Annotated in this window: 53 protein-coding genes and 1 pseudogene (1 of these 54 cut by a window edge); 27 read left to right on the top strand and 27 right to left on the bottom strand. The window is 71.6% G+C overall.

The window, feature by feature from the left end:
* The 3 genes from B9O00_RS28550 to B9O00_RS28540 form a co-directional block, all read left to right on the top strand.
* Positions 1-33: the 3' portion of an Lrp/AsnC family transcriptional regulator gene (locus tag B9O00_RS28550; RefSeq protein WP_085126202.1), read on the top strand. 477 nt of this gene lie to the left of the window's left edge; 33 of the gene's 510 nt are visible here — the last part of the coding sequence; its start codon lies off the left edge, out of view; its stop codon occupies positions 31-33.
* A 169-nt stretch (positions 34-202) separates the two neighbouring features.
* Entirely contained in the window at positions 203-1,876 is a 1,674-nt protein-coding gene (gene ettA, locus B9O00_RS28545) for an energy-dependent translational throttle protein EttA (RefSeq protein WP_085126200.1), read from the top strand.
* Between the two features lie 52 nt (positions 1,877-1,928).
* Entirely contained in the window at positions 1,929-2,726 is a 798-nt protein-coding gene (locus B9O00_RS28540) for an acyl-[acyl-carrier-protein] thioesterase (RefSeq protein WP_085126198.1), read from the top strand.
* Here B9O00_RS28540 and B9O00_RS28535 read toward each other — a convergent pair.
* Entirely contained in the window at positions 2,690-3,031 is a 342-nt protein-coding gene (locus B9O00_RS28535) for a hypothetical protein (RefSeq protein WP_085126196.1), read from the bottom strand. The two genes, B9O00_RS28540 and B9O00_RS28535, sit on opposite strands and share 37 nt — an antisense overlap.
* A gap of 133 nt (positions 3,032-3,164) precedes the next feature.
* On the opposite strand from B9O00_RS28535, the gene B9O00_RS28530 reads away from it, so the two are divergent.
* Positions 3,165-3,581 (top strand): GFA family protein, encoded by a 417-nt coding sequence (locus B9O00_RS28530; protein ID WP_085126194.1) that lies wholly within the window; start codon positions 3,165-3,167, stop codon positions 3,579-3,581.
* Positions 3,582-3,663: 82 nt separating this feature from the next.
* Here the strand turns inward: B9O00_RS28530 and B9O00_RS28525 are convergent, their stop codons facing one another.
* Together B9O00_RS28525 and B9O00_RS28520 are read right to left on the bottom strand one after the other, a co-directional pair.
* Positions 3,664-4,521, bottom strand: coding sequence for a phosphodiesterase (locus B9O00_RS28525; RefSeq protein WP_085126192.1), 858 nt, complete (start codon positions 4,519-4,521; stop codon positions 3,664-3,666).
* Positions 4,518-5,288 (bottom strand): HAD-IIA family hydrolase, encoded by a 771-nt coding sequence (locus tag B9O00_RS28520; protein WP_085126190.1) that lies wholly within the window; start codon positions 5,286-5,288, stop codon positions 4,518-4,520. The genes B9O00_RS28525 and B9O00_RS28520 overlap by 4 nt, the downstream gene beginning before the upstream one ends.
* 122 nt (positions 5,289-5,410) lie before the next feature.
* Here B9O00_RS28520 and B9O00_RS32775 point away from each other — a divergent pair, with 122 nt between their 5' ends.
* Positions 5,411-6,118, top strand: coding sequence for a hypothetical protein (locus B9O00_RS32775; RefSeq protein ID WP_143596378.1), 708 nt, complete (start codon positions 5,411-5,413; stop codon positions 6,116-6,118).
* On the opposite strand, the gene B9O00_RS28515 is transcribed toward B9O00_RS32775, so the two are convergent.
* Positions 6,115-7,257, bottom strand: coding sequence for a class I SAM-dependent methyltransferase (locus tag B9O00_RS28515; protein ID WP_085126188.1), 1,143 nt, complete (start codon positions 7,255-7,257; stop codon positions 6,115-6,117). The genes B9O00_RS32775 and B9O00_RS28515 overlap by 4 nt on opposite strands.
* Before the next feature lie 92 nt (positions 7,258-7,349).
* On the opposite strand from B9O00_RS28515, the gene B9O00_RS28510 reads away from it, so the two are divergent.
* Both B9O00_RS28510 and B9O00_RS28505 read left to right on the top strand, forming a co-directional pair.
* Positions 7,350-7,874, top strand: a complete 525-nt coding sequence (locus B9O00_RS28510; protein WP_322111225.1) for a DUF427 domain-containing protein — start codon at positions 7,350-7,352, stop codon at positions 7,872-7,874.
* A gap of 133 nt (positions 7,875-8,007) precedes the next feature.
* A complete protein-coding gene (locus B9O00_RS28505; RefSeq protein ID WP_085126186.1) occupies positions 8,008-9,210 on the top strand; it encodes a phosphoglycerate kinase in 1,203 nt (400 codons plus the stop codon).
* Positions 9,211-9,238: 28 nt separating this feature from the next.
* On the opposite strand, the gene B9O00_RS28500 is transcribed toward B9O00_RS28505, so the two are convergent.
* Positions 9,239-9,886: a hypothetical protein gene (locus B9O00_RS28500; RefSeq protein WP_085126184.1), complete on the bottom strand. Its 648-nt coding sequence runs from the start codon at positions 9,884-9,886 to the stop codon at positions 9,239-9,241.
* A 98-nt stretch (positions 9,887-9,984) separates the two neighbouring features.
* Positions 9,985-10,614: a hypothetical protein gene (locus tag B9O00_RS28495; protein ID WP_085126182.1), complete on the bottom strand. Its 630-nt coding sequence runs from the start codon at positions 10,612-10,614 to the stop codon at positions 9,985-9,987.
* A 287-nt stretch (positions 10,615-10,901) separates the two neighbouring features.
* On the opposite strand from B9O00_RS28495, the gene B9O00_RS28490 reads away from it, so the two are divergent.
* Complete coding sequence (locus B9O00_RS28490) at positions 10,902-12,689, top strand: chloride channel protein (RefSeq protein ID WP_085126180.1); 1,788 nt, start codon at positions 10,902-10,904, stop codon at positions 12,687-12,689.
* A 78-nt stretch (positions 12,690-12,767) separates the two neighbouring features.
* On the opposite strand, the gene B9O00_RS28485 is transcribed toward B9O00_RS28490, so the two are convergent.
* The 3 genes from B9O00_RS28485 to B9O00_RS28475 form a co-directional block, all read right to left on the bottom strand.
* The gene (locus B9O00_RS28485) at positions 12,768-13,658 is read right to left on the bottom strand and encodes an FkbM family methyltransferase (RefSeq protein ID WP_085126178.1); all 891 of its coding nucleotides are present in this window, start codon (positions 13,656-13,658) and stop codon (positions 12,768-12,770) included.
* Positions 13,659-13,842: 184 nt separating this feature from the next.
* Complete coding sequence (locus B9O00_RS28480) at positions 13,843-14,517, bottom strand: OmpW/AlkL family protein (protein ID WP_085126175.1); 675 nt, start codon at positions 14,515-14,517, stop codon at positions 13,843-13,845.
* 162 nt (positions 14,518-14,679) lie between these two features.
* A complete protein-coding gene (locus tag B9O00_RS28475) occupies positions 14,680-15,678 on the bottom strand; it encodes a LysR family transcriptional regulator (RefSeq protein WP_159460355.1) in 999 nt (332 codons plus the stop codon).
* A 195-nt stretch (positions 15,679-15,873) separates the two neighbouring features.
* Here B9O00_RS28475 and chvE point away from each other — a divergent pair, with 195 nt between their 5' ends.
* From chvE to B9O00_RS28445, 6 genes are all read left to right on the top strand, one after another.
* Positions 15,874-16,956: a multiple monosaccharide ABC transporter substrate-binding protein gene (gene chvE / locus B9O00_RS28470; RefSeq protein ID WP_085126171.1), complete on the top strand. Its 1,083-nt coding sequence runs from the start codon at positions 15,874-15,876 to the stop codon at positions 16,954-16,956.
* 89 nt (positions 16,957-17,045) lie between these two features.
* Positions 17,046-18,575, top strand: a complete 1,530-nt coding sequence (mmsA, locus tag B9O00_RS28465; protein WP_085126169.1) for a multiple monosaccharide ABC transporter ATP-binding protein — start codon at positions 17,046-17,048, stop codon at positions 18,573-18,575.
* Positions 18,572-19,813, top strand: coding sequence for a multiple monosaccharide ABC transporter permease (gene mmsB / locus B9O00_RS28460; RefSeq protein WP_085126166.1), 1,242 nt, complete (start codon positions 18,572-18,574; stop codon positions 19,811-19,813). Before mmsA ends, mmsB begins: the two co-directional genes overlap by 4 nt.
* 34 nt (positions 19,814-19,847) lie before the next feature.
* Positions 19,848-20,852, top strand: a complete 1,005-nt coding sequence (gene araD1 / locus B9O00_RS28455; RefSeq protein WP_085126164.1) for an AraD1 family protein — start codon at positions 19,848-19,850, stop codon at positions 20,850-20,852.
* An 18-nt stretch (positions 20,853-20,870) separates the two neighbouring features.
* Positions 20,871-22,613: an L-arabinonate dehydratase gene (araD, locus tag B9O00_RS28450; protein WP_085126162.1), complete on the top strand. Its 1,743-nt coding sequence runs from the start codon at positions 20,871-20,873 to the stop codon at positions 22,611-22,613.
* A gap of 11 nt (positions 22,614-22,624) precedes the next feature.
* Entirely contained in the window at positions 22,625-23,560 is a 936-nt protein-coding gene (locus tag B9O00_RS28445) for a Gfo/Idh/MocA family protein (RefSeq protein ID WP_085126160.1), read from the top strand.
* 15 nt (positions 23,561-23,575) lie between these two features.
* Here the strand turns inward: B9O00_RS28445 and B9O00_RS28440 are convergent, their stop codons facing one another.
* The 3 genes from B9O00_RS28440 to B9O00_RS28430 form a co-directional block, all read right to left on the bottom strand.
* Positions 23,576-25,501, bottom strand: coding sequence for an ABC transporter ATP-binding protein/permease (locus B9O00_RS28440; protein WP_143596377.1), 1,926 nt, complete (start codon positions 25,499-25,501; stop codon positions 23,576-23,578).
* Positions 25,502-25,920: 419 nt separating this feature from the next.
* A complete protein-coding gene (locus B9O00_RS28435; protein ID WP_085126156.1) occupies positions 25,921-27,510 on the bottom strand; it encodes a PAS domain-containing sensor histidine kinase in 1,590 nt (529 codons plus the stop codon).
* A gap of 36 nt (positions 27,511-27,546) precedes the next feature.
* Positions 27,547-28,704, bottom strand: a complete 1,158-nt coding sequence (locus B9O00_RS28430; protein WP_085126154.1) for a DUF2336 domain-containing protein — start codon at positions 28,702-28,704, stop codon at positions 27,547-27,549.
* Between the two features lie 309 nt (positions 28,705-29,013).
* On the opposite strand from B9O00_RS28430, the gene B9O00_RS28425 reads away from it, so the two are divergent.
* Positions 29,014-29,235 (top strand): DUF1674 domain-containing protein, encoded by a 222-nt coding sequence (locus B9O00_RS28425; RefSeq protein WP_085126152.1) that lies wholly within the window; start codon positions 29,014-29,016, stop codon positions 29,233-29,235.
* Between the two features lie 27 nt (positions 29,236-29,262).
* Here B9O00_RS28425 and B9O00_RS28420 read toward each other — a convergent pair whose 3' ends face one another.
* Both B9O00_RS28420 and B9O00_RS28415 read right to left on the bottom strand, forming a co-directional pair.
* A complete protein-coding gene (locus tag B9O00_RS28420; RefSeq protein WP_085126150.1) occupies positions 29,263-29,973 on the bottom strand; it encodes a GNAT family N-acetyltransferase in 711 nt (236 codons plus the stop codon).
* Positions 29,966-30,625 carry a pyridoxamine 5'-phosphate oxidase family protein gene (locus B9O00_RS28415; protein ID WP_085126148.1) on the bottom strand — a complete coding sequence of 220 codons (660 nt, stop codon included), beginning with the start codon at positions 30,623-30,625 and terminating at the stop codon, positions 29,966-29,968. The genes B9O00_RS28420 and B9O00_RS28415 overlap by 8 nt, the downstream gene beginning before the upstream one ends.
* A gap of 101 nt (positions 30,626-30,726) precedes the next feature.
* On the opposite strand from B9O00_RS28415, the gene pdxR reads away from it, so the two are divergent.
* Positions 30,727-32,238 (top strand): MocR-like pyridoxine biosynthesis transcription factor PdxR, encoded by a 1,512-nt coding sequence (pdxR, locus tag B9O00_RS28410; RefSeq protein ID WP_085126146.1) that lies wholly within the window; start codon positions 30,727-30,729, stop codon positions 32,236-32,238.
* Between the two features lie 7 nt (positions 32,239-32,245).
* Here pdxR and B9O00_RS28405 read toward each other — a convergent pair whose 3' ends face one another.
* The 5 genes from B9O00_RS28405 to B9O00_RS28385 form a co-directional block, all read right to left on the bottom strand.
* On the bottom strand, positions 32,246-33,076 hold the full coding sequence (locus B9O00_RS28405; protein WP_085126144.1) for a hypothetical protein: 831 nt from the start codon (positions 33,074-33,076) through the stop codon (positions 32,246-32,248).
* Between the two features lie 10 nt (positions 33,077-33,086).
* On the bottom strand, positions 33,087-33,647 hold the full coding sequence (locus B9O00_RS28400) for an RNA polymerase sigma factor (RefSeq protein WP_085126142.1): 561 nt from the start codon (positions 33,645-33,647) through the stop codon (positions 33,087-33,089).
* Between the two features lie 56 nt (positions 33,648-33,703).
* Positions 33,704-35,647: an acetate--CoA ligase gene (acs, locus tag B9O00_RS28395; protein ID WP_085126140.1), complete on the bottom strand. Its 1,944-nt coding sequence runs from the start codon at positions 35,645-35,647 to the stop codon at positions 33,704-33,706.
* Between the two features lie 147 nt (positions 35,648-35,794).
* A complete protein-coding gene (locus B9O00_RS28390) occupies positions 35,795-36,154 on the bottom strand; it encodes a Rieske (2Fe-2S) protein (protein WP_085126138.1) in 360 nt (119 codons plus the stop codon).
* Positions 36,147-36,557 carry an EVE domain-containing protein gene (locus B9O00_RS28385; RefSeq protein WP_085126136.1) on the bottom strand — a complete coding sequence of 137 codons (411 nt, stop codon included), beginning with the start codon at positions 36,555-36,557 and terminating at the stop codon, positions 36,147-36,149. The genes B9O00_RS28390 and B9O00_RS28385 overlap by 8 nt, the downstream gene beginning before the upstream one ends.
* Positions 36,558-36,650: 93 nt before the next feature.
* Between B9O00_RS28385 and B9O00_RS28380 the strand changes: the two genes are divergently transcribed.
* Together B9O00_RS28380 and B9O00_RS28375 are read left to right on the top strand one after the other, a co-directional pair.
* Positions 36,651-37,394, top strand: coding sequence for a creatininase family protein (locus tag B9O00_RS28380; protein WP_085126134.1), 744 nt, complete (start codon positions 36,651-36,653; stop codon positions 37,392-37,394).
* A 9-nt stretch (positions 37,395-37,403) separates the two neighbouring features.
* Positions 37,404-38,501 carry an AbrB family transcriptional regulator gene (locus B9O00_RS28375; protein WP_235017221.1) on the top strand — a complete coding sequence of 366 codons (1,098 nt, stop codon included), beginning with the start codon at positions 37,404-37,406 and terminating at the stop codon, positions 38,499-38,501.
* A gap of 14 nt (positions 38,502-38,515) precedes the next feature.
* On the opposite strand, the gene B9O00_RS28370 is transcribed toward B9O00_RS28375, so the two are convergent.
* Together B9O00_RS28370 and cobB are read right to left on the bottom strand one after the other, a co-directional pair.
* Positions 38,516-39,100 (bottom strand): uracil-DNA glycosylase family protein, encoded by a 585-nt coding sequence (locus B9O00_RS28370; RefSeq protein ID WP_085126132.1) that lies wholly within the window; start codon positions 39,098-39,100, stop codon positions 38,516-38,518.
* A pseudogene (cobB, locus tag B9O00_RS28365) lies at positions 39,097-39,855 on the bottom strand (Sir2 family NAD+-dependent deacetylase); the annotation flags it as partial. The gene B9O00_RS28370 and the pseudogene cobB, both read right to left, overlap by 4 nt.
* A gap of 48 nt (positions 39,856-39,903) precedes the next feature.
* On the opposite strand from cobB, the gene B9O00_RS28360 reads away from it, so the two are divergent.
* Positions 39,904-40,413, top strand: a complete 510-nt coding sequence (locus tag B9O00_RS28360) for a low molecular weight protein-tyrosine-phosphatase (protein ID WP_200808691.1) — start codon at positions 39,904-39,906, stop codon at positions 40,411-40,413.
* Here B9O00_RS28360 and thpR read toward each other — a convergent pair.
* From thpR to B9O00_RS28340, 4 genes are all read right to left on the bottom strand, one after another.
* On the bottom strand, positions 40,404-40,958 hold the full coding sequence (gene thpR, locus B9O00_RS28355; protein WP_085126126.1) for an RNA 2',3'-cyclic phosphodiesterase: 555 nt from the start codon (positions 40,956-40,958) through the stop codon (positions 40,404-40,406). The two genes, B9O00_RS28360 and thpR, sit on opposite strands and share 10 nt — an antisense overlap.
* Positions 40,959-41,028: 70 nt before the next feature.
* A complete protein-coding gene (locus B9O00_RS28350; protein ID WP_085126124.1) occupies positions 41,029-42,072 on the bottom strand; it encodes an aldo/keto reductase in 1,044 nt (347 codons plus the stop codon).
* A gap of 145 nt (positions 42,073-42,217) precedes the next feature.
* Positions 42,218-43,375, bottom strand: coding sequence for an FIST signal transduction protein (locus tag B9O00_RS28345; protein ID WP_085126122.1), 1,158 nt, complete (start codon positions 43,373-43,375; stop codon positions 42,218-42,220).
* Positions 43,368-44,039 carry an arylesterase gene (locus B9O00_RS28340; RefSeq protein ID WP_089229837.1) on the bottom strand — a complete coding sequence of 224 codons (672 nt, stop codon included), beginning with the start codon at positions 44,037-44,039 and terminating at the stop codon, positions 43,368-43,370. Before B9O00_RS28340 ends, B9O00_RS28345 begins: the two co-directional genes overlap by 8 nt.
* A 254-nt stretch (positions 44,040-44,293) precedes the next feature.
* Here B9O00_RS28340 and B9O00_RS28335 point away from each other — a divergent pair, with 254 nt between their 5' ends.
* The 8 genes from B9O00_RS28335 (at position 44,294) to fabI (ending at position 52,142) form a co-directional block, all read left to right on the top strand.
* The gene (locus tag B9O00_RS28335; RefSeq protein ID WP_089229838.1) at positions 44,294-44,992 is read left to right on the top strand and encodes an ABC transporter ATP-binding protein; all 699 of its coding nucleotides are present in this window, start codon (positions 44,294-44,296) and stop codon (positions 44,990-44,992) included.
* Complete coding sequence (locus B9O00_RS28330; protein WP_085126118.1) at positions 44,992-47,595, top strand: ABC transporter permease; 2,604 nt, start codon at positions 44,992-44,994, stop codon at positions 47,593-47,595. Before B9O00_RS28335 ends, B9O00_RS28330 begins: the two co-directional genes overlap by 1 nt.
* Positions 47,596-47,712: 117 nt before the next feature.
* Complete coding sequence (locus tag B9O00_RS28325; RefSeq protein WP_085126116.1) at positions 47,713-48,453, top strand: Bax inhibitor-1/YccA family protein; 741 nt, start codon at positions 47,713-47,715, stop codon at positions 48,451-48,453.
* A 139-nt stretch (positions 48,454-48,592) separates the two neighbouring features.
* Positions 48,593-48,886: a DUF1330 domain-containing protein gene (locus B9O00_RS28320; RefSeq protein ID WP_085126114.1), complete on the top strand. Its 294-nt coding sequence runs from the start codon at positions 48,593-48,595 to the stop codon at positions 48,884-48,886.
* A gap of 235 nt (positions 48,887-49,121) precedes the next feature.
* Positions 49,122-49,691 (top strand): YeeE/YedE thiosulfate transporter family protein, encoded by a 570-nt coding sequence (locus B9O00_RS28315; protein ID WP_085126112.1) that lies wholly within the window; start codon positions 49,122-49,124, stop codon positions 49,689-49,691.
* Positions 49,688-50,341, top strand: coding sequence for a DUF6691 family protein (locus B9O00_RS28310; RefSeq protein WP_085126110.1), 654 nt, complete (start codon positions 49,688-49,690; stop codon positions 50,339-50,341). Before B9O00_RS28315 ends, B9O00_RS28310 begins: the two co-directional genes overlap by 4 nt.
* 32 nt (positions 50,342-50,373) lie before the next feature.
* Positions 50,374-51,198: a protein tyrosine phosphatase family protein gene (locus tag B9O00_RS28305; RefSeq protein ID WP_085126108.1), complete on the top strand. Its 825-nt coding sequence runs from the start codon at positions 50,374-50,376 to the stop codon at positions 51,196-51,198.
* Between the two features lie 149 nt (positions 51,199-51,347).
* Positions 51,348-52,142 (top strand): enoyl-ACP reductase FabI, encoded by a 795-nt coding sequence (fabI, locus tag B9O00_RS28300; protein WP_085126106.1) that lies wholly within the window; start codon positions 51,348-51,350, stop codon positions 52,140-52,142.
* A 188-nt stretch (positions 52,143-52,330) separates the two neighbouring features.
* Here the strand turns inward: fabI and B9O00_RS28295 are convergent, their stop codons facing one another.
* Entirely contained in the window at positions 52,331-52,780 is a 450-nt protein-coding gene (locus tag B9O00_RS28295; protein ID WP_085126104.1) for a metal ABC transporter ATP-binding protein, read from the bottom strand.
* Positions 52,777-53,343: a hypothetical protein gene (locus B9O00_RS32770; protein ID WP_143596376.1), complete on the bottom strand. Its 567-nt coding sequence runs from the start codon at positions 53,341-53,343 to the stop codon at positions 52,777-52,779. The genes B9O00_RS28295 and B9O00_RS32770 overlap by 4 nt, the downstream gene beginning before the upstream one ends.
* Positions 53,344-53,578: the final 235 nt, after the last annotated feature.

Raw genomic sequence — 53,578 nt, 5'->3', positions numbered from 1 at the left:
CCGCCGCCGCGCCGCAACCGGCGCCCGGCTTGACGACCGCCGGCCGCGCTCCCTTATAGGGCGGAGGATCGGGCCGCTCCGGCGGCCGGTCCGGGCCATTGACCCGCGGCGCGCCCTCTGTAGGATGCCGCGCGATCTCGATCCCGTCAGAATCCGAACAGAACCTCACGGCCCGCCGGCGGGCCCAGCGCGAGGGGAGCCCATGGCGTCCTACCAGTACATTTACCAGATGCAGCGCCTGTCGAAGACCTTTCCGGGCGGCAAGCAGGTCCTCAAGGACATCAGCCTGAACTTCCTGCCGGGCGCCAAGATCGGCGTGCTCGGCCTCAACGGCTCCGGCAAGTCGACGCTGCTGAAGATCATGGCCGGCGTCGACAAGGAGTTCAACGGCGAGGCCTTTGCCGCCAACGGCGTCAAGGTCGGCTACCTGGCGCAGGAGCCGCAGCTCGATCCCGCGAAGGACGTCGCCGGCAACGTCATGGAGGCGCTGGCCGACCTCAAGGTGCTGGTCGACCGCTACAACGAGGTCTCCAACGAGTTTGCCGACCCCGACGCCGACTACGACAAGCTGCTGGCCGAGCAGGCCGAGCTGCAGGAGAAGATCGACGCCGCCGACGCCTGGGACCTGGAGCGCCGCGTCGAGATCGCCATGGACGCCCTGCGCTGCCCGCCGGGCGAGGCCGAGGTCGCCAAGCTGTCGGGTGGCGAGCGGCGCCGCGTCGCGCTCTGCCGCCTGCTGCTGCAGAAGCCCGACATGCTGCTGCTCGACGAGCCGACCAACCACCTGGACGCCGAATCGGTGGCCTGGCTGGAGCGCTTTCTCCACGAGTACACCGGCACCGTCGTGGCCGTGACCCACGACCGCTACTTCCTCGACAACGTCGCCGGCTGGATCCTCGAGCTCGACCGTGGCCGCGGCATCCCCTACCAGGGCAACTACACCGGCTGGCTGGAGCAGAAGCGCAAGCGCCTGGAGCAGGAGGCCAAGGAGGAGCAGGGCCGGCAGCGCGCGCTCGCCCATGAGCAGGAGTGGATCGGCCAGTCGCCGAAGGCCCGCCAGGCCAAGTCGAAGGCCCGCGTCCAGGCCTACGAGGAGCTGCTGCGCCAGGCCAACGAGAAGGCGCCCGAGCCCGGCTCGATCGTCATCCCGCCGGGCCCGCGCCTCGGCGACCTGGTGGTCGAGGCGGTCGACCTGCGCAAGGGCTTCGGCAACCAGCTGCTGATCGACGAGCTCAGCTTCAAGGTGCCGCCGGGCGGCATCGTCGGCATCATCGGCCCGAACGGCGCCGGCAAGACCACGCTGTTCCGCATGATCGTCGGCCAGGACAAGCCGGATTCCGGCACGCTCAGGGTCGGCGACACGGTGGTGCTCGGCTACGTCGACCAGTCGCGCGACTCGCTCCGGTCCGACGCCACGGTCTGGGAGGAGATCTCCGACGGCCTCGACGTCATCCAGGTCGGCAAGAAGCAGACGCCGAGCCGTGCCTATGTCGGCGCCTTCAACTTCAAGGGCCCGGACCAGCAGAAGCGGGTCGGCCAGCTGTCGGGCGGCGAGCGCAACCGCGTGCATCTGGCCAAGATGCTGCGCTCCGGCGCCAACCTGATCCTGCTCGACGAGCCGACCAACGACCTCGACGTCGACACCCTGCGCTCGCTGGAGGAGGCGCTGCTGGAGTTCGCCGGCTGCGCCATGATCATCAGCCACGACCGCTGGTTCCTCGACCGCGTCGCGACCCACATCCTGGCCTTCGAGGGCGACAGCGAGGTGGTCTGGCTGGAGGGCAACTACCAGGACTACGAGGCCGACCGGCACCGCCGCCTGGGCTCCGCCGCCGACCAGCCGCACCGCATCAAGTACAAGCGCCTGGAGCGCTGATCTTGAGCGGCTTCGCCGCCGGTACCGCAGCGAGCGGAGCGAGGTGACCGCGATGTCCAGCCCGGCCCGGCACCGCTCGCTCTTCCCGGTCCGGGTCTACGAGGCCGGGCCGGGCGGGCGCGCGACCCTGCCGACCCTGGCCAACTGGCTGCAGCAGGCGGCCGCGGAGCACGCGACCGTGCTCGGCCTCGGGATGGCCCGCATGGTCGAGGCGGGGCTGTTCTGGGTGATGGCGCGGCAGTACGTCGAGATCGCCGAGCTGCCGCCAGCCGAGGAGCGGGTCACGGTCGAGACCTGGCCGCAGCAGCTGCAGCGCGGCGCCTTCCGCCGGCGCTACCGGGTGACCGGCGCCGATGGCCGGCCGCTCGCCGAGGCGGTGGCGCTCTGGATGGTCTTCGATCCCGTGACCCGCGCCGCCGTGCCGGCGCCCGACTGGATGGCGGCGCGCGTCACGGTCGACGGCGGCGAGGCGCTGGCGTTTCCCTCGCGGACCGTGCCGGCGCTGAAGCAGGCCACGCGCGAGACCGAGCTGCTGTCGCGGCACTCCGACCTCGACGCCAACGGCCACGTCAACAACGCCCTGATCGCCGCCTGGCTGCTCGAGCCCCTGGCCGGCGAGCCGGGACGTCTCGCCTCGCTCGACGTGATCTTCCGCAGCGAGGTCGCCGCCGGCCGGCACCTTACGGTGGGCGCCGGCGAGGCCGCGCCCGGCCGCTGGCGCCTCGCCCTGACCGAGGGGGACGGCCGGGAGCACGCCCGCGCGGAGGCGGTCTTCGTCGGCCAGACCCGATCGCCAGGGCAGATGGCGCGGCCTCAGGGCAGCGGCAGCGCGCCGGCCTCGCAGCCGTAGAAGGCCTCGGCCTCGCGGGCGAAGGCCTCGGCCGCGTAGGCATAGGAGCGCGCGGCGCGGGCGAAGCGTTCCAGCTGCTCGAGGTAGCGCTCGGCGGCGATACGGTAGGCGCGCAGCTCCTGGCTCTCGCAGGGCGGCCGCGGGCCGAAGCCCTGCAGGCAGTCGGGCACCGGCGGCTCGCTCGCGAAGCCGAGCTGCGGCTCGGCCACGGTCAGGCGGGGCTCGGTGCAGAAGGCCGCCGCCTCGGCCGCAGCCAGCCCGAGCGCGGCCACCAGCAGGACGATCGACAGCGGCGTGCGGGCCATGGCACGGCTCCGGTCGGGGAAACTGGAACAAAGATAGAACATAACGCCCCGCCTGCCAAGCCGGAGGCGGCGGCAGGGTCTCCGTTCGAAAGCTCGACGCGAACTCACTTCAGAAGAGGGGAGGGTCTTTCCGATGGGCGATGCCCGATGCAGCTGCGGCGCTCTGACACTGACGCTCGCGGAACCGTCAAGACTGGTCGTCGCCTGCCATTGTCTTGACTGCCAGCGGAGAACCGGCGCGCCGTTCGGCGTCGGGGCCTTCTATCCGGCGGCCGCCGTCGTCGTTTCCGGAACTGCCAAGGCGTTCACCCGCGAGGCAGCGAGCGGCGGCAAGGTCCACAGCTACTTCTGTCCGACCTGCGGCTCGACGGTCTATTGGAAGGCCGACAACCTGCCATCGCTGATCGGCGTCGCCGTCGGCGCGCTGGCGGACCCCGGATACCGGGCCCCCGTCAGATCGGTCTTCGAGCGCTCGAAGCACGGCTGGGTCCGAATCGACGGCGCCGTCGAACACTTCCAGCAGGGCAGCGCGGCAGGAAAGCCGGGCTGAGGCGCCGCCGAAGCAGCCCCGGTGGCGCAGCTCCGGCGATTCGGTCCCGGCGGCTCAGGCCCGGCGGTTCAGTCTCGGCGGCTCAGGCCGGCACCAGGGTCAGCTCGCGCAGCGCCTCGGCGCTCTGCGCGGCCTCGGCCTCGGCCGAGTCGAGCGGGAACTTCAGGCTGTCGTCGAGGAAGGCATGGTTGTGCACCACGACGGCGTCGTCGCTGGCCAGCACGATGCCGTAGGCCGGCGGCTCGTAGCTGCCCGGCACCGCGGTCGGCTCGACGAACTGCAGCTGCACCTGGTGGCTGGTGCCCGGCAGGGTCGAGCAGGGGATGCCGCGCCAGGAGCCGCAGATCGGCCGGTGCACGTGGCCGTAGAAGAGGTGGCGGATGCGGCTGTGGCCGCCGAGCGCCTGCCAGAAGGCCTCGGCGTTCATCAGGCGGATGCGGTCCATGCCCGGCACGCCGACGTCGAAGGGCGCGTGGTGCAGGAACAGGAAGAGGTCGCGCTCGCGATGGCGCTCGACCGTCCCGGCCAGCCAGTCCAGGCGCTCCTCGCAGAGCAGGCCGCCGTGGGTGCCCTCGGTCAGGCTGTCGAGCATGACCATGACGCCGGCCGGCGTCTCGACGGCGTACTGCACGAAGCCGCCGTCGTCGGTCGGCGTCTCCGGGAAGGTCGCCAGGAAGGCCGCGCGGTCGTCGTGGTTGCCGAGCACCAGGTGGCAGGGCATCGGCAGCCCGGCCAGGACCTCGCGCAGCGCCGCGTAGGCGCCGGGCTCGCCGCGGTGGGTCAGGTCTCCGGTGATCGCGACGAAGGCGGCGTCGCCGTGCAGCCGCGCGATGTCGGCGACCGCGGCGGCCAGGCGCTCGCGCGGGTCGAGCCCGTAAAGGCGGTGCGGCGGCGCGATCAGGTGGGTGTCGGTGACATGGATGAACTTGAAGGCGGTCATGCGGCGGCTCCGGTTCGGGGCAGGAGGTCGGCGAGGGCGGGGACGGTCGCGCCCGGCGCGGGCCCGACCAGCAGGCCGGGCATGCCGAGGGCTTCCGCGCCGGCGAGGTCGGTCGTGGGGTTGTCGCCGATCATCAGGGCCCTGGACGGGTCGGCGACGCCGGCGCGCCGCAGCGCGGCGCGATAGAGCAGGGGCCCCGGCTTGCCGACGACCAGCGGCTCCGGGCCGGCGGGCGCGACGGCCCGGACGGCGGCCAGCAGGGCGCCGGTCTCGGGCACCGGCTCGCCGCCGGCGCCGGGATGGGTCAGGTCCGGGTTGGCCGCGACCAGCTCGGCGCCCGCGGCGAGCGCGATCGCGATGCGCTGCAGCTTGGCGTAGGAGAAGGTCAGGTCGCGGGCCAGCAGCACGACGTCCGGTTCCTGCTGGGTCAGCTGCAGGCCGGCGGCGCGCGCGTGGGTCGCCAGGGTCGCGCTGCCGGCGAGCAGCAGTCCGGCGCCCGGCCAGCGCTCGGCGACCAGCGCGACCGCCAGCTCGCCGGCCAGCAGGATCCGCTCGGGCGGGATTGCAAGGCTGCTGGCGCGCAGCAGCGCCGAAAGCTGCTGGGCGTCCTCGGTCGAGTTGTTGGAGACCACCCAGAGCCGCTCGCCGAGCGCCGCGGCGAACTCGGCCGCGCCCGGCAGCGGCCGGTTGCCCGCGGCGAGGCAGCCGTCGAGGTCGGCGAGCACCAGCTCGGCGGTACGGATGCTGTCCCAGGTGGCAGTGTCCATCAGCGCCTTCTCGCAACGAAGTATGACAGCTACATGCACAGCTTGACGTAATCTTGGTGCAGCGAATCCGGTTGATCTTCTAAGATAGCAGACAATCTTAGGTCGCTATTGGTTGTTGAACAATGGCCCTACTAGCATCGCCATATGCTCGTTTTGACCGACCCTTTGAGAGTGATTTTGCTCGCCGCTCCTATAGAATCTTTCTGGAGGAGACTGCGGCGGAAGTTGCGAAGAGAAGATACAAGAACGTTGATGTTGTTGTTCAAGCAGAAGATGGTTCAAAGATACTCAGGGTATTTCTGTGGGGTTCTTTGGCGGTAAATCTCATTACAGCATATGGCGGGTTCCGAACTGGAATAGATTACTTGGTGGATGACGCGAAGTGGTTTGGGGATCAGATTCTTGATCATCTTGAACTAAGGGAGGGGCAAGAACCCTCTGTTCACCTAAGGCGATTGGGAACCGTAGGAGATATCTCCCGACTAGGCCGAGAGGTTGATGAATTGGCAGCTCTATTGGATGAGAGACAGGGCAAATTTTCCTATATTCAAACAGATGACGTTCACTCTGATGTTATTCGGCGACTCAAGTCCATACGGAAGAGAGAATCGGAGATCATCGAGCGCTTGGATCCCAAAGATCGAGAGTTATTTTACGGTCAGGGTTTCGAGGTAGAGACTCCTGAAGAGGGAAGGATGCGCTTGCCATTGGCGCCGAGACACATCCCATTGCCATTCCAAGATGGTCCAGAGTTCATAGATATTCCTCGGTCTGAGCGCCCACAAAAGCGGCCGAACGTTGATGACGAGAACGACGAGAACGGCGGCTAAACTCTCAGCTCTCTCCACACCTGTTCAACTCGATCTTGTTTCCGTGCCGTCATGATCCGGCTGAAGAAGGCACGCTCGACGCCGCCCGGCTCCAGGCCCGCGCCGCGCAGCAGCGCCGCTAGGTCGGCGGTCACGTAGCTGGCGTGGTAGGGCTCGTGGAAGGCGACCGGGAAGTAGTCGAGCAGCGGGTCGTAGGGCGGGTGGTCGCCCTTCTGCAGCGAATCGACCAGGACGAAGAGGCCGCCCGGCCGGAGCAGCCGCGCCGCCTCGCGCAGCACCTGGCGGCGCACCGGCGGCGGCAGCTCGTGGAACAGGTAGACGGCGGTGACCACGTCGAAGCTCGCATCCGGCAGGCCGGTCGCCTCGGCGGCGGCCTGCACGAACGCGACGCCGCGCCAGGGCGCGAGCTGGCGGCGCGCGGCCTCCAGATAGGCCGGGCTGAGGTCGAGGGCGGTGACCGGCAGGCGCGGGTAGTTGTCCTTGACGAAGCTCAGGAAGCGGCCGGTGCCGCAGCCCAGGTCGAGCAACCGCGTCTCGGCCTTCGGCCGGTCACGCAGGAAGGCCTCGAGCGGCACCAGGGCCTGGCGGCGCATGGCGTCGGCACCGCCGACGAACAGCACCTCGACCTGGTGGTCGTAGAGCGCCGCCGACTCGGCGCTGAGCCAGCCGTCGGTCTGGTAGTGGAAGTTCTGCAGGTAGTAGCGCGGGTAGCGGCCGCCGTCCGGTCCGCTGCCCGCTCCGCCCTCCGGCGGCGTCCGGTAGACCTCGTCGTGCCGGCCGGCATGGCGCCGCCGCTCGACCTGCGGCAGGTCGCTCAGGAAGCGGGGCGCCGCGGCGAGCGCGCGGAACGGCGCCTCGATCAGGTCGTGCGGCGGCCGGTAGCGGCCCTCGGCGACGTTCTGCCAGTCACGGCGCAGCAGGGCGCGCAGGTCCTGCAGCACGGCGCCGAGCCCGGGGCCCTGGCCCTCGATCGGCCGCGGCGGGCGGACCGGCCGGGTCAGCCGCTTCGACAGCGCGTACTGGCCCCAGTAGGCGGCGACCCGTGCCGCCTGGCCGAACGCGAAGGCGGCCCGCAGCAGCGGCTGCCGGTCGCCGGCCGACGCCGGCTCTGAGGGATCGGATTCGCCGGAAGCGCTCATCGATCCACAAGTTTGTGTGGCGCACGGGTTGGCGTCAATCGCCTCGCGTTCTAGGTTTATAGCTCGGAGATGTGTGTCTCAATGGTGGCATCGTGAGCTGGCCCCGGAAACATCGGCGCTCGGACGAGATCCTGGCTGCGGCCTATCTGGACGAGCGCGAGTCGGTCTGGGACTACCCGCGGCCGCCGCGGCTGGAGCGCGTCGACGAGCGCTTGCGCGTCGAGCTGGCCGGCGAGGTGCTCGCCGAGACCGAGCATGGCTGGCGCCTGCTCGAGACCAGCCACCCGCCGACCTACTATTTCCCGCCGAGCGCCGTGCGCCGCGACCTGCTGGTGCCGGCGGCCGGGCGCAGTCTCTGCGAGTTCAAGGGCCAGGCCCACTACTGGACCGTCGAGCTGCGCGGCCGTCGCGTCGAGCGCGTCGCCTGGAGCTACCCCGATCCCTGGGGCGCCTATGCGCCGGTCGCCGACCACTTCGCCTTCTATGCCAGCAAGGTCGATGCCTGCTGGGTCGGCGACGAGCTGGCCCGGGCGCAGGCCGGCGACTTCTACGGCGGCTGGATCACCGACCGCATCGCCGGTCCCTTCAAGGGCCCGCCCGGCACCCGCTCCTGGTAGCATTCCCGGCGCGCCCGGTGCCCGCCGGCCGCTTGGTCTCGGCCATCCGCTCGTGTATCACCACGCGCGGACCACTGGCTGTCGTCCTGCGGCGGCCACCCGGCAACGATGGCAAGAGGGGAGAGCGCGGCGGATGGCTCGCTTCAAGACGCTGGATCAGCTGGAGCCGGCCGGCCAGGCCGTGCTGGTGCGTGTCGACTTCAACGTGCCGATGAAGGATGGCCGGGTCACCGACGCGACCCGCATCGAGCGGGCCCTGCCGACGATCCGCGACCTGCAGGCCAAGGGCGCGAAGGTCGTGCTGCTGTCGCACTTCGGCCGGCCCAAGGGCAAGCGCGTGCCCGAGATGTCCCTGGCGCCGCTGGTCGAGCCGCTGTCGGCGGCGCTCGGCGGCGAGGCCGTCGCCTTCGCCTCGGACTGCATCGGCGCGCCGGCCGAGCAGGCGGTCGCCGGCCTGAAGCCGGGTCAGGTGCTGCTGCTCGAGAACCTGCGCTTCCACGACGGCGAGGAGGCCAACGACGCCGGCTTCGCCGACGCCCTGGCGAAGCTCGGCGCCTTCTACGTCGACGACGCCTTCTCGGCGTCGCATCGCGCCCACGCCTCGGTCGAGGCCGTGGCGCGCCGCCTGCCGGCCTTCGCCGGCCGCCTCATGCAGGAGGAGCTGGAGCACCTGGCCAGGGCGCTGGAGCATCCCGAGCGGCCGGTCGCGGCGATCGTCGGCGGCGCCAAGGTCTCGACCAAGCTCGACCTGCTCGGCAACCTGGTCGGCAAGGTCCAGATGCTGGCGATCGGCGGCGGCATGGCCAACACCTTCCTCAACGCGCTCGGCGTCGAGGTCGGCAGGTCGCTCTGCGAGCGCGAGATGGCCGACACGGCGCGCGAGATCGTCGCCAAGGCCAAGGCCGCCGGCTGCGACATCGTGCTGCCGACCGACGCGGTCGTCGCCGCCGAGTTCAAGGAGGGCGCGGCCAGCGAGACCGTCTCGATCAAGGCCGTGCCGGCCGACCGGATGATCCTCGACGTCGGGCCGGCCACGGCCGAGCACCTCGCGCGCCGGCTGGAGGACTGCAAGACCCTGGTCTGGAACGGCCCGCTCGGCGCCTTCGAGGTGCCGCCCTTCGACGCCGGCACGGTGGCTGTCGCCCAGGCCGCGGCGCGGCTGACCGAGGCCGGCAGGCTGCTCAGCGTCGCCGGCGGCGGCGACACCGTCTCGGCGCTCGCCAAGGCCGGGGTCGAGGAGCGCTTCTCCTACGTCTCGGCGGCCGGCGGCGCCTTCCTGGAGTGGCTCGAGGGCAAGACCCTGCCGGGCGTCAAGGCGCTGGAGGACGCGGCCTGACCCTCGCCGGCGCGGGGGGCGCCGGCGGTCAGCGGCTGCCGAAGCCGGTGTAGCGCCGGGTGAAGCGGGGCGTGTGGCCGAAGGGGACGAGGTGGAAGCCCTCGCTCACGACCTCCCTGCCGTCCTCCAGGGTCAGGATCAGGTGCAGCCGGTCCCGCGGCGTGTCGTGCACCTCGCTGCGCCAGATCCGCAGCCCGACGAACTGCACGTCGTGGGGCGATCCGGGCGCGACGCGCGGCGTGCCGCTGGCCATCGCCGGCGTCGGGACCGGCCAGGCGATGCCGATGCGATGCTGCTTCGAGGCGTGCAGTTCCCAGGGCGGCGGCGGGTCGATCTGGCACAGGTGTCCGCCGAGGCTCTCGGCCTCGGCCAGCTCGGCCTCGCTCTCCGGCCCGAAGGCCTCGCAGCGGCTCGCCGTGACCCGGACCGCCTGGCGGTCGTGATTCCGGACGATGGCGAGCAGCCGCACCTCCGCCGAAGTCTCCTGCCCGACGATCATCCGCAGGTACTGGCCCGGGATGATGTGGACGACCACCGACTCGCTCTCCTGGGCGACGGCGAGGGCCGGGAACAGCAGGGCGCCGGCGAGTGCCAGGCAGGCTGCCAGCCGCCGGGTCGCCAGCCGGGCGTGCGCCAGCCGGGGGGGCGCAAGTCGGGCGGTCGAGCGTCGCGCCATCGTCGTCTCCTAGCGCCGGGACCCCGAAACAAGCCGATTGTCCCAGCAGGATAGCCAAGTGCGGCCGATCCTTCGAGCGCCGGCAGCCGGGGCGCCGGCTATCGGGCAGCGCGCGACGGCTGTGTGCCGCCGAAGAGGTAGTGTTCGTGGAGGTTGCGCGCCTTGTGCACGAAGGGCTCGACCAGGAAGCCTTCGCTGCGCGCCTGGCTGCCGTCCTCCAGGGTCAGCACGATGCGCACCAGGTCGCCCGTGCGGCCGTGCTCCGAGGCGCGTAGCACCTCCAGGCCGGCGATCCGGAGATTTTCCACGCCCGGCTGCGTGCGGCGCGCCTTCTCGCGGCCCGGCGGCCGCGGCGTCGCCACCGGCCAGGAGAAGCCGATGCGGCGCGACCGCCCGGGATGGAGCTCCCAGGGCAGTGTCTGGTCGAGGCTGCAGGTATGGGCCTGCAGGCCGAGGGCCTGGGCCAGGCGGGAGCGGCTTTCGGCGCCGATCGCTTCGCAGCGCGTCGAGACGATCCGGATCGGCTCGGTGCCGTGGTCCCGGATGACCGCGAGCATCTCCAGCACCTGCACCGGCCTGGAGCCGTAGGTCATCTGGACGTACTGGCCGGGGACGACGTGCAGCGCGATCGCCTCGTTCTCCCCGGCCCGGGCGCGGCCGGCGAACAGCGCCGCCGCCGCCAGCGGCAACAGGCAGAGCGTCAGGCGGCGAAGCACGGTGCGCGGCATGGTCCTGGTCTCCGGCCGGTGCCCTCTGAGTCGAGGGCATCCGACCGCGGCATCATCGCACAGTCCGGAGCCTCGCGGACTGCAGCCTGGGGTCGCGGCCGGGCGCGGTTCCCGCCCGCGAGGCGCAGGGCAGCTTCCGCGGAAACGCATGTACGGGGCCTGTGCCGGAAGGCTAGAGATGCCCACCTTCGCACTCTCCGTTCACCGTTCGTCGCCTGGCGGCCGTCTTGGCTATTGCCCCCGATTTCCTGTCCGTTCCGCGCGTAAGGCTCGCGCATCGGGTCGGCGTGCGCCTGCGCAGCGGCTGGCGCCATTTCACGCGCCACCAGGTGCGCGACAGCGAGCTCGCCCTGCTGGTGCTCTCCGCCGCGCTCAGCCTGGTCGTCAGCGCCGGCGTGGCGATGCTGCACGAGGCGAGCGGCTGGCTGCACGCGCTGCTCTACCTGACGCCGCTCGATGGCCATCTCAGCGCCGGTGACGTCGGCGACCGCCGTCGGCTGCTGCTGGTGCCGGTGCTGGGCGGCCTGGTCTACGGGCTGATCGCCGAGGCGGTGCGGCGCCTGCGCAAGCGCGACGTCGTCGACCCGATCGAGGCCAACGCGCTCTATGGCGGCCGCATGTCCCTGGGCGACAGCCTCAGCCTGACCGCGCTGGCCATGATCTCGCTCGGCGTCGGCGCCTCCGTCGGCATGGAGGCCGGCTACAGCCAGGGCGGCGCCGGCTTCGCCTCGAAGATCGGCCGCAAGCTCAAGCTGCGGCGCAACGACCTCAGGACGCTGGTCGGCTGCGGCGCGGCGGCGGCCATCGCGGCCGCCTTCAATGCGCCGCTGGCCGGCGCCTTCTATGCCCTGGAGCTGGTCGTCGGCAGCTATTCGCTGACCGTGCTGGCGCCGATCGGCGTCGCCGCCGCCTCGGCGACCCTGGTGGCGCGGCTGCTGTTCGATCCGGACCCGATCGTCGTCGTGCCGGCGACCCTGACGATCGGCCGTCTCGACTACCTCGCGTTCTTCTTCCTGGGCCTCGCTGCGGCGGCTGTCGGCATCGTCGCGATGCGCGGCGTGACCGTCGTCGAGGCGCGGCTGCAGAAACTCCGGGTGCCGCGCGCCCTGAGGCCGCTGGTCGGCGGGCTGGTGCTGGCCGGCCTGTCCTACGGCATGCCGCAGGTGCTGGGCAGCGGCCACGGCGCGATCCAGGAGACGATCGACCAGTCCTTCCCGATCCTCGTCCTGCTGTTCATCCTGGCCGGCAAGCTGGTCGCCTCGGCGGTCTCGGTCGGCTGCGGCTTCCGCGGCGGGCTGTTCAGCTCGTCGCTGTTCCTCGGCAGCCTGCTCGGCGCCCTGGTCGCCGCGGTGATCACGCGCGTCGCCCCCGGCGTCACCGTCGATCCCGTGACCTTCACCCTGGTCGGCATGGGGGCGACCGGCGCCGCGGTGATCGGCGCGCCGGTCACGATGATCCTGCTGGTGCTGGAGATGACCGGCAACTACCCGGTGACCCTCGGCGTCCTGCTGGCGGTGCTGGTCGCTTCGGTCGCGGTGCGCCACTGGTTCGGCTATTCCTTCGCGACCTGGCGCTTCCACCTGCGCGGCGTGCGCCTGCGCGGCGCCCAGGATGTCGGCTGGGTGCGCGAGCTCAGCGTCGGCCGCACGATGCGCCGGGATCCCGTGGTGGTGACGGCCGACAAGACCGGCGCCGAGCTGCGCAAGCGCCACCCGATCGGCTCGACCAAGCGGCTCTTCGTGGTCGACGCCAACGGCGCCTATCTCGGCATGATCGACGTGCCAATGCTGCACGCCGAGCACGAGCCGGGCGGCGAGGGCGAGCCGCGCGCCGGTGCCCTGGTCTCGGGCACGCGCGCCTACCTGCTGCCGGCGATGCCGGTCCGCCTCGCCCTCGAGCTGTTCGAGAAGGAGGCGGTCGAGGCGCTGCCGGTGCTCGACAGCGAGAAGGACCGCCGCGTCATCGGCTTCCTGACCGAGGCCTTCGCGCTGCGCCGCTACAGCCAGGAGCTGGAGCGGCGGCGCAGCGAGGAGCTCGGCAACAGCGATCTCTTCGGTCCCTCGACGCTGTCTTGAGCCGGCTGGCGTGAGCCGGCGCCCCTGAGCCGGCGCCCCCTGAGCCGGCGCCCCTGGGCCGGCAGGCCGGGACGCCGCTCAGTCCGCCGCGTCGGAATAGCGCCGCATCGCCTCCGCACGACGCTGCCGCGGCTTGGCGAAGACCAGGTCGCCCTGGGTGATGCCGTCGCGCTTGCGGTGGCGCCGGACGACCTCGAAGCCGAGCGGCGCCAGCATGGCCGTGACCCGGCGGCCGCCGGGCCCCTGCTCCCGGACCTCGATCTGGACCTCGCGCAGCTCGGGCCGCGCCAGCGTGCGCCGTGCGCCGGCCAGGATCTCCGGCGTCATGCCCGGCACGTCGATCTTGAGGTAGTTCGGGCAGTCCAGGCCGTGCCGGTCGATGAAGTCGTCGACCGCCCAGATCTCGACGGCCTGGCGGTAGGGATAGTGCTTGCGCTGCTTGCCGCCCGGGCCGCCGTCCGGCTTCTCCCGGAAGGTGAAGGAGCAGGCCGGCCGCAGCTGTGAGACGTGGAGGTCGGCCAGCGCGTTCTCGGCGCCGAAGCCGAGCTGCAGGCAGCGGACCGACGCCGGCAGCTCGTTCAGCTCGCAGTTCGCCGCCAGGCTGTAGAAGTTCACCGCCGCCGGCTCGAAGGCCCAGACCTCGAGATCGCCGCGCCGGGCGGCGTAGAGGGCCAGGACGCCGACGTTGGCGCCGATGTCCCAGAAGATCGAGCCCGGCGCCATGCCGTCGATCCAGGTCAGCGAGTCCGGCTCCTTGGTCGGCAGGCTCAGGGCGCGCTTGCTGCAGCCGCGGCCGTGGTTGAGGAAGCGGATCGGCCCGTGCCGCGTGTCCACGGTGACCGGCTGGTCGAGAAGCCGCTCGACCGCGATGGCGCGCTCCCGGGCCGGCAGCCCGCGGAGCAGCCCGAGGGCGAAGCGTCGCCGCCGGCTCGGGGCGAGCCGGTGGCGGAGGAAGGAGAGCAGGGACATGCCCCGCCATGTGACTGGCAAAGCGGGCGTTTTCGCGGCGCCGCGGCGGCGATTCGCCAGAGCCGGCGCACTTTCCACGGGCCCGCTCGCCGAAGCTGCGAATTCGCCGGCGGGCAGACAGCCGGCAGTCGGCAGCCGGTGGCGCTCCGCCGTCGCCGAGGACGACGGAGCGCGGAGCGGCGGCTCAGAAGCGGTAGCCGACGCCCAGGCCGAAGACGACCGGGCTGATGCCGACCTTGGCCTTGCGGGTGGTGCCGCCGGTGATGATGTCGGCGTCCATGCTCATGTCGATGTACTTGATGTCGGCGTTGAGGAACCAGTTCTCGCCGACGTCGTAGTCGACGCCGGCCTGCAGCGCCCAGCCGATCGAGTTGTTGAGCTTGAGGGTGGTCGGGCCGCCCAGGGCGCTCTCGAGCGAGCTGCTGGCCTTCTCGCCGTAGCTGATCGTGTAGTTGATGCCCGCGCCGACATAGGGCCGGATCGAGGACTGCGGCATGAAGTGCCACTGCACCAGCAGGGTCGGGGGCAGCAGCCAGGTCTCGCCGACCTTGTCGAGGCTGCCGATCGCCCCCTGGCCGTCGATGTCGTGGTGCGTGGTCGCCAGGATCAGCTCGAGGCCGATGTTGTCGGTCGCCATGTAGGTGAAGTCGAGCTCCGGCATGACCGACGGCTGGGCCGCCAGCGAGGCGCCCTGCAGGTCCGGCGAGATGCCGCCGCTGTCCTCGGTCGGCACGACGGCGATCCCGCGCAGGCGGACCAGCACGTCGCCCTGCTCGAGGGCGGCGGCGGGCGTGGCGGCGGCAGTCAAGGCGGCGAACGCGCCCGCCAGGGCGAGCTGCCGGGTAACGGATCCTCTCATCTTGGAACCCCCTGTGGAAGAACGCGGACCGCCGAATCGCGGCGGCCGGGCGGCATACTTCCCCGGCGGGGATCAAGTCGGATTGAGTTGCGTCAATTGTCCTTGACGGCACGGTGCGGTGGAATGACGCACCTGCCGGCGACGGCTTGCGCGGCCCGGGTCTCAGCTTTCCGCGCCGTGGGACTGGCGGCCGATCAGGTCGTAGAGGATCCGCGAGGCCGGCGACAGCTCCTGGCCGGCCAGGGTGATCAGCGAGTAGGGCGCGATGGCGATGTCCCGGGCGACATCCAGGGTCTCGACCCGGTGCCCGCCGCCGCCGGAGGCGGCGAAGAAGTCGGCGACGACCCGGGCGATCGGCGCGATGGCATTGGTCTGGGTCACGGTGATCAGGGTCAGCAGGATCGAGGAGGTGCTGAGCACCTTGGTCGGCAGCGCGACCCGGCGCTCGCGCAGGTAGCCCTCGACGGTGCGCCGCAGCAGGGCGCCTTCCGGTTGCATCACCCAGTCGTAGTGGACGCAGTCGTCGAGCCGCAGCGGGTCCTGGCGGGTCAGCGGATGGCCGGGCCGCACGATCAGCGCCAGCGGCTCGTTGCCGATCAGCCGGGCGTCGTAGAGCCGCGGATCGCTGGCCGTCCCGACCCGGCCGACGAAGAAGTCCAGCCGGCCGGCGTCGAGCGCGGCGGTCAGGTCGTCGCTGGTCGCGACGTCGACGCTGACGTCGATGTGCGGGAAGTTGATGCGCGCGTGCTTGATCGCCGGCAACACCAGCTCGATCGCCGCGCCGGTCACCGCGCCGATCCAGACCTTGCCGCGCACCCCGGACTTCAGCTCGGCGATCTCCCGGTCCGCCTCGTCGAGGGCGCGCAGGATCGTCCAGGCCCGGCGCGCCAGGCGCTCGCCGTAGGGCGTCAGCACGACGCCGCGCGCGTGCCGCCGGTAGAGCTTGACCCCGGCGATCCGCTCGAGCTCGGCGCAGAGCCTCGAGACGGCCGGCTGGGACATGGCGAGCAGGTCGGCGGCGCCGCTGATCTGGCCGGTCGCCTCGAGCGCCACGATGATCCGGAGATGCGGCAGCCGGAGGCCGCGGCGCACCAGCCGGTCGGCGATCTGTGCGCCGCGCTCGGCTGCGCGGGATTCGGCCTGTCGGTCGTGGGTCGGCATAAGCATTATATCAAAACAATCATATCCAGATCCGGCAACAGAATTTGCGCGATATGAAAGGGCTATTCTAGCATCGGTTCTAGTCAAATTCCGCCCGCCACCCCGGGCGGCAAGAAAAGGACGCCCCGACGCTCCTGTCGGGGCCTCTGGGCCGGCCCTCGTTCCGCGCGGCCGGCCCGACACTGGGAGGAGACGATGAAGCCACTGAAGCTCGCCGTGGCCGGCCTTGCGCTCGCCGCGGTTGCCCTTTCGACCCCCGCGTTCTCGACCGGCGCGCTGGCCGCCAGCAAGGGCTACATCGGCATCGCCATGCCGACGAAGTCGTCCGCGCGCTGGATCTCGGACGGCAGCTCGATGGTCAAGCAGTTCGAGGCCGCCGGCTACAAGACCGACCTGCAGTACGCCGAGGACGACATCCCGAACCAGCTGTCGCAGATCGAGAACATGATCACCAAGGGCGTCAACGTCCTGGTGATCGCCGCGATCGACGGCACGACCCTGTCGAACGCGCTGGCCAACGCCGAGGCGGCGGGCATCAAGGTCATCGCCTACGACCGGCTGATCCGCGACAGCGCGAACGTCGACTACTACGCGACCTTCGACAACTTCAAGGTCGGCGTCCTGCAGGCCCAGTCGATCGTCGATTCCCTCGACCTGGCGCATAAGAAGGGGCCCTTCAACATCGAGCTGTTCGGCGGCTCGCCCGACGACAACAACGCCTACTTCTTCTACAACGGCGCGATGTCGGTGCTGCAGCCCTACATCGACAAGGGCGTGCTGGTCGTGAAGTCGGGCCAGATGGGCATGGACAAGGTCGGCACCCTGCGCTGGGACGGCTCGGTCGCCCAGGCGCGCATGGACAACCTCCTGTCGGCCTACTACACCGACGCGCGCGTCGACGCCGTGCTGTCGCCCTACGACGGCCTGTCGATCGGCATCATCTCCTCGCTGAAGGGCGTCGGCTACGGCACCAAGGACCAGCCGATGCCGGTGATCACCGGCCAGGACGCCGAGGTGCCCTCGGTCAAGGCGATCCTGCGCGGCGACCAGACCTCGACGATCTTCAAGGACACCCGCGAGCTGGCGCGCGTCACGGTCGGCATGGTCAACGCCCTGATCGGCGGCGGCAAGCCGGAGATCAACGACACCAAGACCTACGACAACGGCGTCAAGGTCGTGCCGTCCTACCTGCTGAACCCGGTCCTGGTGACCAGGGACAACTGGGAGAAGATCCTGGTCGGCAGCGGCTACTACAAGAAGGACCAGATCACCCAGTAGGCGGCGATGCCTCCGGCCGGGCGCTCACCGCCGCCCGGCCGGAGGCGAGGGCGCCCGCTTCCGAGCGCCCCGCACCGGCGAGTCGGCCAATGACCCACATCCTCGAGATGCGCGACATCACCAAGACCTTTCCGGGGGTGGTGGCGCTCGACAACGTCAACCTGCAGGTCCGGCAGGGCGAGATCCATGCCCTGGCCGGCGAGAACGGGGCCGGCAAGTCGACCCTGATGAAGATCCTGAGCGGGGTCTATCCCTATGGCGACTACCAGGGCGACATCGTCTACGAGGGCGAGGTCAAGAAGTTCCGCGGCATCGCCGACAGCGAGGCCGAGGGCATCGTGATCATCCACCAGGAGCTGGCCCTGGTGCCCGAGCTGTCGATCGCCGAGAACATCTTCCTCGGCAACGAGATCGCCCGCTTCGGCGTGATCGACTGGCACGCCACCAACGAGCTGGCCGCCGACCACCTGAAGTGGGTCGGCCTGAAGGAGTCGCCGCGCACCAAGGTCCAGGACCTGGGGCTCGGCAAGCAGCAGCTGGTCGAGATCGCCAAGGCGCTGTCCAAGGAGGTCAAGCTGCTGATCCTCGACGAGCCGACCTCCTCGCTCAACGAGCAGGACAGCGCGGCGCTGCTCAAGCTGCTGGCCGAGTTCCGCGAGCGCGGCATCTCCTCGATCCTGATCTCGCACAAGCTCAACGAGATCTCCCAGGTCGCCGACTCGATCACCGTGCTGCGCGACGGCACGACGGTCTCGACGCTCGACTGCGCGGCCGCATCGATCAGCGAGGACGACATCATCCGCGACATGGTCGGCCGCTCGCTGTCCGACCGCTTCCCGCCGCGCCATCCGAAGATCGGCGAGCTGCTGCTGGAGGTCGAGCACTGGTCGGTGCGCCACCCGCAGCACCTCGACCGCCGGGTCGTGAAGGATGCCTCCTTCACCGTGCGCCGGGGCGAGGTCGTCGGCCTCGCCGGCCTGATGGGCGCCGGGCGCACCGAGCTGGCGATGAGCCTCTTCGGCCGCTCCTACGGCGCCGACATCGCCGGCGAGGTCAGGATCCGCGGCAAGGCGGTCGACGTCTCGACCGTCGAGCGGGCGATCGCCGCCGGCCTCTGCTACGCCACCGAGGACCGCAAGTCCTACGGCCTGGTGCTCGACGACATCGTCAAGCACAACCTGACCCTGGCCAACCTCGAGGGCGTCGCCAACGGCCCGGTCATCGACCACGCCCGCGAGATCAGGGTCGCCGAGGACTACCGCAGGCGGCTTAACATCAAGACTTCGAGCATCGCCCAGAAGACCCTGAACCTGTCGGGCGGCAACCAGCAGAAGGTCGTGCTCGGCAAGTGGCTCTTCGCCGATCCCGAGGTGCTGATCCTCGACGAGCCGACCCGCGGCATCGACGTCGGCGCCAAATACGAGATCTACTCGATCATCACCGACCTGGCGGCGGCCGGTAAGGGCATCCTGGTGATCTCCTCGGAGATGCCGGAGCTGCTCGGCATCTGCGACAGGATCTACGTGATGAACGCCGGGCGCCTGGTCGGCGAGCTGCCGGCGGCCGAGGCCTCGCAGGAGAAAATCATGTCGATGATCATCCGGACCGCCGAGAAATGACGAGCGACGAACAGGCCGTGGGCCGGGGCCCCGGCGACCGGGCGGCAGGCCGCGGCGCCGGCGCCCTGGCCGAGGGCGGGCCCTCGCACTTCCACTTCATCCGCACGCATCTGCGCGAGTACGGCATCCTGGTCGCGCTGATCGCGATCATGGCCTTCTTCCAGATCGCCACCGACGGCATCCTGCTGAAGCCGGTCAACCTGACCAACCTGATCCTGCAGAACAGCTACATCGTCATCATGGCGGTCGGCATGCTGCTGGTCATCGTCTCCGGCAACATCGACCTCTCGGTCGGCTCGGTGCTCGGCTTCGTCGGCGCGCTCGCCGCCGTGATGATCGTGCAGTGGGACGTCAACTACGTCGTCACCGGCATCGCCTGCCTCGCCGTCGGCGCGCTGATCGGCGCCGCCCAGGGCTACTGGATCGCCTACTGGAAGATCCCCTCCTTCATCGTGACCCTGGCCGGCATGCTGGTGTTCCGCGGCCTGACCCTGTGGGTGCTGGCCGGCCAGTCGGTCGGGCCCTTCCCGCACTCCTTCCAGCTGCTGTCGTCCGGCTTCATCCCGGACCTCTTCGCGGTCAAGGGCCTGAACGTCTTCTCGCTGCTGCTCGGCATCGCCGCCTCGGCGGGCCTCGCGGCGCTCGCGCTGCGCAGCCGCCTGCGCGCCCAGAAGGGCGGCGTCGTCGACGAGCCCCTGGCCTTCTTCCTGGCGAAGAACGGTCTGGTCGCCGTCGCCATCCTCTACATGACCTGGCTGCTCGCCGCGTTCCGCGGCCTGCCCAACGTGCTGATCATCATGGCGCTGCTGATCGCGCTCTATTCCTTCGTGACGACGCGCACGACGACGGGCCGGCGCATCTACGCGCTCGGCGGCAACGAGAAGGCGGCCAGGCTGTCGGGCATCAACACCGAGCGCCTGACCTTCCTGACCTTCGCCAACATGGGCATGCTGGCGGCGCTCGCCGGCCTGGTCTTCGCCGCGCGGCTCAACACCGCGACGCCGAAGGCCGGCATCACCTTCGAGCTCGACGTCATCGCCGCGGTCTTCATCGGCGGCGCCTCGATGAGCGGCGGCGTCGGCACCGTGGTCGGCGCGGTGGCCGGCGCCTTCATCATGGGGGTGATGAACAACGGCATGTCGATCCTCGGCATCGGCATCGACTACCAGCAGGTGATCAAGGGGCTGGTGCTGCTCGCGGCCGTGATCTTCGATGTCTACAACAAGAACAAGGCCTGACCCCGGCACACGGGCCTGAGAGGCGGAGGAAAGCATGCTGCTGTCGCAGATCAGGGACGCCGAGGGGCGCGAGCGGGTCGTCGCGCGCAACGGCACGGAGGCCTATGTCGTCAAGGGCGTCGACAGCGTCTACCGCCTGGCGGCCGACGCCATCCGCGCCGGCGAGCGCCTGTCCCGGCGCATCGCCCAGCTCGGCTTCGGCGAGGCCGTCGACCTGGCCGCGGCCTACGACGAGGGCCGCGTGCTGCCGCCGATCATGCATCCCGACCCGACCCACCTGCACCTGACCGGCACCGGCCTGACGCACCTCGGCTCGGCCGCCGCGCGCGACGCCATGCACCAGAAGCTGGCCGAGCAGAGCGAGGCCGAGCTGACCGATTCCATGAAGATGTTCCGCCTCGGCCTGGAGGGCGGCAAGCCGGCCGCCGGCCGTGCCGGCGTGCAGCCGGAGTGGTTCTACAAGGGCAACGGCCTGTCGGTCGCCGCGCCTGGCGCGCCGCTGGTCGCGCCGGCCTTCGCCGAGGATGCGGGCGAGGAGCCGGAGATCGCCGGCGTCTACCTGGTCGGCGAGGACGGCACGCCCTTCCGGGTCGGCTTCGCGCTCGCCAACGAGTTCTCCGACCACGTCATGGAGCGGCGCAACTACCTCTACCTCGCCCACTCGAAGCTGCGGCCCGCGGCCTTCGGCCCGGAGATCCTGCTCGGCGAGCTGCCGGCCAACGTCGAGGGCCGCTCGCGGATCCGGCGCGGCGGCGCGGTCGTCTGGGAGAAGCCCTTCCTGTCCGGCGAGCGGAACATGTCGCACACCATCGCCAACCTGGAGCACCACCACTTCAAGTACGGGCTGTTCCGCCATCCCGGCGACGTGCACGTCCACATGTTCGGCACCGCGACGCTGTCCTTCGTCGACGGCATCAAGGTCGCGCCCGGCGACGTCTTCGAGATCGAGGCGGCGCCCTTCGGCCTGCCGCTGCGCAACCCGCTGCAGACGACCGCCGTCCCCGACGCCGGGGCCGCGGTCGCCGTGCAGGTCCTCTGACCAGGAAAGCGAGACCCGATGGCCTTCAAGCGCGCCGACTGGCCTCGCCGCCTGCGCTCCCAGGAATGGTTCGGCGGCACCGGCCGCGACCAGATCTATCACCGCTCCTGGATGCGCAACCAGGGCCTGCCGGCCGACCTCTTCGACGGCCGCCCGGTCATCGGCATCTGCAACACCTGGTCGGAGCTGACGCCCTGCAACGCGCATCTCCGCGACCTCGCGCAGCGGGTCAAGCACGGCATCTACGAGGCCGGCGGCCTGCCGGTCGAGTTCCCGGTCTTCTCGCCGGGGGAGAGCTCGCTCCGGCCGACCGCGATGATGTTCCGCAACCTCTGCGCCCTCGACGTCGAGGAGGCGCTGCGCGCCAATCCGGTCGACGGCGTCGTGCTGATGGTCGGCTGCGACAAGTCCACCCCGGCGCTGCTGATGGGCGCCGCCAGCGTCGACATCCCGGCCGTCGTGGTCACCGGCGGGCCGATGCTGAACGGCAAGTGGCGCGGCCAGGAGGTCGGCTCGGGCACGGCACTCTGGCAGATGAGCGAGATGGTCAAGGCCGGCGAGATCACCCCGGACGACTTCCTGGAGGCCGAGCAGTCGATGTCGCGCTCGCCCGGCTCCTGCAACACCATGGGCACGGCCTCCTCGATGGCCTGCATGGCCGAGGCCCTGGGCATGGCGCTGTCGGGCAACGCGGCGATCCCGGCGGTCGACAGTCGGCGCCGGGTCGTGGCCCACCTGACCGGCCGGCGCATCGTCGAGATGGTCAAGGAGGACCTGAAGCCCTCCGACGTGCTGACCCGCCAGGCCTTCGAGAACGCGATCCGGACCAACGGCGCGATCGGCGGCTCGACCAACGCCGTCGTGCACCTGCTGGCGATCGCCGGGCGGGTCGGCGTCGCGCTCTCGCTCGACGACTGGGACCGCCTGGGCCGCGACGTGCCGACCATCGTCGACCTGATGCCCTCGGGCCGCTTCCTGATGGAGGAGTTCTTCTATGCCGGCGGCCTGCCGGTCGTGCTGCGCTCGCTGCTCGAGGGCGGGCTGCTGCACGGCGCGGCGCTGACCGTCTCCGGCCGCAGCCTCGCCGAGGAGGTCGCCGGCGCGCGCAACTGGAACGAGGAGGTCATCCGCCCGGTCGACAAGGCGCTGACCGCCCACGGCGGCATCGCCGTGCTGCGCGGCAACCTCACGCCGCTCGGCGCGGTCATCAAGCCCTCGGCGGCGACGCCCGAGCTGATGGTGCACCGGGGCAAGGCCGTGGTCTTCGAGGACATCGACGACTACAGGCGCCGCATCGAGGACGAGAGCCTGGAGGTCGACGAGACCTGCATCCTGGTGATGAAGAACTGCGGGCCGCGCGGCTATCCCGGCATGGCCGAGGTCGGCAACATGGGCCTGCCGCCCAAGGTGCTGAGAAAGGGCATCAAGGACATGGTGCGGATCTCCGACGCGCGCATGTCCGGCACGGCCTACGGCACGGTGGTGCTGCACGCGGCGCCCGAGGCCGCCGTCGGCGGGCCGCTGGCGATCGTCCGTGAAGGCGACATGATCGAGCTCGACGTGCCGGCCCGGCGCCTGCACCTCGACGTGCCGCAGGAGGAGATCGAGCGGCGCCTGGCGGCCTGGACGCCGCCGGCGCCGGCGCCAGAGAGCGGCTATGCGCGGCTGTTCCACCAGCACGTCCTGGGCGCCGATCAGGGCGTCGACTTCGACTTCCTGCGCGGCCGGCGCGGCAACGCCGTGCCGCGCGAGTCGCACTGAGGGCCGGGCTCTTGGCCGCAGCGCAACGCCATCGCCTCGCCGTCGCCGGTCTCGGCAAGATCGCCCGCGACCAGCACCTGCCGGCGCTTGCCCGCAGCGAGGCCTTCGAGCTCGCGGCGACAGCCGACCCGGCCGGCGGGCTGCCGGAGGTCGACCACTTCGACGCGCTGGAACGGCTGCTCGCCGAGCGGCCGGACGTCACGGCGCTGTCGCTCTGCACACCGCCACAGGTCCGCTACCCCCTGGCCCGGGCGGCGCTGCAGGCCGGTCGCCACCTGCTGCTCGAGAAGCCGCCGGGGCAGACGCTCGGCGAGGTCGAGGCGCTGCGCGCCCTGGCCGAGGCGGCCGGTGTCAGCCTCTTCGCGACCTGGCACTCGCGCTTCGCGCCGGCCGTGCCGCGCGCCCGCGACTGGGTCGCCGGCCACCGGGTCGAGCGTGTCCGCATCGCCTGGAAGGAGGACGTCCGGCGCTGGCATCCCGGCCAGAGGTGGATCTGGCAGCCGGGTGGCTTCGGCGTCTTCGATCCCGGCATCAACGCCCTGTCGATCCTGACCGCCGTGCTGCCGCGGCCGCTGCGCGTGGTCTCGGCGACCCTGGAGGTGCCGGAGAACTGCGCCGCGCCGATCGCCGCCCGACTGTCGATGACCGACGACGCCGGCGTCGCGATCGAGGCCGAGCTCGACTTCCGCCAGGAAGGGCCGCAGACCTGGGACATGGCCTTCGAGGGGCCGGAGGGCGCAATCACCCTGCAGGCCGGCGGCAGCCGCCTCTCGCTCGACCCGCCGGAGGGTGCGCCGGCGATGATCGGCGAGTACGACGCGATCTACCGGCGCTTCGCCGAGCTGATCGGGCGTGGCGAGAGCGAGGTCGACGTGGCGCCGCTGCGCCTGGTCGCCGACGCCTTCCTGGTCGGGCGCAGCAGGCCGACCGAGGCCTTCCACGACTGAGCCGAGGGCGCCCGGTCAGGGAATGTTGGCGGCGGCCTCGACCTGCGGCGCCCGCCAGATCGGTGCGGCCGCGGCCGGCTGCTTGTGATGCAGGGTCGCGCCCCTGGGCGTGCGGATCAGGTGCAGGGTGCGGGTGTGGAAAGCCTCGAGCCCGGGCCGGTGGCCGATGCTCAGCACCGTGGCGCCGGCCAGCTCCTGGTCGAAGATCGACATGACCCGCCGCTGGCTGACCTCGTCGAGCGCCGAGGTCGCCTCGTCGAGGAACACCCAGGCGGGCTTGTGCAGCAGCAGGCGCGCGAAGCCGACCAGCTGCTGCTGGCCGAGCGACAGGCTCTTGTCCAGGCGGGCCTCGAGGTCGAGGGCGGACAGGAACTCCGACAGGCCGACGCGCTTGACCACGGCCTCGACCTCGGCGGTCGGGAAGGCGTCGGGGCGGTCCGGGTAGGTGATCGCCGCGCGCAGCGAGCCGAGCGGCAGGTAGGGCCGCTGCGGCATGAACATCATGGTCTCCGGGTCGGGCAGGGTGATGGTCCCGCTGCCCCAGGGCCAGAGGCCGGCGACGGCGCGGAACAGGGTGCTCTTGCCGGCGCCGGACTCGCCGACGATCAGCACCCGCTCGCCGCGGCCGATCTCGACCGTCGCCTCGGCGATCACGACGCGGCCGTCGGACAGCAGCACCGAGACGCCGTCGAAGGCGAGCTGGTCCTCGGGCCCGCGCACCAGGCTGATCGAGTCGATCGCCTCGTCGATCTCGTCGAGCCGGGCGACCGCCGCCTTGAAGGCGCTGACCCGGCGCAGCGTCGCGCGCCAGTCCGCAATCTGCGGGAAGGAGTCGACGAACCAGCGCAGCGAGGCCTGGACCTGGTTGAAGGCGCCGACGACCATCATCATGCCGCCCAGGGTCAGGCCGCCGCTAAAGTAGCCCGGCGAGGCGACGACGATCGGCACGACGATGGCGATCCAGCCGTAGCCCGAGGTGATCCAGGTCAGGCGCGACAGGCCGACCGAGAGGCCTCGCATCGCGGTGATCACCCGGTCGAGATTGCCCTCGAGCTGGCGCCGTTCGTCCTTCTCGCCGCCGAAGAGCGCGATGCTCTCGGCGCTCTCGCTGACCCGCACCAGGGCGAAGCGCAGGTCGGCCTCGCGGGCGTAGCGCTCGGCGTTGAGGCCGATCAGCGGCACGCCGACCCGCCAGGTCAGCAGCGAGCCCAGGAAGGCGTAGAGGATCGCGCACCAGACCATGTAGCCGGGGATCGTGAAGCTGCTGCCGTCGAGCACGAAGACGACGTTGCTCGACAGGCCCCAGAGGATGCCGATGAAGCTGACCAGCAGCAGCACCGCCTGCAGCAGCCCGACGCCGAGGACCGCCGACAGCTCGGTCAGCTTGCGGGTGTCCTCCTCGATGCGCTGGTCGGGATTGACGCCGATCTGGCCGGCCAGGCCCAGGCGGTAGGCGCGGCCGGCGACCAGCCACTCGTCGAGCAGGTGGTGGGTCAGCCACTCGCGCAGGCGGACCTTCAGCATCTCCTGCATCCAGGTCTGGCCGACGACGAGGGTCAGCAGGCCGCCGACGATGACCAGGAAGACCAGCAGCTGCTGGCCGAAGACGTCGAGGTGCTGCTGGTCGAGCGCGTCGAAGAAGGTGCCGTGCCACTCGTTGAGGCGGATCTGGCCGATCATGTTGCCGACCAGCACGGCGACGATGCCCGCCGCCAGCACGCCGATCCGCCTGCGGTGGCCCGAGCGCCAGAGATGGCGCAGCAGGGCGAAGGTCTCGGAGGCCGCGCTCCTCTCGTCGTAGTTCGCGGCCGGTGGGCGGAACGCGTTCTCGGGCGGCGCTACCGTGTCGGGACCGACCGCGGCCTGCTCCGGCGGCACGCTCGCTTGCCGCCAGGCTTCGGGCTTGCGGGCGAACGCCCGGCGACGGCGGGTCGCCAGCACGTCAACCGTCTCCGGAACCAGACGAAGTCGGCAATCGAATAGCCTCCGGGCAAGAATCAAGCCAGATCGCAGTGACCCAATTCTCGGCGCTCGCCCTTAAATGTCCGTTAAGCTGCCCCACATCTGCCACTGAATTACTAGGAGGCGCGGAGTCGAAGCAACTGCCATTCCGACCCCTGCGACCGATGGCAGCGAAGGTCCTTCTAAGATTCTGATCTGCCGCGTAATTCGCCATGCGAGGCGGCGGTCATCGGATTAACCATAACCTGGCGACGCGGTTCTTGCACTGCGCGAGTAATCGGATGCCGGGATGGCCTGCCGACTTGAAAAAATGGATTCCGTGGCCCGTCCTGTCATGACAAGAGGACGGCGCGGTCGGGGCGGAAGGGGGCCGCCCGGGGGCGGCCGGCGACGCCAGGCTAGTCGCGCAGCACGCGTTCGGCCGGCAGGCGCACCTCGATGCGCGTGCCGACGTTGGGTACGCTGTCGACCTTCAGCGAGCCGCCGTGCAGCCTGGCCAGGCCGCAGGACAGCGGCAGGCCGAGGCCGGTGCCCGGGAAGCGGCGGGCGAGGCGGCTGTCGACCTGGCCGAAGGGCGTCAGGGCGACGGCGATTTCCTCGGGGCTCATGCCGATGCCGGTGTCCTCGACGATCAGCAGGTAGTCGCCGGCGTCGTCGATCTCGGCCGACAGGGTGACGCTGCCGCCCTCGGGCGTGAACTTCACGGCGTTGCTCATCAGGTTGAGCAGGATCTGCTTGATCGCCCGGGCGTCGCCGTGCAGCAGCGGCAGGCCGATCGGCAGGCCGAGCCTGAGCTCGACGCCGTTGTGCTGGGCCCGGTCGGTGACCAGGCGCAGCGCCGTCTTGGCGATCGCCGCCGGGTCGATGGTGTCCTCTTCCAGCTCGGTGCGGCCGGCCTCGATCTTCGAGACGTCGAGGATGTCGTTGATCAGCTCCAGCAGGTGCTGGGCGCTCTGGTGGATGTCGCCGGCGTATTCCTTGTAGCTCGGCGAGCCGAGCGGCCCGAAGGTCTCGGCGGCCATCAGCTCGGAGAAGCCGATGATGGCGTTGAGCGGCGTGCGCAGCTCGTGGCTGACCGTGGCCAGGAACTCGCTCTTGGCGCGGCTCGCGGCCTCGGCCTCGTCCTTGCTCTGCAGCAGCTGCGCCTCGCGGGTGATCCGGTCGGTGACGTCCTGGGCGGTGCCGCGGAAGCCGATGAAGGTGCCGGTGGCGCGCGCGTAGACCGGCACGGCGCTGAGCCGGAAGATCCGCTCGCTGCCGTCGCTGTGGCAGACCCGGGCCTCGATGTCGCGAAAGGGCTGCGGCGCGCCCGGCCGGATCGCCGACAGCGGGCTGTCCTGGTCGGCGAAGAGATCGGTCAGCGGCCGGCCGAGCAGGCTGCGCGGATGCCGGCCGGTCGCCTCCTGCACGCGGCTCGAGACGAAGGTGATGTTGAGGTGCCGGTCGGTCTCCCAGATCCAGTCGGAGACCATCCGCGCGATGTCGTCGAAGCGCTCGCGCATGGCGGCCAGCTGGCGCTTCAGCTCGACCGGGTCGGCCTCCTCGCGGTAGCGGCCGACGATCGCCAGCGGCTTGCCGCGCTCGTCGAACTGGACCGCGTGGCGCGAGATCCAGGTCTCGGGCTGGCCGCCGAAATCGAGGAAATGCACGCGTTCGATCGGTGCGCTCCAGCGCGTGCCGGGGGCCGGCTGGGCACTCTGCAGAGTCTCGCGGATCCAGGGTGTCGAGGGCACGTCGAGCTCGCTCGACGACAGCGAGCATTCGATCTGCAGCATCGGCAGCAGCCGCCGGTAGGCGGGATTCGAGTAGCGCAGGCGGCCCTCGCCGTCGGCGACGCAGGCCGGCGGGCCGTCGTCGAGCAGCCAGTCGAGCGCGCCGGCCAGATGCGGCGCCTCGGGGCCGGGCTGCAGCAGGCCGCCGACCCCGACCGGGCTCGGCTCCTCGGGCAGCCGGTCCTCGAGGACGAGAGCCTTGATCACCTCTTTCATGACGCTGCGCGCTTCATGAGTCCGCGGCGCCCGGGCTCAGCTGGCCTTGCGCCGGCCGCTCTCCTCGATGCGCTTGATCGCATAGAGGTACTGGGGGTCGCGCTGCCAGCGCCGGATGACGATCTGCGCGGCCGCCGACTGGACCCGGTCGAACAGGGCCAGCACGCGGGACAGCTCCTCGGGGTCGACCCGCTGGTCGCCGGGGCGGCCCTTGCGGCTCATCAGGAAGATCGAGGTGAACTGCGGCTTCTCGATCTCGAGGGCGCGGCAGGCGATGACCAGGCCCTCGCCGCCGGGCTCGTAGACGATGCGGCGGACCAGCCGCAGGCGCAGCTTGGTCATCTCGGCGAACAGCGCCTCGAACAGCGCGATCTCGCCCTGGCGCAGCACCTGGACCAGCATCTCGACGGTCAGGCGGCCTTCGTCGGCGAGGCCGCGCGCCAGGCGCACGGAGCTGTCCTCGGCGATCTCCTCGTCTTCCGTGACGGCGCCGACGGTCTCGTCGGTGACCTCCTCGAGGACGTCGTCGAGCTCGGTCGGATCGATCTCGTAGTTGCCCAGGATGTAGGAGCGCAGGGCGGCGCCGACCCAGAGGCACATGCGCCGCGCCAGGGCCGGGTTGAGGTCGCTGCGCCGGACCAGCGGCTCCTGGTAGGTATCGACCCGGCGCGACTCCTCGACCAGGTATTCCATGGTCGCGGTCGAGACGCGGGCGTTGCCGTTGTCGAGCAGTGCCTTGATGACGTCGCTGTTGCCGGTCTCGACCAGGGCGTCGGAGACGGTCTCGCTGACGTGCTGGCGCATGGCGATGGCCAGCTGGTGCTGGATCGTGCGATGCCGGATGATCTCGACCAGGTCCTGGTCGTGCAGCACTTCGCTGACCAGCAGGATCGGGCGCGCGACCTCGATCTCGTCGTTGGCCAGCATCAGCACGACCTCGCGGGGGGCGTGGCCGCGCCGGGCCAGGCGCTCGGACAGCTCGCGCCGCACCTTCATCTCGAAGTCGCGGATCAGCTTGTTGAGGATGTCGCTCATCAGCGCGCGTTCGCGCTCGGTCAGCGTCTCGCCGCTGGCCTCGAACAGGTCGCTGATCGTCGCGACGAGCAGCCGCCGACCCTCCTGGCTCTTGTTGCGAGCCAGTTCGAGCAGCTGCTGAACGTCCTGATCGGCGACGACCGTCATCGGTCTCTTCATCCGCTCCCGATCTCATGGAGGCGGACGAACATCGACACGATGCCTGCCGCGACCCTGCCCCCACCAGGCCACTCGCCTGTATAGCAAGGATGCGCGTGCCGGGTGAAGGATTGGTTAAGCGGGTGTCAAAGCAAGGGTTGTATGCGGATCCTGTTCTCTCAACGCGGGTGGTGTCGGCGGCCCGGGTCCACAGGGGCGGAACGGCGGCACCCGTCGTGCCAGGCGAACCGGCAGATCTGTCGCTGGCCTGTCCGTCGGGGCGCCGGCGCCGGGCTTGGCCGGCGCGCCTCGCCGTGCCATATCCCCGGCATGAGCCTGTTCAAGAGCCACCGCCCCAAGACCCTGCCGCCCGTGCGCAAGCCGGCGCAGCCGGTCTCGCCCCCCGCCACCGTGGCGGCGTCCCAGGCTCCGGCTGCGGGCAAGGCCGGCGCGTCAGCACCTGCCCGGCCGAAGGAGCTCGGCGGGCCCGAGGGCCCGGAGCCGACGCGCTACGGCGACTGGGAGCGCAAGGGGATCTGCTACGACTTCTGAGCCGCGGCGACCGCGCGGCGACCGGGCCTAGGCGGGCATCAGCTCCGACAGCCGTCGGCGCTGCCGGCCCTCGGCGTCGAAGTTGGCCGGGTCGAGCCAGGCCCGGAAGGCGGCACCGGCCGCCGGCCAGTCGTCCTCGATCAGGGCGTACCAGGCGGTGTCGCGGTTGCGGCCCTTGACCACCAGGTGGCGGTAGAAGATGCCCTCGTAGCGGAAGCCGAAGCGCCTGGCCGCGGCGCGCGAGCCGGCGTTGAGCGCATTGCACTTCCACTCGACCCGGCGATAGCCGAGCGTCTCGAAGGCGTGGGCGATCAGCAGGAAGATCGCCTCGGTCGCGGCGGCGGTCTTCTGCAGGACCGGCGAGAACCAGATGTGGCCGATCTCGATCACACCCTGGCCCGGCGTGATGCGCAGGTAGCTGGCCATGCCGAGCGGCTCGCCGCTCGCCCGCTCGACCAGGGCGAAGAACAGCGGGTCGCTCTGCGTCGCGCAGCCCTCCAGCCAGCTGCGCATCGCGGCTTCGCTCTCGAAGGGGCCGTAGCCGAGGTAGTCCCAGAGCCGCCCGGCGGCGGCGCTGCCGTCGTGGGCGCGTGCGAACAGCGCGGCGGCGTGGCGCGCCGGGTCGATCGGCTCGAGCCGGATCAGCCGGCCTTCCAGGGCCTTGCGCCCGGGCGTCGGCCAGGCGGCCCGCTCGACGGGATCGTTCGACAGCGGGCGGTCGTAGAGGGCTTCAGCCAAGGCGGGTGTCCTTCAGGTAGGCCGGCCGCGGGATGCCGGGCTTGAGACGGGCGTCGTCGAGCGGCTCGCCGGCGACCAGGCGGATCGGCACCTCGCCGGCCCAGATCGGCAGGTCGTAGTCCGCCTCGTCGTCGCTCGGGCCGCCGTCGCGGATCTTGCAGGCGACCTCCTCGAGCCGCAACGACAGCACCTTGGTCGCCTTCAGCTCCTGGCCGGTCATCGGCCTGAGGTCGGCCCAGCGGCCGGGCGTGATGCGCTCGACGATGGCCTCCAGCGCTGCCGCCTTCTCGTCCTTGTCCAGGATCTCCTCCGCGGTGCCGAAGGCCATGACCGATCGGTAGTTGAAGGAGGAGTGGAAGCCGGAGCGGGCGTGGACGATGCCGTCGAGCAGCGAGACGGTGAAGCAGACCGGCACGCCCTCGGCGAGGCGCCGCAGCATGCGGCTGGCCGAGGAGCCGTGCCAGACGACGCGCTCACCGATCCGGGCATAGGCGGTCGGCGTGACGTAGGGCTGGCCGTCGACGACGTAGCCGACGTGGCAGGCGAGGCCGGCGTCGAGCACGCCGAACACGGTCTCGCGGTCCCAGACCGCCCGCTTGGCGAGGCGGCGGATCTTCGTCTTCCCGGTCGGCTTGAAGGCAACGGCGCTCATCGGCTCTCTCCTCGTGATGCGCCTCCGACCTAAGGCCGAAGTGGATTGCCGCAAAGAGCCGCTTCGGTCAAAACGATAGAGCCACTTGACAGGCCTCTGCCGTGACCCGCCGTGCCTTCGTGCCCCTGCTGTCGCTCAGCCTCGACGAGAGCGCTGCCGAGCCGCTGTTCCGCCAGCTCTACGGCCAGCTGCGCGAGGCGATCCTCTCGGGCCGCCTGCCCGGCGGCCAGCGCCTGCCCTCGAGCCGGCTGCTCGCCGGCGAGCTGGCCTGCTCGCGCAACACCGTGGTCGGCGCCTTCGAGCAGCTGCTGGCCGAAGGCTACCTGGAGGGCCGGCGCGGCTCGGGCACCTACGTCTCCTCGGTGCTGCCCGACGAGCTGCTGACCGCGCGCGGCCTGCCGGCGCCTGTGCCCGAGACCGCGCCGGCGCCGCAGCTCGGCCGTCGCGGCCGGCGGCTCGCCGCGCTGACCCGGCCGGGCGAGCGCACGCGCGGCGGCGGCACGGCCTTCGTGCCCGGCCTGCCGGATCTCGCGGCCTTCCCCTTCGACGTCTGGGGCCGGCTGCTCGGGCGCTTCTGGCGCCATCCGCCGGAGCGCCTGGCGCGCCACGGCGACACCGCCGGCTACCTGCCGCTGCGCCGGGCCGTCGCCGACTACCTGGGCGCCGTGCGCGCGCTCCGGGTCGAGCCGGAGCAGGTCTTCGTGACCTCGGGGGCGCAGCACGCCGTCGACCTGGCGGCGCGCCTGCTGCTCGATCCCGGCGACCGGGTCTGGCTGGAGGATCCCGGCTACGTCGGCCTGCGCGGCCCCCTGGTCGCCGCCGGTGCCGAGCCGGTGCCGCTGCCGGTCGACGGGGAGGGACTCTCGGTCGCCGCCGGCCGCGCGGCCGACGGCGCGGCGGGCTGCTCCGGCCGCCTGGCGATCGTCTCGCCCTCGCACCAGTATCCGCTCGGCGTGGTGATGTCCCTGGCCCGGCGGCTGGAGCTGCTGGCCTGGGCGCGCGAGGCCGGCGCCTGGATCATCGAGGACGACTACGACAGCGAGTTCCGCTACGGCGGCCGGCCGCTGGCGGCGCTGCAGGGCCTCGACGCCGGCGGCGGCCGGGTCGTCTACCTCGGCAGCTTCTCCAAGGTGCTGTTCCCCTCGCTCCGGCTCGGCTACCTGGTCGTGCCGCCGGCCCTGGTCGAGCCCTTCCGCACGGCGCGCGCGGCGCTCGACGACCATCCGGCGCTGACCGTCCAGCCGGCGCTCGCCGCCTTCATCGCCGAGGGCCACTTCGCCGCCCACGTCCGCCGCATGCGCGCGCTCTACCAAGCGCGCCAGCAGGCTCTGCTGGCGGCGGCAGAGCGGCACCTCGACGGCCTGCTGCTGCTGCGCCCCGACGAGGCCGGCATGCACCTGGTCGCCGAGCTGGCGCCGGACCTCGCGGCGCGGATCACCGACCGGGAGGCGAGCGAACGGGCCTGTGCCGCCGGCCTCATCGCGCCGCCGCTCTCGGCCTACCGCTTCGGCGAGGCAGGGCCGCTGCGCCAGGGCCTGCTGCTCGGCTATGCGGCCGTGCCGGAGGAACGGATGGGCGAGGCCGTGGCGCGGCTCGCCCGGGCGCTGGCCTGAGGCGCGCTCAGGCCCGGCAGGGCGCGGCGCGGCGGCGGGCGTCGGCGAGGCGGGCGCGGCCCGCGGCGTCGGGCGGTCGGAACCGCCGGGTCGCCTCGTAGGCGGTCTCGGCGATCGCCCGCAGCCGGCCGGGATCCATGCCCTCGGCGACCAGCAGGTAGCCGATCGCGCCGACCCGCCAGCGATAGGCCTCGACCTCGTCCTGGCGGATGTCCTGCAGGGCTTCCGGCAGGGTCCCGTCGATCTGCTCCAGGGCGACCAGGCTGACCCGGCAGCCGTGCCGGCCGAGATACTGGACGGCGGCGCCTCGCCCGAGCTCCGGGAGGTCGGCCGGCCGCACCGGCCCGGGCGTCAGGCGGGCCGCGGAGAGATCCGGCAGCAGGCCGGGAAAGGTCGCCGAGACCCGGCTCGCGTCGGGCGCGGGGCTCCTGCCGACCGCGAGGGCGTGGTGCAGCGCGACCGCCTCCGCAAGCCAGCCGCGCAGCGGCGCTTCCGCGCCGAGGCCAGCCGGCGCCCCGGCCTCCGGTGCCACGCGCAGCAGCCAGAGCGATGCGCCGCCGAGGACCAGCAGCCCGGCGACCGCCGCGGCGAGGGTGGCCGTCAGCGGCCGGCGCGCCGGCATCCGGGCAGGCTGCGGCTCGGGCAGCGACAGCAGGCTCGGGGGCAGCTCGACCGAGTCGGCGAGGCCGGCCTTCATGCGGCTCAGCAGGGCGGCCTGGCGGGCCGTGCCGCGGTCGGCGGCGATCGCCTGGGCGAGCCGCGCGGCGCGGCCGGGCGGCAGCTCGCCGTCGACGTAGGCGTTCAGCTCCTGCCAGAGGGTATCGTCGTCGCCCGTCATGGTCCTTCCGTCACCCGCCGCGGCCGGCGCGCGCCGCGGCCAGCGGCAGCACGTTCGTGCCAGCGACCCGCTCGGCGACCGAGCCCGCAACTTCCTGGGCCAGCGCAGCCCGGGCCCGGCAGACCCGGCTCATCACCGTGCCGACCGGAACGCCGAGCAACTCCGCCACTTCGGCATAGCGGAAGCCGGCGATGTCGACCAGAGCGACGATCTCGCGCTGCGCCGGCTTCAGGCGGGCGAGCGCGGCCCGCAGCGTCAGGACGTCGGCCAGGGCGTCGCCGGCCGCGGCCAGCGACTGGGTGCCGTCGATCCGCTCGGCGAGCTTCTCCGGCTCGGTCGGAGTCATGTGCCGGCTGGCCCGCCGGGCCTCGCCGGCGGCGCTGCGCAGCTGCCGGAACAGCCAGGCCCGAAAGGCGCCGGCGCTGTCGGGCACCTGCCGGGCCGAGAGCGCCTGCAGGACGGTCTCCTGGACCAGCTCCTCGGCCTGGCCGCGGTCGCCGGACAAGGCGAGGGCGAAGCCGAAGAGGCCCTTCAGCTCGTCCTCGATGCGTCGGCGGCGTGCCTGGGCCATCGCTTCCGCTCCGCGAAGCCGCCGACCGTGGCCGGCGGGCCCCGCATCGCGCCGTCCTAGCGCTTGTTCTGACGGTGCTGGATCAGATCGTCGACCACGGCCGGATCGGCCAGGGTCGAGGTATCACCCAGGTTCGAATAGTCGTTCTCGGCGATCTTGCGCAGGATCCGGCGCATGATCTTGCCGGAGCGGGTCTTCGGCAGGCCGGGCGCCCACTGGATCAGGTCGGGCGAGGCGATCGGCCCGATCTCGCTGCGCACCCACTGCACCAGCTCCTTGCGCAGCGCGTCCGACGGCTCCTCGCCGGCGACCAGCGTCACGTAGGCGTAGATGCCCTGGCCCTTGATGTCGTGCGGATAGCCGACGACCGCGGCCTCGGCGACCTTGGCGTGGGCGACCAGGGCGGACTCGACCTCGGCGGTGCCCATGCGGTGGCCCGAGACGTTGATCACGTCGTCGACCCGGCCGGTGATCCAGTAGTAGCCGTCGGCGTCGCGGCGCGCGCCGTCGCCGGTGAAGTACTTGTTCGGATAGGTCGAGAAGTAGGTCTGCACGAAGCGCTCGTGGTCGCCGTAGACCGTGCGCATCTGGCCGGGCCAGGAATCGCCGATGCAGAGGTTGCCCTCGCAGGCGCCTTCCAGGTGCTTGCCGTCGGCGTCGACCATGACCGGCTTGATGCCGAAGAAGGGGCGGGTCGCCGAGCCGGGCTTGAGCGGCGTCGCGCCGGGCAGCGGGGTGATCAGGATGCCGCCGGTCTCGGTCTGCCACCAGGTGTCGACGATCGGGCAGCGCTCGTCGCCGACCACCTTGTGGTACCAGAGCCAGGCTTCCGGGTTGATCGGCTCGCCGACCGAGCCGAGCAGGCGCAGCGACTTGCGGCTGGTCCGGCGCACCGGGCCCTCGCCCTCGCGCATCAGGGCGCGGATCGCCGTCGGCGCCGTGTAGAAGATGCTGACCTTGTGCTTGTCGACGACCTGCCAGAAGCGCGAGGCGTCGGGATAGTTCGGCACGCCCTCGAAGACCAGCGTCGTCGCGCCGTTGGCCAGCGGGCCGTAGACGATGTAGCTGTGGCCGGTCACCCAGCCGACGTCGGCGGTGCACCAGTAGACGTCACCGTCGTGGTAGTCGAAGACGTACTGGTGGGTCATCGAGGCGTAGACGAGGTAGCCGCCGGTCGTGTGCAGCACGCCCTTCGGCTTGCCGGTCGAGCCCGAGGTATAGAGGATGAACAGCGGATCCTCGGCGTTCATCTCCTCGGGCGGGCAGTCGTCGGAGACCTTGGCCAGCTCTTCATGGTACCAGAGGTCGCGGCCCTCGACCCAGCCGATCTGGCCGCCGGTGCGGCGCAGCACCAGGACCTTATCGACCCCCGGGCACTTCTCCAGCGCCTTGTCGGTGTTGGCCTTGAGCGGGATCTTGCGACCGCCGCGCACGCCCTCGTCGGCGGTGATCACGAAATTCGAATCGCAGTCGACGATGCGATTGGCCAGGCTGTCCGGCGAGAAGCCGCCGAACACCACCGAGTGGATCGCGCCGATGCGCGCGCAGGCCAGCATGGCAAAGGCCGCCTCGGGCACCATCGGCATGTAGATCGTCACCCGGTCGCCCTTGCGCACGCCCTGGGCCTTCAGCACATTGGCCAGGCGGCAGACCTCCTCGTAGGCCTCGCCGTAGGAGATGTGCTTGGAATCCTTCGGGTCGTCGCCCTCGAAGATGATCGCGGTGTCGTCGCGCTTGGTCGCGAGGTGGCGGTCCAGGCAGTTGTAAGCGACGTTGGTCGTGCCGTCCTGGAACCAGCGGATGTGCAGGTCGTCGGGCGCGTAGGAGACGTCCTTCACCTTGGTGAAGGGCTTCATCCAGTGGATGCGCTTGCCGTGCTCGCCCCAGAAGGCCTCGGGATCGGCGATCGACTGCTCGTAGAGCCGGAAATAGCCGGCCTCGTCGACCCAGGCATTCTCGGCGACCTCCGGGTTGACGGCAAAGACGGACGTTTCGGTCATGATCGGCGACGCTCCCCAGGGCTTGACTGACGGTGGCGGTCGGCCGCCAGCGCGCCCGGTCCCGCTCCGCTCGATGTTGTTGCGGCGGATTATTCCCGAGCGGCGCCGACGATACAACCGCCGGCCCGGTGCGGGATGTGACGCAGGTCAAGCCGGCAGGCGCACGATCCGATCGGAGCCGAGCTCGAGGGCGACCGGGGTCAGGCTCCGCCCGGCGCAGGGCCCGGCGATGCAGTAGCCGGTCTCGATCTCGAACAGCGCGCCGTGGGTATGGCAGAGCAGGTAGCTGCCGTCGGCGTTCATGAAGCGGTCGGGCTGGAAGTCGAGCGGCGTGCCGACGTGCGGGCAGGCGTTGAGATAGCCGTAGACCCGCTCGCCCTCGCGGACCACGACGATTTCGCGCCGCTCGCTGCCGGCGCCGAGCACGAAGCCCTTGCCCTCGCCGTCCTCGATCTCCTCCAGGCGGCAGAGCGCGACGGTGCTCGCGGCCGGCTCCGCCTCAGGCACGCTCGCTCAGCGTCAGCACGTGCTGCCAGTGCGCCGGCTCGATCGGCATGACCGAGAGCCGCGACTGGCGGACCAGGGCGATCTCGGCGAGCGCCGGGTCGGCCTTGATCTCCTGCAGCGTCACCGGCCGCTTCAGCGGCTTGTCGGGCGCCACGTCGACCATGACGAAGCGGCCGGAGGGGTCGCCCGGGTCGGGATAGGCCTCCCTGACCACGGTCGCGATGCCGACGATCTCCTTGCCCTCGTTCGAGTGGTAGAAGAAGGCCTTGTCGCCGACCTTCATGGCCTTGAGGTTGTTGGCCGCCTGGTGGTTGCGCACGCCGTCCCAGTGGGTCCGGCCGTCGACGTTCAGCTGGTCCCAGGAGTATTTGAAGGGTTCGGATTTGACGAGCCAGTAGGCCATGACGAGCGCTCTCCCTAGGCATGCTCCCTAGCGGATAGCAAAAGGCCGCGGGCGCGACTAGCCTTGGCCCGAACCTGACATGGAGAGAGACCGATGCGCCTGCAGCTCAGCACCTGGCAGGAGGTCGACGACTACCTGAAGCGCACGACCGCGATCATCATCCCGATCGGCTCGACCGAGCAGCACGGCCCGAACGGCTTCATCGGCACCGACGCGCTCTGCCCCGAGACGCTGGCCTTCGGCATCGGCGAGGAGACCGGGGCGCTGGTCGCGCCGACCCTGTCGATCGGCATGGCCCAGCACCACCTCGGCTTCTCCGGCTCGATCACGCTCAGGCCGACGACCCTGATCGCGGTGGTCCAGGACGTCGTCAACTCGCTGGCGCGGCACGGCTTCGACCGCTTCTTCTTCCTCAACGGCCACGGCGGCAACATCGCGACCGTGACCGCCGCCTTCAGCGAGATCTACGCCGAGACCAGCCTGCGCACCGCCGGCAGCAACCGGCCGCCGCTGCAGTGCAAGCTGAAGAACTGGTGGGACGGCGAGGGCGTGCAGGCGATCTCGAAGGAGCTGTTCGGCAAGGCCGAGGGCAGCCACGCGACCTGCTCCGAGGTCTCGCTGACCTACTTCGCCTATCCCGACCATGTGAAGACCGCGGAGATGCATCCGGAGATCGCGCCGACCGGGCCGATCTACGACGCCGACGACTACCGCAAGCGCTTTCCGGACGGGCGCATCGGCTCGAATCCCAAGCTGGCCAGCGTCGAGGCCGGCGAGCGGCTCTACAAGGCGGCGGTCCGGGACCTTTCGGCCGAGTGGCGCGCCTTCGCGGCCTAGGCCCGGGGCTTGCCCAAGGAGGAGCAGGTCCCCGCCGGCCCGCTGGCCCGCTGGCCCGCCGGCCTCCGCTGGGCCCTGCTGCTGGCCCTCTCGCTGCTGTTCGCCGGCCTGCTCGAGCTGCCCGGCATCCCGGCGGCGCTGCTGCTCGGGCCGATGATCGCCGGCATCGTCGTCGGCACCAACAGCGGCCGGCTGAAGGTGCCGGCGCCGCTGTTCTGGTTCGCGCAGGCGGTGATCGGCCTGCTGGTCGCCGGCTCGGTCGACGCCGGCATCCTGGCGACCTTCGCCGAGAGCTGGCCGCTGTTCGTCGCCGTGATCCTGGCGGTGATCTCGGCCTCGAGCCTGCTCGGCTGGCTGATGGCCCGCTGGCAGGTGCTGCCGGGCACGACCGCGGTGTGGGGCTTCTCGCCGGGCGCCGCCTCGGCGATGATGCTGATGGCCGACGCCTTCGGCGCCGACGCGCGGCTGGTCGCCTTCATGCAGTACCTGCGGGTGCTCTTCGTCGCGGTCACGGCCTCGCTGGTCGCGCAGGTCTTCCTGGCCGGTCCCATGGCGGCGGGCGCTGCCGTCGACTGGTTCCCGGCCCTCGACTGGCCGTCCTTCGGCCCGACCCTGGCCCTGGTCGTGGGCGGCGCCCTGGTCGGGCGGTTCCTGCCGATACCGGCCGGCTCGCTGCTGGTGCCGATGATCCTGGGCGGCGCGCTCAGCATCTCCGGCGTCCTCCGGATCGCCCTGCCGGAATGGCTGCTCGCGATCAGCTACGCCCTGATCGGCTGGAACATCGGCCTCGCCTTCACCCGCCGCATCCTGCTGCACGCGACCCGCGCGCTGCCGAAGATCGCGCTCTCGATCGCGGCGCTGATCGCCTTCGGCGCCTGCCTCGGCTTCGCCGTGAACCGGCTGCTCGGCGTCGATCCCCTGACCGCCTACCTGGCGACCAGCCCCGGCGGCCTCGACACGATCGCGATCATCGCCGCCTCGGCCAAGGTCGACGTGTCCTTCGTGCTGGGCCTGCAGACCGCGCGCTTCCTGATGGTCCTGCTGCTCGGCCCGTTCCTGGCGCGGATGATCGCCCGCCGCGTCGGCGGCGACGAGCCGGCGGAATAGCGGGGCAGCCGGCGCTACAGCAGCGCCGCGACCCGCCGGCGCAGCTCCGGCAGCAGCTCGGCCTCGAACCAGGGATTGCGCTTCAGCCAGGCGGTGTTGCGCCAGCTCGGGTGCGGCAGCGGCAGGAACTCGGGCAGCAGGTCGCGCCAGGCCGCGACCGTCTCGGTCATCGAGCCCTTTCGTCCCTTCAGGTAGAAGCGCTGGGCGTAGCTGCCGACCAGCAGGGTCAGCTCGACGCCGGTGAAGGCCGGCCGCAGCGGCGGGTGCCAGAGCGGCGCGCACTCCGGGCGCGGCGGCAGGTCGCCGCCCTTGGGGTCGCGGCCGGGATAGCAGAAGCCCATCGGCATGATCGCGATCCGGCTCTCGTCGTAGAAGGTCTCCCGGTCGAGGCCGAGCCAGTCCCTCAGGCGGTTGCCCGAGGGATCGTTGAACGACAGGCCCGTCTCGTGGACCCGGGTGCCCGGGGCCTGGCCGATGATCATCAGGCGCGCGGTCGTGCTGCCGCGGATCACCGGCCGCGGCCCGAGCGGCAGCACCGCGGCGCAGAGCCTGCAGGCGCGCGCCTCGGCGAGCAGGGCGGCGAGCTCGGCTTCGCTCATGCGGCGTCGGCCAGCAGTTCCTCGACCCAGGCCGGCACCAGCTCGCCGGCCGGGCCGTAGCGGCCCGCGTCGAACAGGCGTCGCCCCTCGCTCGGCTCCAGGTTCAGCTCCAGGGTGTGCGCGCCGCCGGCCCGGGCCTCGGCGACGAAGCCGGCGGCCGGATAGACGTTGCCGGAGGTGCCGATCGAGACGAAGAGGTCGCACTCGGCGAGGGCCGCGTAGATGCGCTCCATCTCGAAGGGCATTTCGCCGAACCAGACGACGTTGACGCGCAGCCGGCCGCGCTCGCCGCAGGCCGGGCAGAGGCTGTCGAGCTCCAGGTCGCCCTGCCAGGCGATCACTGCCTCGCAGGCGAGGCAGCGGGTCTTCAGCAGCTCGCCGTGCATGTGGATCAGGTTCTTCGAGCCGGCGCGCTCGTGCAGGTCGTCGATGTTCTGGGTGACCAGCAGGACCTCGCCGGGCCAGTCGCGCTCCAGGCGGGCCAGGGCCAGGTGCGCCGGGTTCGGCTGCACCGCGGCTTCCAGCAGGCCGCTCCGTCGGGCGTTGTAGAAGGCGTGCACCCGGGCCGGGTTGGCGCGGAAGGCCTCGGGGGTCGCGACCTCCTCGAGGCGCACCGTCGCCCAGATGCCGTCGGGATCGCGGAAGGTCGCCAGGCCCGACTCCCTGGAGATGCCGGCGCCGGTCAGGATGACGATCTTCCCGGGCTGAGGGTCGTGCATCTTTGATCCCGTCCGTCTATTGATGCGGTGCGTTCGGGGTGGTAACCGGGGCCTATGCTAACCGCGCGGACAGGGGAGATGCCAATGCGCCTGCTGTTCGTCTGCACCGGAAACATCTGCCGGTCGCCGACCGCCGAGGCGGTGATGCGCGCCAAGCTGAAGGCGGCCGGCCTCGACGGGCGGGTCGAGGTCGATTCCTGCGGCACCACCGGCTGGCATGTCGGCGAGCCGCCATCCGGACCGGCGCTCGAGGTCGCCGGGGTGCGCGGCTACGACCTCTCGGACCAGCGCGCGCGCCAGATCGCGGCCGACGACTTCGAGCGCTTCGACCGCATCTTCGCCATGGACCGCGGCCATCACGGCCACCTGCTGGCGCTCTGTCCGGACGGCCGCTTCAACCGCCTGCGCCTGTTCCGCGAGGCCTCGGCACGCCAGGGCGAGAGCCTCGACGTGCCCGACCCCTACGGCCTCGGCATCGCCGCCTACGAGACCGCCTTCGAGATGATCGAGCGCGGCTGCGAGGCGATCCTCGAGGAGGTCAGGGCGGAGCTGGACGGCGAGCCGGCGCCCGGCGCCGGCGACACTCACCCGTAGGCGGCGACCCGCTCCAGGGGATAGACCGCTTCCGGCGAGTAGAGGGCGCCGGTGTGGGCGAGGAAGCTGGAGAACAGCACGAAGTCCTCGACCGGGAAGGGCCCGCAGCGGAACAGGCCGTGGGCGGCCAGGTAGTGCTGCAGCTTCAGCTCCGGCGGGTTGTCCTTGAAGCGCGCCAAGGTGACGTGCGGCTTGAACTTGCGCCGCTCGGCGGGCAGGCCGGCGCGCTGCGCGGCGCTCTCGATCTTGGCCTGCAGGCGCTGCAGCGGCTCGTTCGCCTCGACGCCGGCCCAGAGCGAGCGCAGCCGCCGGCCCTCGTCGAAGGTGCCGAGGCCGCGCAGGGTCAGCTCGAACTCCGGCAGGTCGATGGTCGAGAGCATGTCGTCGAGATCGCGGGCCTGGGGACCGTCGACCTCGCCGATGAAGCGCAGGGTCAGGTGCAGACTCTCGGGCGCGACCCAGCGCGCGCTCGGCAGCCCGTGGGCGAGCAGGGAGAGGCGTTCGCGCACCTCCTCCGGCAGGGACAGGGCGATGAAGAGTCGCATCTGCAGTCCTCCCGTCGTCGGGGCGGCCGAAGCACAGCCATGCACTGCAGCATAGCGGCGATTCGGCCTGCTACGGGCAGGGAATCGTGAAGCGCTGGTGGATCGCCTCGATCGCCTCCAGGACCGCGCTGCCCAGGGTCACCTCCGCCGCGTCGATCGCGACCTTCAGCTGATCGACCGAGGTCGCGCCGACGATCGAGGCGGTCAGGAACTCCCGCCCGTAGACGAAAGCGTGCGCCAGCGTCGCCGGTTCCAGGCCGTGGTCACGGGCCAGCTCGACATAGGCGCGGATCGCCGGCTCCGAGTTCGGCTTGAAGTAGCGCCGGTTGTCCTTGCTGACGGTCATCCGGGCGCCCTCGGGCCAGTGGCCGTCCAGGTACTTGCCGCTGAGCGTGCCGCCGGCGATCGGCGCGTAGGCCAGCAGGCCGACCGCCTCGCGCATCGCGACCTCGGCGAGCCCGACCTCGAAGCTGCGGTTCAGCAGGCTGTAGGGGTTCTGGATCGAGACCGGGCGCGGGCCGACCCCGGCCTCGGCTTCCTTCAGGAAGGACATGACGCCCCAGGGCGTCTCGTTCGACAGGCCGACGGTGCGCACCTTGCCGGCCGTCACGAACCCGGCGAGCACCGCCAGGGTCTCGGCGATCGGCGTCGAGTCCTCGTCTGGATCGTGGACATAGCCGAGCTTGCCGAAGTGGTTGGTCGAGCGGTCCGGCCAGTGCAGCTGGTAGAGGTCGAGATAGTCGGTCTGCAGGCGCTTCAGGCTGGCGTCGAGCGCCCGCTCCAGGTGCCAGCGGTTGAGCCGCGGCTTGCCGTCGCGGATGTAGGGAAAGCGCGTCGGGTTCGGGCCGACCGCCTTGGTCGCCAGCACGACGCGCTCGCGCCCGCCGCGGCTGGCCAGCCAGTTGCCGATGATCCGCTCGGTCTCGCCGTAGGTCTCGGCCCCGGTCGGCGTCGGGTACATCTCGGCCGTGTCCCAGAAGGTGACGCCGCGCTCCAGCGCGTAGTCCATCTGCTCGAAGGCCTCGTCCTGGCTGTTCTGGGTGCCCCAGGTCATGGTGCCCAGGCAGACCTTGCTGACCTGGATGTCGCTGCGGCCGAGCCGGCGCATGTCCATGGCGGTTTCCTTCGTCTCGTCGGTCGGTGGCGGAGGTGCCCGGGCGCCGCCGGGCGGGGGAAAGGCGCTGGGAGGGAAGCGAAAGCGCGGCGCGTTGTCCAGGGGCGAGATCGGATGGCTGGGCCCCGCCGGTCTCGCCGCGCGCTCAGAGGATCAGGGTCAGCACGCCGGTGTAGGTGTAGAGCCGGTCGTGGCTGATCTCGCCGTTGGCGAAGAAGCCGGCGACCGGGATCTCGCCCAGCACGTCGCGGACAATCGACAGCTCGACCGAGCCGGGGCCGAACAGGTTGGGGCCGCGGGCGAGGCAGCTGTGGTAGAGCGCGGCGCGCGCGCTGCCGCCGGCCCGGGTCAGCGTCTCGCGCGCCATGCGCTCCAGGTCGGCGCAGGCCGCCGCCGGGTCGCGCCGCACGAAGTGCACCGGCTGGCCGACCTCGGGCCGCTCGGCGACGCCGAGCACGCCGCGCTCGGGATCGATCGCGACCAGGTTGCGCACCAGGTAGTCGCCGGTGTCGCTGCCGGCGATCGGGAAGCCGACGTGGACGTAGCCGGCGGCGCGCCTGAGGTCGCGGGCCAGCAGCTCGCCGACGTCCTGCTTCAGCACCTCGACGGCCGGCCGTTCGTCGATCTCGATCAGCAGGTTGCCCTCGGCGGCGGTGACCCGCCGCGTCGGGCCGAGGGGGGCGCAGCCCTGGGTCAGGCCGGTCGCGACCTGCAGGCTGGGGTCGAACAGCACGCCGGACAGGCCGATGGCGCCGCCGACCTGGCTGACCACCCGGTCGGCGAGCTGCGGCAGCTCGCCGCCGGACGAGCTGAGGCCGCCGACCAGGAAGGCGCCGCTGGCCTCCGCTGTCTCGGCGATCAGCTCGACGATGCGCGGGCTGCGCGGATCGGCATGGACGACGCCGAACACCGGCCCGGTGCCGCTCGGCCAGCCGCTGCGCAGCGCCGTCGCCGCGGCCAGCCCGCCGTTGTTCGGGCCGAAGACGCGGAAGCTGCCCGGCGGCAGGGCGCCGACCAGGGCGACGGCCGCCGGCATGCCGAAGGACTCGATGCCGCTCGCCGCGATGCCCATGCCGACCGTGCCGACCCAGTGCTCGACGCCGCTGCGCTCGCGCAGGAAGGTCAGCAGCGAGGAGTAGTCGGCGGCCAGCGCGTCGGTGACGTAGAGGAAGCCCAGGTTGGCGCCGGCCGGCACGGGATCGAGGCCGTCCATCAGCGCCTTGGCGACGCCGGCCCAGTCCGCCGCCTCGGCGTGGGCGCCCTTGAAGCCGCCGGCCGCGGCCTCGATCGCCGGCTCAGCCATTGGCCGCCTCCCTGGCCGCGCGGGCGCGGTCGAGCAGCTCGTCGACCTTGGGCAGGATGCCCTTCACGATTGTCGCGACCCCCTGGGCGTTGGGATGCATGCCGTCGTCCTGGTTGAGCGCCGGCACCGCCGCCACGCCCTCCAGGAAGAAGGGATAGAACACGAGGTCGTGCCGCTTCGCCAGGGCCGGATAGATCGCGTCGAACTCGCCGGCATAGCCGGCGCCGAGGTTCGGCGGGGCCTTCATGCCGGCGAGCAGCACCGGCAGCTTGTGCCGCTCCAGGATCGCCAGCATCGCCTCGAGGTTCCTGCGCGTCTCGGCCGGGTCGAGGCCGCGCAGCGCGTCGTTGGCGCCGAGCAGCAGGATCACCGCGTCGGGCTTCTCCGCGAGGTTCCAGTCCAGGCGCGCCAGACCCGCCGCCGAGGTATCGCCGGAGCTGCCGGCGTTGATCACCGTGACGGCGCGGCCCTGGGCCGTCAGCGCCGCCTGCAGCTGGTCCGGGAAGGTCTCGCCGTCGGGCAGGCCGTAGCCGTGGATCAGCGAGTCGCCGAAGGCCATCAGGCGGAGCGGCGCCTCGGCGGCCAGCGAGGCCCCGGTCCCGGCCGCGAGCAGCGGCAGGACGAGCAGGGCGGCGAGGCGCCGGACGATCGGAGGCAAGCGCATGGCGGCCCTTTTCCTGTTCCGCCCAAGAAGTAAGCACAGCGGACAGGCGATCAAGCAAGGGGCGCGGTCGCGCACGCCGCCCGCCGCCCGCCCAGCGCCAGCCCAGCGCCCGCCATGCCGGCCGCGGCGGCGCTGCGGCGGCGCGGCCTGCGTTGACCCGTCCCGGCCGGCCCCCATATCCGGCCTGGAGGCGCTGCTGCCCCGCCGCTCCCGAAAGGACCCGAATGGCCGACATCGACGCGACGCCCGGCCCGATGATCTCGCTCGAGGGCCTGCGCCTGACCTATCCGGGCGGTGCCGGGCCGGTCGAGGTGCTGCGCGGCCTCGACCTCGCGGTCGCCGCCGGCGAGACCGTCTCGATCGTCGGACCCTCGGGCTCCGGCAAGTCCTCGATGATGATGCTGATCGCCGGGCTGGAGCGGCCGAGCGGCGGCCGGGTCGCGGTCGGCGGCGTCGACTTCGCGCGGCTCGACGAGGACGGCCTGGCGCGCTTCCGGCGCGACCGGGTCGGCATCGTGTTCCAGGACTTCCACCTGATCCCGACCATGACCGCGGTCGAGAACGTCGCCGTGCCGCTGGAGTTCGCCGGCCGGCGCGACGCCTTCGAGCGGGCGCAGGACGCGCTCGTGCGGGTCGGCCTCGGCCACCGCACCGGCCACTATCCCGGCCAGCTGTCGGGCGGCGAGCAGCAGCGCGTCGCCCTGGCCCGCGCCTGGGCCGTCGAGCCGGACCTGCTGCTGGCCGACGAGCCGACCGGCAACCTGGACGGCGAGACCGGCCAGAAGATCATCGAGCTGCTGTTCGAGCTGCAGGCCGGCCGGCACACGACCCTGCTGCTGATCACCCACGACCCGGCGCTGGCGGCGCGCTGCGGCCGCACGGTGCGCCTGCAGGACGGCCGCATCGTCGAGGATGTCGCCGCCGCCCCTGCCGCGGACCGGGTCCCGGCCTGATGGCCGAGGCGGCCCTGACGCGCGCAGCGGCCGTCGGCGGCGGCCGCTGGCCGCTGTCGCTGCGCCTCGCGCGGCGCGAGCTGCGCAGCGGCCCGGCCAGCGGCTTCCGGGGCTTCCGCATCTTCCTGGCCTGCCTGCTGCTCGGCGTCGCGGCGATCGCCGCGGTCGGCTCGCTGGCCCAGGCCATGCTCGACGGCCTGGAGCAGAACGGCCGGGCGCTGCTCGGCGGCGAGGCCGAGCTGAGGCTGCTGCACCGCGAGGCGACGCCGGCCGAGCTGGCCTGGCTGACCGCCAACAGCGGGCGCCTGTCCGAGACCGCCGAGCTGCGTGCCATGGCCCGCGATCCCGGCGGCGGGCAGCGCCGCCTGGTCGAGCTGAAGGCGGTCGACGGGTCCTACCCCCTCTACGGCGCGCTCGCCACCGAGCCGGCCGGCCTCGGGCCGGCGGCACTGGCCGAGCGGGACGGCAGCTGGGGCGCGCTGGTCGACCCGGCCCTGCTCGGCCGGCTCGGCCTCGAGGTCGGCGACCGCCTGGCGATCGGCGGGCTCGACTACCGGATCCGCGGCACGATCCGGCACGAGCCCGACCGCGCCGGCCGGGTCTTCAGCTTCGGCCCGCGCGTCATGGTCGCGCTCGCCAGCCTGCCGGCGACCGGCCTGGTCCAGCCGGGCAGCCTGATCGAGTACCACTACCGCCTCGACCTGCCGCCGGGCCGGGCCTTCGCCGACTGGCGCAAGCGGCTGGTCGCGGCGCTGCCCGAATCGGGCTGGCGGATCCGCGGCCTGGCCCAGGCCGCGCCCGGGATCCAGCGCTTCGTCGAGCAGGTCCGGCTGTTCATGACCCTGGTCGGCCTGACGGCGCTGCTGGTCGGCGGCGTCGGCATCGCCAACGCGGTCGGCAGCTACCTGGAGCAGAAGAAGCCGACGATCGCGACCCTGAAGTGCCTGGGCGCGCCGGCCTTCCTGATCTTCCGCGCCTACCTCTGGCAGGTCCTGGCCCTGGCCCTGCTGGGCACGCTCGGCGGCCTGGTCGTCGGCGCGCTGGTCCCGCTCGCCGTCGGGCCGCTGCTGTCCGAGCGGCTGAACTTCCAGGTCGCCGGCGGCCTCTATCCCGGGGCGCTGGCCCTGGCCGCCCTCTTCGGCCTGCTGACGACCCTGGCCTTCTCGCTCTGGCCGCTGGCGCGCGCCCAGCAGGTGCCGGCCGTCGCCCTGTTCCGCGACACGGTGCAGCGCGCGCGCCGCTGGCCGCCGCGCTGGGCCGTCGCCGCGACCGGCCTCGCCGCCCTTGCCCTGGCCGGGACGGCGGTGCTCGGCACCTCCGACAGCCGCCTCGCGCTCGGCTTCATCCTGGGCGCGGCGCTGGCGCTCGCCGCCTTCCGCCTGGCCGCCCACGGCCTGGTCCGGGTCGCCGAGCGCCTGCCGCGGCCGCGCCGGCCGGACCTGCGCCTGGCGCTCGCCAACCTGCACCGGCCGGGGGCGCCGACCGCCAACGTCGCGATGTCGCTCGGCCTCGGCCTGACCGTGCTGGTCGCCATCGCCCTGATCCAGGGCAACCTGAGGCAGCGGGTGCTCGAGGAGCTGCCGGCCGAGGCGCCGAGCTTCTACTTCATCGACATCCAGCCCGACGAGGTCGCGACCTTCCAGAAGATCGTCGGGGCGACCCCCGGCGTCGTCGCCGAGACGCGCGTGCCGATGCTGCGCGGCCGCATCACCCGGGTGAACGGCAAGCGCCCCGAGGATCTCCAGATCCCCAAGCAGGTGACCTGGGTGTTCCAGGGCGACCGCGGCCTGACCTGGCGCGCCACGCCCCCCGAGGGCGCGAAACTGACCGAGGGTCAGTGGTGGCCGGCCGACTATCGGGGCGCGCCCCTGGTCTCGCTCGACGACGAGGTCGGCAAGGCGCTCGGCCTGCATCCGGGCGACCACCTGACGATCAACGTGCTGGGCCGCGACTTCACGGTCGAGATCGCCAACCTGCGCACCGTCGAGTGGGCCGACCTCAAGATCAACTTCGTGATGATCTTCTCGCCCGGCCTGCTGGAGGGCGCGCCGCACCAGGACATCGCGACGGTGCGCCTGCAGCCCGGGCCCGACGACGCCCTGGGCCAGGCGGCGGCCGAGGACGCGCTCGAGCGGCGCGTCACCGACGCCCTGCCGAACGTCTCGGCGATCCGCGTCAAGGAGGCGCTGCAGACCTTCGCGCAGATGCTCGATTCGATCGCCGCCGCGGTCACGGCGACCGCCGGGGTGACGCTGCTCGCCGGCACGCTGGTGCTGGCCGGCGCGGTCGCCGCCGGCCACCGCCGGCGGATCTACGACGCCGTCGTGCTGAAGGTGCTGGGCGCGACGCGCGCCGACATCGGCCGGGCCTTCCTGCTGGAGTACGGCCTGATCGGCCTGGTCACCGCGCTGCTGGCGGCCCTGGCGGGCTCGCTCGCCGCCTGGTGGGTCCTGACCGACATCATGAACAGCCCCTTCCATTTCCTGGCCGGGCGGGTCGCGCTGACCGTGCTGCTGGCGACGGCGGTGACCCTGCTGTTCGGCTTCGTCGGCACCTGGCGGGCGCTGGCCCAGAAGGCGGCGCCGCTGCTGCGCAACGAGTAGGGCTCGAAAAAGGAGCGGACCGAAGCGCGCAGCGACGTGGGAAAGCTTGATTCGCCGCCGTCAATCCCCACTCTATGAGGCCGGTAAATCAACAAGCAGGAAGCGGAGAGGCATCCAATGGCATTCGGTCCTCAGAACGTGCGCAGCTTTGCCCGCACGCAGGCCGACCAGGCGCAGCTCGACCAGGGCCTGCGCAGCTACATGCTGCGCGTCTACAACTACATGTCGCTGGGCGTCGCCTTCACGGGCGCCATCGCGATGCTGGTCGCGATGAATCCGCAGCTGGTCGCGAGCCTGTCGGGCGGCGGCTTCTGGGTCCTGTTCATCGGCATCCTCGGCCTCGGCTGGTTCGCGCCGCGCCTGATCATGACCAAGTCGGTCGGCGTCGCGCAGCTCTGCTTCTGGGGCTATGCCGGCCTGTGGGGCGCGGTGCTCGGCCCGATGTTCTTCGCCTACCTGCACATGGCGGGCGGCGCGGAGATGATCGCCCGGGCCTTCTTCATCACGGCGGCGGCCTTCGCCGGCCTCAGCCTCTACGGCTACACCACCAAGCGCAACCTGGCGCCGATGGGGGCCTTCCTGGCGATGGCGACGATCGGCATCCTGATCGCCATGCTGGTCAACGTCTTCCTGATCCAGTCGAGCGGCTTCGAGCTGATCCTCTCGATCGTCGTGGTCCTGGTGTTCTCGGGGCTGACTGCCTACGAGACCCAGATGATCAAGAACATGTACTACGAGACCGACGGCCACGACGTGGTGACGCGCAAGGCGATCTTCGGCGCCTTCATCCTCTACGGCGCCTTCATCACGCTGTTCATCTGGATCCTCAACATCCTCGGCATGATGAACAGGAACTGATCGCTGGCCTGACACCCTAGACCTGACCGGCGCCTCGCGGCGGCGGACCGGCGGAGCCCGGGAGGACCCCCTCCCGGGCTTCGTCGCTTTGCGCTATCGAGGGGCCTGCCCAGAACGAGAAACCGGGAGGTAAGGACGGATGGTCGCCTACATCGTCGGAACGGTCGAGGTCACCGACCCCGAGGCCTACAAGAAGTACACCGCGCGGGTGCCCGCCGAGATCGCCCGCTGGGGCGGCCGCTTCGTGATCCGCGGCCCGCAGCCCGAGGTGCTGGAGGGCGACTGGCAGGTCCAGCGCCTGGTCGTCATCGAGTTCCCCGACAGCGCCGCCGCGCGCGGCTGGTACGAGAGCGCCGGCTACCAGGAGCTGGTGCCGCTGCGCCAGGCCGCCTCGACGGGCGCGCTGGCGCTCTTCGAGGGCTTCGCGGGGTAGCGCGGGAGAGCCGGACCCGGGGCCTCGTTTCTCCCTCTCCGCCCCAGGGGGCGGAGAGGGGACGCAGACCGGGCCACCTCAGCGCCCTCTCTTCCGGCGCTGCGCGCGACCGCGCGCTGGCAGGACGAAAGGGGAGTGCCGGTTCGCAGGCCCGCCCCTTGATCCAGGTCAAGGAACGATTGCAGAAAGTCGAATATGTATGTCCCGACGCCGCTGACAGGCGAGGGGACCGACCATGTCCGATGCTTCCCGTTCGTTCCGCCCTGCGCCCTTCTGGCACCCGCTGGTCGCCGGGGTCGCGCTCGGCCTGACGCTGCTGCTGACCTTCCTGGTGACCGGCCACGGGCTCGGCGCCAGCGGCTTCTTCACGCGCCTGGCCGCCGCCGTCTCGGCCTGGCTGGCGCCGGGCTGGACCGCCGCCAACGCCTACTTCGGCGGCTTCGTCGCGGGCGGCGCCGATCCGCTGCCCTCCTGGATCACCTGGGAGGCCGTGGGCGTCGTGATCGGCGGCCTCGGCGGCAGCCTGGCGGCGCGGCGCTTCCGGCCGATGGTCGAGGCCGGGCCCCAGGGCCGAGGCGGGGGGCACGGGTCCGGGTACGGCGGCGCCTCGCTCGGCGGCCGCCTCGCCGCGGCCTTCGCCGGCGGCGCGCTGGTCGGCTTCGGCGGCCGCCTGTCGCTGGGCTGCACCAGCGGCCTCGGCCTGTCCGGCGGCGCGACCCTGGCGGTCGCCGGCTTCGTCTTCCTGATCGGCTTCTTCCTGGCCGGCTTCGCGGTCAGCCTGATCCTCAGAAAGGTGCGGTCATGAGCCTGCCCCTCTACGACGGCGGCCTCGCCGCCGGCCTGCTCTGCGGCATCCTGTTCGGCTACGTGCTCGAGGGCGCCGGCTTCGGCAGCCCGACCAAGCTGACCGCCCAGTTCGAGCTCAGCGACTGGTCGGTCTTCAAGGTCATGTTCACCGCGGTGATCGTCGCCGCCTTCGGGCTCTGGCTGGCCCAGGCGCTGGGCGTGCTGAGGCCGGGCGGCGTCTTCGTGCCGACGCTGTTCTTCTGGGCGACGCTCGGCGGCGGCCTGCTGATCGGCGCCGGCTTCGCGCTCGGCGGCTACTGCCCGGGCACCTCGGCGGTCGGCCTCGCCTCGGGGCGCGGCGACGCCCTGGTCTTCATCCTCGGCATGGTCGCCGGCACGGTCGTCTTCGCGGCGCTCTATCCGCTGCTCGCCGGCCTGGTGACCGCCGCCGCCGGGCCGCAGGGCCAGACCCTTTCGGCCCTGCTCGGCCTGCCCGACTGGCTGGTCATCGCGCTGCTCGCCCTGGTCGCCGCCGGCGGCTGGCGGCTGGGCAGCCGGCTGGAGCGGCGCCTCGGCGGGCCCGTCACCGCCGAGCAGGCCCTGGCCGCCGAGGCCGGCACGCCGCCGCCCCGCCCGGCCGCGCGGCCGCACCGTCCCTTCGCCGCCTGATCCCCCCGCCGCCTTCCGGGAGAGTCCCTGCCATGAGTCCCTCGATCCCCACCCGCAAGCGCCTGACCTCGACCGCTCTGCCGCTGGTCCTCGCCTTCGGCGTCGCCGGCGGCCTGCAGGTCCTGGAGCTGCCGCTGGCGACCCCGCTGCCGGCCGCCCAGGCCCAAAGCAACCCCTGCGCGCCGGCCAGGGCCGTCAATCCCTGCGCCCCGGCCAACCCCTGCGCCGCGGTCAAGCCGATGGCCCCGGCCGCGGCCAATCCCTGCGCGCCGGCGGCCGTCAATCCCAGTGCCGTCAATCCCTGCGCGGCGGCGAACCCCTGCGCGCCCGCCAAGGCGGCGATGATGAGCGCCGCGGCGGCCAATCCCTTCGACCTCGCCGCCGGCCTGCCCCAGGCGCCCTTCGGCGACAAGATGCCGGCGATCGTCGACAACTACGGCCGCGCCGCGCCCTACGTCGGCACCGGCGGCCTGGTCAAGCTCGAGGCCCTGCCGCAGCTCAAGGCGCTCGGCTTCAAGACCGTCGTCAACCTGCGCACCGCCGAGGAGGACCCCGGGGCCGAGGCCCAGGCGGCGGCCGCCGCCGGCCTCGACTACGTCTCGATCCCGGTCTCGGCCAAGGCGCCGACCGCCGAGCAGGTCGCCGCCTTCACGACGCTGGTCGAGGACCCGGCGCACTACCCGATCCTGGTCCACTGCCACAGCGCCAACCGGGTCGGCGCGCTCTGGACGCTCTACCGCGCCGGCCGCGGCGTGCCGCCCGAGGTCGCGATCCAGGAAGGCCGCACGGTCGGCATGACCGCGGGCCGCGAGGCCGCGGTGCGCCAGGTCCTCAAGCTGCCGCCCCAGGGCAGCTGAAGGGGGGAGCCGAGGGAGCCGCCGACCGGGAGGCAGCCGAGCCCGGGCGCGCCAGACCGCCGCGGCCCGGGTGCTCGGCCTTATTCCCTTAACCTCGGGCCGCTATATCTTTCGCACATGCAATATCGCATCTGCGAAAGGACGGCGGGATGGCCCTCTTCTCCCTCGACGGCAAGCGCGGCCTGGTGGTCGGCGTCGCCAACGAGCATTCGATCGGCTGGGGCTGCGCCGCGGCGCTCAGGGCCCAGGGCGCCGAGGTCGCGCTGACCTACCTGAACGACCGGGCGAAGCCCTGGGTGGCGCCGCTCGCCGAGCGCCTGGAGGCGCCGCTGCTGCTGCCCTGCGACGTGCGCGAGCCGGGCCAGCTGGAGGCGGCGTTCGACGCCGTCGCCAGGGCCTGGGGGCGCCTGGACTTCCTGGTCCACTCGATCGCCTATGCGCCGAAGGAGGACCTGCACGGCCGCCTGGTCGATTCCAGCCGCGACGGCTTCGCGCTGGCCATGGACGTCTCCTGCCACTCCTTCCTCCGGATGGCGAAGCTGGCCGAGCCGCTGATGACGGCGCCGGGGCCGAGCGGCGCCCCGGCCGGCGGCACCCTGCTGACCGTCTCCTTCTACGGCGCCGAGAAGGTGGTCGAGCACTACAACCTGATGGGCCCGGTCAAGGCCGCGCTCGAGGCCTCGGTGCGCTACCTTGCCGCCGAGCTGGGGCCGCAGAACATCCGCGTCCACGCGCTCTCGCCCGGGCCGCTGCTGACCCGCGCGGCCAGCGGCCTCGACCGCTTCGACGAATTGCTGGACCGCGCCCGCCGCCACAGCCCCGAGGGCCGCCTGGTCACGATCGAGGAGATCGGCGCCCTGGCCGCCTATCTCTGCAGCGACGCGGCGCGCTCGCTCACCGGCGAGACGGTGCACGTCGACGCCGGCTACCACGTGGTGGGGTAGGGAGAGGACGGCTCGAGACTGGTTCGGCTCCGGCCCGCAGGCCCACCCGGCCACCCACGTCAGTATCCTGGTAGGGGGGGCCGGGTGGGGCTGCGGGCCGGCGATGCGATCCGAGCGGGGCGACGCTCCAGCGAGGCGGCGCGGGCCGGCCGCGCCCCCGCCGGCCTCAGGTCGGCCTCAGGTCGGCCTCAGGTCGGATAGCCGGCGCCCTTGGACTCGGCCTCCTTCTGCTTCTGCTCTTCCTTCTCCTTGATGATCGTCTCGGGCGAGCGCGTGGTGACCGTGCAGCTCTTCTTGCCGGCGACCTCGTCCAGCGCCTTGTACTCGCCCTTCAGGTGCGCGTACTCCTGGGCCTCCGGCCCGTCGCCGCCGTTCAGCATCAGCAGCGCCGGCCAGAACAGCACGATGCCGATCGCCATCTCGGCGCTGTCGTTGTCGGCCTTGTTCTGCAGGTGGTCGTAGAGCTCGACCGTGCGCTTGCTGACGCCGTCCATCTCGGCCGTGATCTGCGGGCAGCTGTAGTCGGCGTACTGCACCGGCGAGACGTAGGCCGCCGTGATGTTCTTGGGCTGCGACGCGCAGCCCCCGACCAGCGCCGCCGTCGCCACGGCGAGCGCCACCTTCACCTTCAAGGTCATGGCAAACCCCCTCTGCCCCCGACGCCCGGCGCCACTGTGGGGAGGTGATCGCTTTGAGACCTGGCCCGAGCGGCCTTGAGGCGGGCGAGCGCGGCGGAGGCCAAGGCATACTGCGGGTTTGAGGGCGGTTCGTCGTCGGGCGGCGGTGCGAGGCGGTTTGAGACCGATTGAGCGGTTCCGAGCGAAACGGGCCGAATTTCGGCACATGCTTTGAGACCGACTGACGACAGATCGATCATTTCTGCGCAGTCCCGCGGCGTGAGCGCGGCGATCAGCGCGGGGACCGCGGTGCGCCCGATGCCGGCGGCCGGCGTGCCCCGAAGCGGCAGAGCCAAGTCCCCGGCCTGGCCGTCACCCTTCCAGCCGTCCGGAGCGACGATCAGGAAGACGTTCACCGCACTGGCCTTCACTACCGCGTTGTTGCCGATGATGATCGTGCCGCTGTTCCGTACGTCCCTGATGATGACCCTCGGTGGTTCGCTGTCCTCCGGCGCCGGCTCCTTCCGGCTCTGCCGTTCGATCTGATCCTTGTTACGCCTCTTAATGTCTGCAAGCTCAGGCACTTAGGTCCCCCATGCCGGTACGGTCGGAAGTCGCTCGTTCTATGCGCCCAAAGGTTAAAATTCCACCCTGCCTACGCAACGCTGCGGAAGAGCCTGACCACCTCCGGGAACGATAGAGCGGCTTGCCCGGAGACCTTCCGCTCCAGCTCGTTCCGGTACATCTGCAGCACGGCGTCGGCCTTCTCCTCCGGCTCCATCTCGCGGCCCAGCTCCTGCAACAGCTCGTCGGCGGCGA

This window comes from Tistlia consotensis USBA 355 (genome assembly GCF_900177295.1).
In the GTDB taxonomy this organism is placed as follows: domain Bacteria; phylum Pseudomonadota; class Alphaproteobacteria; order Kiloniellales; family DSM-21159; genus Tistlia; species Tistlia consotensis.
Note: the sequence above shows the minus strand (reverse complement) of the source record. Positions and strands in the feature narration are given on the sequence as shown.

What these genes read in the sequence shown, in the direction of transcription:
- ettA (WP_085126200.1), top strand. Translation starts at nt 203, where the DNA reads ATGGCGTCCTACCAGTACATTTACCAGATGCAGCGCCTGTCGAAGACC.
- B9O00_RS28540 (WP_085126198.1), top strand. Translation starts at nt 1,929, where the DNA reads ATGTCCAGCCCGGCCCGGCACCGCTCGCTCTTCCCGGTCCGGGTCTAC.
- B9O00_RS28535 (WP_085126196.1), bottom strand. Translation starts at nt 3,031, where the DNA reads ATGGCCCGCACGCCGCTGTCGATCGTCCTGCTGGTGGCCGCGCTCGGG.
- B9O00_RS28530 (WP_085126194.1), top strand. Translation starts at nt 3,165, where the DNA reads ATGGGCGATGCCCGATGCAGCTGCGGCGCTCTGACACTGACGCTCGCG.
- B9O00_RS28525 (WP_085126192.1), bottom strand. Translation starts at nt 4,521, where the DNA reads ATGACCGCCTTCAAGTTCATCCATGTCACCGACACCCACCTGATCGCG.
- B9O00_RS28520 (WP_085126190.1), bottom strand. Translation starts at nt 5,288, where the DNA reads ATGGACACTGCCACCTGGGACAGCATCCGTACCGCCGAGCTGGTGCTC.
- B9O00_RS32775 (WP_143596378.1), top strand. Translation starts at nt 5,411, where the DNA reads ATGGCCCTACTAGCATCGCCATATGCTCGTTTTGACCGACCCTTTGAG.
- B9O00_RS28515 (WP_085126188.1), bottom strand. Translation starts at nt 7,257, where the DNA reads ATGAGCGCTTCCGGCGAATCCGATCCCTCAGAGCCGGCGTCGGCCGGC.
- B9O00_RS28505 (WP_085126186.1), top strand. Translation starts at nt 8,008, where the DNA reads ATGGCTCGCTTCAAGACGCTGGATCAGCTGGAGCCGGCCGGCCAGGCC.
- B9O00_RS28500 (WP_085126184.1), bottom strand. Translation starts at nt 9,886, where the DNA reads ATGGCGCGACGCTCGACCGCCCGACTTGCGCCCCCCCGGCTGGCGCAC.
- B9O00_RS28495 (WP_085126182.1), bottom strand. Translation starts at nt 10,614, where the DNA reads ATGCCGCGCACCGTGCTTCGCCGCCTGACGCTCTGCCTGTTGCCGCTG.
- B9O00_RS28485 (WP_085126178.1), bottom strand. Translation starts at nt 13,658, where the DNA reads ATGTCCCTGCTCTCCTTCCTCCGCCACCGGCTCGCCCCGAGCCGGCGG.
- B9O00_RS28480 (WP_085126175.1), bottom strand. Translation starts at nt 14,517, where the DNA reads ATGAGAGGATCCGTTACCCGGCAGCTCGCCCTGGCGGGCGCGTTCGCC.
- B9O00_RS28475 (WP_159460355.1), bottom strand. Translation starts at nt 15,678, where the DNA reads ATGCCGACCCACGACCGACAGGCCGAATCCCGCGCAGCCGAGCGCGGC.
- chvE (WP_085126171.1), top strand. Translation starts at nt 15,874, where the DNA reads ATGAAGCCACTGAAGCTCGCCGTGGCCGGCCTTGCGCTCGCCGCGGTT.
- mmsA (WP_085126169.1), top strand. Translation starts at nt 17,046, where the DNA reads ATGACCCACATCCTCGAGATGCGCGACATCACCAAGACCTTTCCGGGG.
- mmsB (WP_085126166.1), top strand. Translation starts at nt 18,572, where the DNA reads ATGACGAGCGACGAACAGGCCGTGGGCCGGGGCCCCGGCGACCGGGCG.
- araD1 (WP_085126164.1), top strand. Translation starts at nt 19,848, where the DNA reads ATGCTGCTGTCGCAGATCAGGGACGCCGAGGGGCGCGAGCGGGTCGTC.
- araD (WP_085126162.1), top strand. Translation starts at nt 20,871, where the DNA reads ATGGCCTTCAAGCGCGCCGACTGGCCTCGCCGCCTGCGCTCCCAGGAA.
- B9O00_RS28435 (WP_085126156.1), bottom strand. Translation starts at nt 27,510, where the DNA reads ATGAAAGAGGTGATCAAGGCTCTCGTCCTCGAGGACCGGCTGCCCGAG.
- B9O00_RS28430 (WP_085126154.1), bottom strand. Translation starts at nt 28,704, where the DNA reads ATGAAGAGACCGATGACGGTCGTCGCCGATCAGGACGTTCAGCAGCTG.
- B9O00_RS28425 (WP_085126152.1), top strand. Translation starts at nt 29,014, where the DNA reads ATGAGCCTGTTCAAGAGCCACCGCCCCAAGACCCTGCCGCCCGTGCGC.
- B9O00_RS28415 (WP_085126148.1), bottom strand. Translation starts at nt 30,625, where the DNA reads ATGAGCGCCGTTGCCTTCAAGCCGACCGGGAAGACGAAGATCCGCCGC.
- B9O00_RS28405 (WP_085126144.1), bottom strand. Translation starts at nt 33,076, where the DNA reads ATGACGGGCGACGACGATACCCTCTGGCAGGAGCTGAACGCCTACGTC.
- B9O00_RS28400 (WP_085126142.1), bottom strand. Translation starts at nt 33,647, where the DNA reads ATGGCCCAGGCACGCCGCCGACGCATCGAGGACGAGCTGAAGGGCCTC.
- acs (WP_085126140.1), bottom strand. Translation starts at nt 35,647, where the DNA reads ATGACCGAAACGTCCGTCTTTGCCGTCAACCCGGAGGTCGCCGAGAAT.
- B9O00_RS28385 (WP_085126136.1), bottom strand. Translation starts at nt 36,557, where the DNA reads ATGGCCTACTGGCTCGTCAAATCCGAACCCTTCAAATACTCCTGGGAC.
- B9O00_RS28380 (WP_085126134.1), top strand. Translation starts at nt 36,651, where the DNA reads ATGCGCCTGCAGCTCAGCACCTGGCAGGAGGTCGACGACTACCTGAAG.
- B9O00_RS28370 (WP_085126132.1), bottom strand. Translation starts at nt 39,100, where the DNA reads ATGAGCGAAGCCGAGCTCGCCGCCCTGCTCGCCGAGGCGCGCGCCTGC.
- B9O00_RS28360 (WP_200808691.1), top strand. Translation starts at nt 39,904, where the DNA reads ATGCGCCTGCTGTTCGTCTGCACCGGAAACATCTGCCGGTCGCCGACC.
- thpR (WP_085126126.1), bottom strand. Translation starts at nt 40,958, where the DNA reads ATGCGACTCTTCATCGCCCTGTCCCTGCCGGAGGAGGTGCGCGAACGC.
- B9O00_RS28350 (WP_085126124.1), bottom strand. Translation starts at nt 42,072, where the DNA reads ATGGACATGCGCCGGCTCGGCCGCAGCGACATCCAGGTCAGCAAGGTC.
- B9O00_RS28345 (WP_085126122.1), bottom strand. Translation starts at nt 43,375, where the DNA reads ATGGCTGAGCCGGCGATCGAGGCCGCGGCCGGCGGCTTCAAGGGCGCC.
- B9O00_RS28340 (WP_089229837.1), bottom strand. Translation starts at nt 44,039, where the DNA reads ATGCGCTTGCCTCCGATCGTCCGGCGCCTCGCCGCCCTGCTCGTCCTG.
- B9O00_RS28335 (WP_089229838.1), top strand. Translation starts at nt 44,294, where the DNA reads ATGATCTCGCTCGAGGGCCTGCGCCTGACCTATCCGGGCGGTGCCGGG.
- B9O00_RS28330 (WP_085126118.1), top strand. Translation starts at nt 44,992, where the DNA reads ATGGCCGAGGCGGCCCTGACGCGCGCAGCGGCCGTCGGCGGCGGCCGC.
- B9O00_RS28325 (WP_085126116.1), top strand. Translation starts at nt 47,713, where the DNA reads ATGGCATTCGGTCCTCAGAACGTGCGCAGCTTTGCCCGCACGCAGGCC.
- B9O00_RS28320 (WP_085126114.1), top strand. Translation starts at nt 48,593, where the DNA reads ATGGTCGCCTACATCGTCGGAACGGTCGAGGTCACCGACCCCGAGGCC.
- B9O00_RS28315 (WP_085126112.1), top strand. Translation starts at nt 49,122, where the DNA reads ATGTCCGATGCTTCCCGTTCGTTCCGCCCTGCGCCCTTCTGGCACCCG.
- B9O00_RS28310 (WP_085126110.1), top strand. Translation starts at nt 49,688, where the DNA reads ATGAGCCTGCCCCTCTACGACGGCGGCCTCGCCGCCGGCCTGCTCTGC.
- B9O00_RS28305 (WP_085126108.1), top strand. Translation starts at nt 50,374, where the DNA reads ATGAGTCCCTCGATCCCCACCCGCAAGCGCCTGACCTCGACCGCTCTG.
- fabI (WP_085126106.1), top strand. Translation starts at nt 51,348, where the DNA reads ATGGCCCTCTTCTCCCTCGACGGCAAGCGCGGCCTGGTGGTCGGCGTC.
- B9O00_RS28295 (WP_085126104.1), bottom strand. Translation starts at nt 52,780, where the DNA reads ATGACCTTGAAGGTGAAGGTGGCGCTCGCCGTGGCGACGGCGGCGCTG.